Source organism: Caballeronia sp. NCF2 (assembly GCF_023631205.1).
GTDB classification, from domain to species: domain Bacteria; phylum Pseudomonadota; class Gammaproteobacteria; order Burkholderiales; family Burkholderiaceae; genus Caballeronia; species Caballeronia zhejiangensis.
In genome coordinates, this window is record NZ_JALQDN010000009.1 from 169,067 (window position 1) to 213,928 (window position 44,862).

Sequence of the window (44,862 nt, forward strand, 5' to 3'; positions counted from 1 at the left end):
TCGCGGCTCGTGCACGGCTCGCGCCTGACGCTCGCGATCGCGATGCTCGTCGTCGTGCTCGTGGTGCCGGTCGGGCTTTTGATGGGCACGGTGGCGGGTTATTGCGGCGGCATCGTCGATACGGTGCTGATGCGCTTGACCGACGTCGCGCTCGCATTTCCGAAGATCGTGCTCGCGCTCGCGTTCGCCGCCGCGCTCGGGCCGGGCGTGCTCAATGCGGTGATCGCGCTGTCGATCACCGCGTGGCCGCCGTATGCGCGTCTCGCGCGCGCGGAGTCGCTGCGGCTCGCGCAGGCCGATTACATCCATGTGGCGCGTCTGCAAGGCGCTTCGCATCTGCGCATTCTGCTGCGGTATATCGTGCCGCTGTGCTCGTCGTCGGTGATCGTGCGCGCGACGCTCGACATGGCCGGCATCATTCTCGCCGTCGCCGGTCTCGGCTTTCTCGGACTGGGCGCGCAGCCGCCGAGCCCGGAATGGGGTTACATGGTCGCGGCGGGCCGCAACGTGCTGCTCGACGCGTGGTGGGTCGCGACGATTCCCGGCCTCGCGATCCTCGCGGTGAGCCTCGCCTTCAACCTGCTCGGCGACGGTCTGCGCGACGTCTTCGATCCGCGTCACGGAGGCTGACATGCCCGATGCGCTGGCTGAAATCGACGGACTGGACGTGGCCTTCGCGAGCCATCACGGCGTGCTCATGCCCGCCGTGCGCGGCGTATCGCTGACGGTGCGGCGCGGCGAGCGGCTCGGCATCGTCGGCGAATCGGGATCGGGAAAATCGCTGACGGGGCGCGCGCTGCTCGGACTGCTGCCGCCCGAGGCGAAATGGTCGGCTAAGGCGCTGCGTTTCGAAGGACAGGACCTGCTCGCGATGCGCCCGAAAGCGCGCCGCCGCCTGTGCGGCACGCGCATGAGCATGATCCTGCAGGATCCGAAGTTCTCGCTGAACCCGGTGATGACCGTCGCGCAGCAGATGCGCGAAACCTTTGTGCGGCAGGGCGTGAAAGAAGGCCGGCGCGCGTTGCGCGAGCGCATCGTCGCGGCGCTGGAAGCGGTGCACATCCGCGATCCGCAGCGTGTCGCGGATGCGTATCCGCACGAACTGTCCGGCGGCATGGGCCAGCGCGTGATGATCGCGATGATGGTCTCGGCCGGCCCGCGCCTTCTGATCGCCGACGAACCCACGAGCGCGCTCGATGTCCTCGTATCGATGCAGGTGCTTGCCGTGCTCGACGAGATGATCGCGCGCCACGATACCGGCCTCGTGTTCATCAGTCACGATTTACCGCTCGTGATGTCGTTCTGCGACCGCGTCGCGGTGATGTACGGCGGTCGCGTCGTCGAGACGTGCGCGGCGCGCGATCTCGTTCACGCGACGCATCCGTACACGCGCGGGCTGCTCGAAGCGAATCCGCCGCTCGTGAATCCGCCCGACGAGTTGCCGACGCTGCGCCGCGACCCCGCGTGGCTCGATGAAGGCATCGCGCGATGATCGAAATCGAGCGCGCGCTCATCCGCTTCAAGACGAAGAGCGGTCACGTCGACGCCGTGCGCGACGTTTCGCTGCGCGTGGAAGAGGGCGAGGTTTTCGGACTCGTCGGCGAATCGGGCAGCGGCAAGTCGACGTTGTTGCGCGCGCTCGCCGGGCTGACGCCGCTGTCGGGCGGCAGGATAAGCATCGGATCGCGCCCTGGAAGCCGCGACGTGCAGATGGTGTTCCAGGACCCGTACGGCGCGCTGCATCCGCGCTTCACCGTCGACAAGACCTTGCGCGAGCCGCTCGCGATCAACGGCATCGGCGACGAAGACACGCGCATTCTCGCCGCGCTAGCCGAAGTCGGGCTCGGTCCGGCGTATCGATTCCGCTATCCGCATCAGTTGTCGGGCGGGCAGCGCCAGCGCGTGTCGATCGCGCGCGCGTTGATCGTCGAGCCGCGCGTGCTGCTGCTCGACGAGCCGACCTCCGCGCTCGATGTCTCCGTCCAGGCGGAAATCCTGAACCTGCTGCGCCGCCTGCATCGCGAACGCAAGCTGACGATGATCCTCGTGAGCCACAATCTCGCCGTGATCGGCTTTCTTTGCCAGCGCGTCGCGGTCATGCGCAACGGCGAAATCGTCGAGCAACTGGGCGTCGATGCCGTGCGTTCGCGCGACGTTACGCACGAGTACACGCGCCGGCTTCTGCTCGCGACTGAAGGCTACACACGACAGAACGCGTAGTCGTCGTACAAGCACAATCGTCATGACGCGGTCAATGGATGTTGCGCGAACGACGCATAAGCACGGCGATAAGCCCGGTATACGACGACGCGCGGCGGGCCGGCTTGTCTTCGACGAAACCGGTGCCGCCGCCGCTGATAGAATGTGCGCTGGATTGTCGAGACGTGCCGAACAACGCGCGAGCGTGGTTTTCCGGCTGCCTTCCGACTTCGAGCTAACCAACGGAAATCGTGACAGACCGCGCCCGTTCGCGGGTGAAAACCGGTCGTAATCCCCGATGAAATTGCTAGATGCTTTGGTCGAACAGCGGATCAACGAAGCCGCTGCGCGTGGCGAGTTCAACAACCTGCCGGGCGCGGGCGCACCGCTTCACTTCGACGACGACACCCTCGTGCCCGAGGAAGTGCGCGTCGCCAATCGAATCCTCAAGAATGCGGGCTTCGTCCCGCCGGCAGTCGAACAGCTTCGCGCGCTGCGCGGGCTTCAGGAAGAGTTCGACAAGGTGACGGACCCCGCGGCCCGTTGCCAGCTGCAAGCCAAGATGCTCGCGCTCGACATGGCGCTCGAGTCGCTGCGCGGCGGCGGCTGCGTGCCGCATGAATATCGCCGGCGCATCGCGGAGCGTTTGTCCGAGCGCGCGCAGTCGCGCGTGGCGGTGGACGTCAAGTGACCGGCCTGCCGGATGCGGCCGATCCCGCGCCCAGCGCTCAAATCGCCGATCCTGCCAGCGAACGCGATCGCCGCTTCATGGCGCTCGCGCAACGCGCCGCCGACGAAGCCCGTCGCGCCGGCGAAGTGCCCGTCGGCGCGGTCATCGTGCTCGGCGACGATGTCATCGCCACCGGCTTCAATCATCCGATTCGCGGACACGATCCGTCCGCGCATGCCGAGATGGCCGCGCTGCGCGCCGCCGCCCAATCGCTCCAGAACTACCGCTTGCCGGGCTGCGAGCTCTACGTGACGCTCGAGCCTTGCCTGATGTGCGCGGGCGCGATCATGCACGCGCGCATCTCGCGCGTCGTCTACGGCGCCACGGACCCGAAAACGGGCGCGTGCGGCAGTGTCGTCGACATGTTCGCGAATGCGCAGCTCAATCACCACACCACCGTGACGGGCGGCGTGCTCGCGGATGAATGCGGGCATGCGCTCAAGAATTTTTTCGCCGAGCGCCGCCGCCTCGCGCGCGACGAACGCGATGCGCGCCGCGCGCGCGAAGCCGGGCAACCCGCCGCCGATTCATCTGATCGAATAACAACATCGTGAAATCACGCACCATCGACCTCGTTGCGCCCTCTGGCTATCCACACGATCCGGCGGCCGTCGAGCGCGGCATCGGACGGTTGCGCAGGGAAGGGCATCGGCTCGAAAACGTCGACGCGACGCGCCGACGCTTCCAGCGCTTCGGCGGCACCGATGCGGAACGCGCCGCCGATCTCAATCGTCTTGCGGATGCATCGCGTCCGTTACCTGACATCGTACTTGCGGTGCGGGGCGGATACGGCGCGTCGCGCATCCTGCACGGCCTCGACTACACCGGGCTGCGCAGGCTCGCGGATCAGCCGGTGGCGATCGTCGGCCACAGCGATTTCACCGCGATTCAATGCGCGCTGTTCGCGCACGCCGGTGTGAAAAGCTTCGGCGGACCGATGTTCGCGGGCGATTTCGGCGCCGAGCAGGTCAGTTCGTTCACGATGCAGCACTTCTGGAACGCGATCTCGCGACCGAGTTTCACCATCACGAGCCATACGCCGCAGCAACAGACCGTCGACGCGACCGGCATGCTGTGGGGCGGCAATCTCGCGATTCTGGCGTCGCTCGTCGGCACGCCGTATCTGCCGCCGGTCGAGGGCGGAATCCTGTACATCGAGGATGTCAACGAGCATCCGTTTCGCATCGAGCGGATGATTTATCAGCTATATCAGGCGGGCGTGCTCGGTCGGCAGCAGGCGATCGTGATGGGGGAGTTCTCCGGCGGCCGTCTGTCGGACTACGACAACGGCTATTCGCTCGACGCGATGATCGAGCAGGTGAGGTCGGTGACGGGCATTCCGGTGGTGACAGGATTGCAGTTCGGACACGTCGAAAATCTGCTGACGCTGCCTTTCGGTGCGGCGGCGCACCTTATCGCGAGCGAGCGGGGCTTCACGCTGAAACTTTCCGATTACCCTCATCTGGCTTGAGTCCGCGTGGCAAGGCGCTCAAGCGAGCGCCTTATTTTTAGCTCGTCCCTGCAACTAACGGTCGGTTCATGCACCGTCCGCGACAACTGCGTGCACCACGTCGGCGCTAGAATTGTCGACAAAAAAGAGGCGACAATGCTGACAAAAACTTGTGGAATCTGCTGCGATGCCCGCCGATATTGGGCCTCAGTAAAACGCGGTACTCGAAAAACGCGCGGTAACCGATAATTTTAAAAATGAATTGTTGACAATCTTTATGTCGATTCTAAGATGCTTAACATGCAAGCGAGCACATCATGTCCGACACCAAGCGCAGTGCTGCACCGAACGCTGCAGATTCCGCTCCCAACGGGGCGAACGCCGAGTCGATCGCCGAGAACATCCGCGCCGCGATCCTCGAGCATCGGCTGGCGCCGGGCGCGAAGCTGACCGAAGCGCAGTTATGCGAGGTGTTCGCCGTGAAGCGCGGCACCGTCCGCCAGGCGCTCGCGCAACTGTCGAACGAACGGCTCGTCGATCTGGAGCCGAATCGCGGGGCGTTCGTCGCGAGTCCGTCGTTGCAGGAAGTGCATGAAGTGTTCGAAATGCGCCGCATCATCGAATTGGCCGTGGTGGACCGAATTGCGCAAGGGCACGGCGTGCGTCGGCTGAAGTCGATCAGCGCGACGATCGGAAAAGAGCGCCGCGCTTTCGAAAGCCACGATTTTTCGTCGTGGATCCGGCTTTCCGGCGAGTTTCACACCGAACTCGCGGCGCTTACCGGCAACACGGTGCTGTGCGAATGCCTGTCGGGACTCGTCGCGCGTTCGACGCTGATCTCGGCGCTGTATGAATCGCTCGGCAAGAGTTCGTGCTCGTTCGAAGATCACGAAGCGATTCTCGCCGCGCTCGATGCAGGCGATGCAGCGAAAGCCGGCGTGTTGATGGCGCAACATCTGCGCGACGTCGAACTGAAGATGCTGGAGCGGCCGGCACGCGGCGCGGTCGATCTGAAGGAAGTGTTCATGAAGCCCGCCGAGCGCGAACGAGCGCTCGATATGTAAGGCAGACAGACGGCAGATCGGACTATCTGCCATCGGCTGAATCAGGCAGGACTAAATAACTGGAGACCGTGCCTCGCGCTTCGCGCGAAGGCGCGTGGAGAGTCGCACGCTTTGAAAATCCGTAGCGTGTATCGCACCGAACAGGACGCTCGTGTGAGCGTGAAATGAAAGCCGCCGCAGGGCGGGCGTGCCGGGCCGATGCCTCGCGCTCTCGGCCTCATGCCCGAAGGCGAAAACGCAAATCCGAAGAATGCCGCGCGGGATGGAGACATCCGACACGTCAGCGAAGGCATCCGATCGAAGCTTGAACCCCGAGCATTTGCAGTTTTCTCATCACGCAAGCAGCCAATGAAGGAGACGTCATGGCCCAGTTCAGTGCATCCGGCAGCTCAACCCTGCCGCCGCTCGACAACGAGTATGAAGAGCAACATCTGCCCGCCGGTTACAGCGACCGGCTTTACAACGAGGACCTCGCCCCGCTCAAGAATCAGACCTGGGGCGCGTACAACATCTTCGCGTTCTGGATGTCGGACGTGCACAGCGTCGGCGGTTATGTGTTCGCCGGAAGTCTCTTCGCGCTCGGCCTGACGAGCTGGCAGGTGCTGGTGTCGCTGCTAATCGGCATTGGGCTCGTGAACGTGCTGTGCAATCTGATCGCCAAACCGAGCCAGGTGGCGGGCGTGCCGTATCCCGTCGCGTGCCGCGCCACGTTCGGCGTGCTCGGCGCGAACATTCCGGCCGTGATCCGCGGGCTCATTGCGGTGGCGTGGTACGGCATTCAGACATATCTGGCGTCGAGCGCGCTCGTCATCGTCGTGCTGAAGTTCGTGCCGTCGCTGATGCCTTATGCCGACGTCCACAAGTACGGCTTCGTCGGGCTTTCGGCGCTCGGCTGGGCGGGCTTCATGCTGCTTTGGGTGCTGCAGGCCGTCGTGTTCTGGCGCGGCATGGAGATGATCAAGAAGTTCATCGACTTCGCCGGTCCCGCCGTCTACGTCGTGATGTTCATTCTCGCCGGCTATATGGTGTGGCGCGCGGGCATCGACAATATCGGCCTGAACCTCGGCGGGGTGAAGTATCACGGCACGGAAGTGATTCCCGTGATGATCACCGCGATCGCGCTCGTCGTTTCGTACTTCTCCGGCCCGATGCTCAACTTCGGCGACTTCTCGCGCTACGGCAAGAGCTTTCGCAGCGTGAAGCGCGGCAACTTCTGGGGCCTGCCGGTCAACTTCCTGGCGTTCTCGGTCGTGACCGTCATCACGACTGCGGCGACGCTGCCGGTCTTCGGCCAGCTCATCACGGATCCGGTGGAAACCGTCGGCCGCATCGACCATCCGTCTGCTGTGATTCTCGGCGCGCTGACCTTCACGATCGCGACCATCGGCATCAACATCGTCGCGAACTTCGTGTCGCCGGCCTTCGACTTCTCGAACGTCGCGCCGAAGCTCATCAGCTGGCGCATGGGCGGCATGATGGCGGCGGTCGCGTCGATCTTCATCACGCCGTGGAACCTGTTCAACAACCCGGCCGTGATCCACTACACGCTGGATATTCTCGGCAGCTTCATCGGACCGCTGTATGGCGTGCTGATCCTCGACTTCTATCTCGTGAAACGCGGCAAGCTGGTGGTCGACGATCTCTACACGGTGTCGGAACAGGGCAAGTACTGGTACACGAAGGGCGTGAACCGCCGCGCGGTGATGGCGCTCGTGCCGGCCGCCGTGCTCGCGACGCTCTGCGTGATGGTGCCGGCGCTCGAAGCCGCTGCGAACTTCTCGTGGTTCATCGGTGCGGGACTCGGCGCGGTGTTCTATTACTTCCTCGCGGATCGCAAGCGCGGAGTCTAAAACGATAGCTGGAACCTGAGAGAATTTCCAAAGGCAGTGTGGAGACAGCAATGCGCATCAAACTGATCAACCCGAACACGACGCAGCGCATGACCGACTCGATGGGCCGCTGCGCCCGCGAGGTCGCCGCGCCCGGCACGGAGATCGTCGCCGTCAGCCCGACGATGGGCCCGCCGTCCATCGAAGGCTATTACGACGAGGCGGTCGCGTCGCTCGGTCTGCTCGCCGAAGTGGAAGCGGGCGAAAAGCAGGGCTTCGACGGCTATGTGATCGCGTGCTTCGGCGATCCGGCCCTTTACGCCGCGCGCGAACTGGCGCGCGGCCCGGTGATCGGCATCGCGGAGGCGGCGATGCATGCGGCGAGCGTCATCGCGCCGGGATTTTCCGTCGTCACGACGTTGCAGCGTACCGTCGGCATGGCTTGGCATCTGGCGGAGCGCTACGGCATGGAGCGCTTCTGCAAGAACGTCCGCGCGACAGACGTCCCCGTGCTCGAACTGGATGTGCCGGGGTCGCCGGCGCGTCGGACGATCATCGACGAATGCAGGCGCGCGCTCGACGAAGACGGCTCGGACGCCATCGTGCTCGGCTGCGCGGGCATGGCGGAGTTCTGCCGCGAAGTGGAGGACGCGATCGGCGCGCCGGTGGTTGAGGGCGTGACGGCCGCGGTGAAATGGGCGGAGGCGCTCATCGCCCTGAAGCTGCACACGGCGAAACGCGGCGACTACGCGCGCCCGCTCGCGAAACGGTACGACGGCGTGCTGTCGGATTTCAGCCCGCGCCGATAGCCTTTTCGCCGGACACATACCGATGACGTGACCCGGATTATGCGCCCTGATGTATGGGCGCATCCGGGTCTTTTAGCTACACTGAATCGTCGACAATCCCGTTTTTTCAACGCTTGAGCAGAACGCCAGCCATGTCACTCGATCCGAACTACCCACGCGATTTGATCGGCTACGGCCGCCACCCGGTGCAGACGAACTGGCCGGGACGGGCGCGCGTCGCCGTGCAATTCGTGCTCAATTACGAAGAAGGCGGCGAGAATTGCGTGCTGCACGGCGATCCGGGCTCCGAGCAGTTCCTGTCGGAGATCGTGGGCGCGGCGGCGTATCCGTCGCGTCACATGAGCATGGAGTCGATCTACGAATACGGTTCGCGCGCGGGCGTGTGGCGCATCCTGCGCGAGTTCGAGAAGCGCGGCATGCCGCTGACGATCTTCGGCGTCGGCATGGCGATCGAGCGGCATCCCGAAGTGGCGAAGGCGTTCGTCGAACTGGGGCATGAAATCGCGTGTCACGGCTATCGGTGGATTCACTATCAGGACATGTCGCCGGAGAAGGAAGCCGAACACATGCGCCTCGGCATGGAAGCGATCGAGCGCGTGACGGGCGTGCGGCCGCTCGGCTGGTACACCGGACGCGATAGCCCGAATACGCATCGGCTGGTCGCGGAATACGGCGGTTTCCTCTACGACTCGGACTATTACGGCGACGACCTGCCGTTCTGGACCGAAGTCGAAGTGACGGGCGGCGAGAAGAAGCCGCATCTGATCGTGCCGTACACGCTCGACACCAACGACATGCGCTTCGCGACGCCGCAAGGCTTCAACACGGGCGATCACTTCTTCACGTACCTGAAAGACGCGTTCGACGTGCTCTACGAAGAAGGCGACGAAGCGCCGAAGATGCTGTCCATCGGCATGCACTGCCGCTTGCTCGGCCGGCCGGGGCGCTTTCGTGGCCTGCAGAAATTCCTCGATCACATCGAGAAGCATGATCGCGTGTGGGTTACGCGGCGTGTCGACATCGCGCGTCACTGGCGCGAGCAACATCCTTTCGAAAAAGCTAACAACGGGACGGCGGCATGAAGGCGATGCACTACACACTCGACCAACTCAACACCATGCCCGCCGACACGTTCGTGACGGTGCTCGCGGGCATTTTCGAGCACTCGCCGTGGGTGCCGGAAAGAGCGGCGCAACAGCGCCCGTTCAAGGACATCGACGCGCTGCATCGCGCGATGTCGCAGATCGTCGAAGAGGCCGGCGAAGACAGGCAGCTCGCGCTCATCAACGCGCACCCGGAGCTCGCGGGCAAAGCGGCGGTGCGCGGCGAGCTGACCGCCGAATCGACGCGCGAACAAAGCGGCGCGGGCCTGAATCTGTGCACGCAGGAAGAGTTCGACAGGCTTCAGTCGCTGAACGCGCAGTATCGCGAGAAATTCGGGTTTCCGTTCATTTTCGCGGTGCGCGGCTATGACCGTCACGGCATCATCGCGAACTTCGAAGCGCGCGTGAATCACGACCGCGCCGAAGAATTGCGCACGAGTCTCGACCAGATTTACCGGATCGCGGGCTTCAGGTTGAACGACCTGATTCAAGCGGCGTAATCCGCAAACAACCGTAAACGAACGAAAAGAAGGACAGAAACAAATGGCAATCCCGACACTCGATCCCAATGCGCCCGACTTCACGCGCCGCTATGTGAACCTGGCGGACCCGCGTCTGGGCGCGCAGGCACTCGAGGCGAGCGACGATTTCTTCGCGCCGAAGGAACGCATGCTGAATCCCGAGCCGGCGGTGTTCATTCCCGGCAAGTACGACGATCACGGCAAGTGGATGGACGGCTGGGAAACGCGCCGCAAGCGCACGACGGGCTATGACTGGTGCATCGTCAAGCTCGCGCGTCCGGGCGTCATCAAGGGCATCGATGTCGACACGAGCCACTTCACCGGCAACTTCCCGCCGGCGGCGTCGATCGAAGGGGCGCATGTCGCCGACGGCGCACCGAATCAGTCGACGCAATGGACGGAAATCGTCCCGTCGACGACGCTGCAGGGCAACAGCCATCACTATCTCGAAGTCGAGGTCCAGCAGCCGTTCACGCATCTGCGCGTGAACATCTATCCGGATGGCGGCATCGCGCGTCTGCGGGTCTATGGCCAGCCGCAACTCGACTGGAGCAACGCGGACAAGCATGCGCTCGTCGATCTCGCCGCGATGGAAAACGGCGCGTACATGGTCGGCACGAACAATCAGCACTTCGGTCTCGCCTCGACCTTGCTGATGCCGGGCCGCGGCGTGAACATGGGCGACGGCTGGGAAACGCGCCGGCGTCGCGAGCCGGGCAACGACTGGTGTATCGTCGCGCTGGCGCAGCCGGGCATCATCAAGAAGGTCGAAGTGGATACCGCGCACTTCAAGGGCAATTTCCCCGACCGCTGCTCGCTTCAGGCGGCATACGTGAAGGGCGGCACGGACAGCTCGCTCGTCACGCAGGCGATGTTCTGGCCGGTGCTGCTTGGCGAACAGAAACTGCAGATGGACAAGCAGCATTTTTTCGAGTCCGAACTCGCCGCGCTCGGCCCGGTGACGCACGTGCGCTTCAATATTTTTCCTGACGGCGGCGTGTCGCGTCTTCGTCTCCTCGGAACCCTTGCATGATGAAGAAACTCGCTATCGAACCGTTGACGCGCGCAGCGTTCAAGCCTTATGGCGATGTCATCGAACTCGATGGCGCCAAGCAGATTCCAATCAACCTCGGCACCACGATCCGCTTCCACGATCTGTGCAACGTCGACGTGACGGACGGCGGCGGCCACGCGATCGTCAATCTGTTTCGCGGCCAGCCGCGCACGCTGCCGTTCGAATGCAAGATGATGGAGCGTCATCCGCTCGGCAGCCAGGCGTTCATTCCGCTCGATGACCGGCCGTATCTCGTCGTCGTCGCGCCCGCGGGCGATCTCGACGAATCGAAGATCCGCGCCTTCGTCACGCGCGGCTGGCAGGGTGTGAACTATGCGAAAGGCGTGTGGCATCACCCGCTGCTCGCGCTGGGGAAGGTGAGCGATTACATCGTCGTCGATCGCGGCGGCGGCGAAGGGCACAACCTCAACGAGCAGGATCTGAAGGAATCGCTCTGGCTGACCGAAGACGCGCTGCGATAGGCGCATCGAAAGCAGCACCCGCGCAGTGACGAAAGACCGGAACGCACCTCCGGTCTTTTTTTTCGTCACAGCGCCGCCCACACCACCCGATATCGCCGCCTTCCCACCCGAAATCTCCGTTGAACGGGACAGACCCGCCCCTTACCCTTGACGGACGGCTTGCATCCGGCCAGCGTCCGCCTCGGGACCGTCCGGTGCCGCACTAATAAATACGGAGACAGCATGAGCGATTCGGCCAGGAGGCGCGCGAGCGTAAGCGGTAACGATCAGTATGACTACATAGTGGTCGGGGCAGGATCGGCGGGATGCGCGGTCGCGAGCCGCCTTGCCGACCAGCAAGGGGTCACGGTCGCATTGCTGGAGACCGGCCCGGACGATCATCACTACACGGTGTGGGCGCCCGTCGGCGTGGCGAAGCTGGCGGTGAAGGAAAATGTGCGCAACTACGGTTATCACACGCTGCCGCAACCGTCGCTGAACAACCGGGTGTCGTTTCAGCCGCGCGGCCGCGGACTCGGCGGCAGCTCGTCGATCAACGGCATGCTGTATGTCCGCGGTCATCGCAACGATTACGATCGATGGGCGCAACTCGGATGCCGCGGCTGGAGCTACGAAGAAGTCCTTCCGTACTTCCGCAAGGCCGAGTCGAACGGCCGGATCCGCAATGGTCTCGACGACGCCTTCCACGGCGCGCAAGGCCCGCTGCACGTCTGCGATCAGCGCACGCTCAATCCGTTCAGCCAGCGCTTCATCGACGCCGCGTTGCAGGCGGGCATGCGGCTCAATCACGATTTCAACGGACAGCATCAGGAAGGCGTCGGGCTATATCAGGTCACGCAGTACAACGGCGAGCGCTGGAACACCGCGCGCGCGTATCTGCATCGCGGCGACGCAGCCGATGCATCGCTCTGCGGCGGCCGCGACTCGCTCTCGGTGATGACCGGCACGATCGCGCTGCGCATCGAGTTCGACGGCAAGCGGGCGACCGGCGTGCGCGTCGTGCGCGATGGCCTCGAGCGCAGCCTGCGTGCGCGTCGCGAGGTCATCGTGTGCGCGGGCGCGTTCAATTCGCCGCAACTGCTTCTGGCATCGGGAATCGGCCCGGCCGCGCATCTGCGCGAGATGGGTATCGATGTCGTGCACGATCTGCCGGGCGTCGGCGAGAACCTGCAGGATCACATCGACATCACGATCAAGAAGGCCGTGCCGACCGCCGATCTCTACGGCTACTCGTGGCGCAACATCGCGCGCATGATTCCGGAGCTGATGCGCTACAGGCGCGACCGCACGGGCATGTTCGCATCGAACATCATCGAGGCGGGCGGCTTCACGCGCAGCCGCGAAGGGCTCGCGGAACCCGATCTGCAGTTCGCGTTCATTCTCGCGCTCGTGGGCAGCCGTGGCGACGGCGCGGGCAGGAAAGCGCCGCCGGGATACAGCTGTCACGCGACCAACCTGCGCCCGAAAAGCCGTGGCGTGCTTCGCCTCAAGTCGCGCGACATGCGCGACGCGCCGCTCATCGATCCGCGCTATCTGAGCGTGGAATCCGACATGGACAACCTCGTGACCGGCGTGCGGCTCATTCGCCGGATTTTCTCGCAGCCCGCGCTTGCGCAAGCGGGCGGGCGCGAGCTCATGACCGACGATTTCGGCCCCGGCGAGGGCGATGAGCGCGCCATTCGCGCTTACATCCGCGAGCATGCGGACACGCTCTTTCATCCGGTCGGGACATGCAAGATGGGCGTCGATGAACTCGCGGTCGTCGACCCCGACCTGCGCGTGCGCGGCATCGATGGTCTGCGCGTGGCCGACGCCTCGGTCATGCCGACGATCATCGGCGGCAACACGAACGCGCCGACCATCATGATCGCGGAGAAGGCCGCGGATCTCATTCGTGCCGCCGTCTCCACCGAGACGCGCGTCGAGGCAATCTAATTCAGCGGGGAACATCGCATGCAAAACGGTGACACACAGGCGCTGCCGAAACCTTATCCGCCGTCGCTGCCGGCGACCGCGGCGACGCGCGCGGCGCACGAGCGCGCGCTGCACGAACTGCCTCCCGACGATCCCGAGGAGGAAGCGGACGCGCGGCGCGGATTCATCGGCACGGTGCCGGACGCCGAAGTGCGCGGCGCATATGGCCAGCTCGTCTGGAGCCTCGCGGACTACGCCTTTCTGAACGAGCCCGAGGCGCCCGACACCGCGCATCCGTCGCTGTGGCGTCACGCCCGCATCAATTCGCTGCACGGCCTTTTCAAGGTGACGGAGCGCATTTATCAGGTGCGGGGTTTCGACGTCTCGAACGTCACGTTCATCGAGGGCGACAGCGGGCTCATCGTCATCGATCCGCTGACATGCAAGGAAACCGCCGAGGCCGCGCTCGCGCTCTATTGCGCGCATCGGCCGAAGCGTCCGGTCGTGGCCGTCATCTACAGCCATAGCCACGCGGATCATTTCGGCGGCGTGCGCGGCGTCACGAATGACGCGGATGTGCAGGCCGGGCGCACGGCGATCATCGCGCCGGCCGGGTTCATGGAAGAGGCGGTGTCGGAAAACGTGATGGCCGGCCCGGCGATGGCGCGTCGCGCGCAGTTCCAGTTCGGCCACACGCTCGCGCGCACGCGTGCTGCCAGATCGATGCCGGCATGGGCAAGACCATGCCGCGCGGCACGATCACGCTGATTCCGCCGACGCAGCTCATTCGCGAGCCGCTGGAGACGCATGTCATCGACGGCGTCGAGATCGTTTTCCAGCTGACGCCGGAAAGCGAAGCGCCCGCCGAAATGCATTTTTACTTCCCGCAGGAGCGCGCGCTCAATCTCGCGGAGAACGGCACGCGCTCGCTGCACAATCTGTGTCCGCTGCGCGGCGCGAACGTGCGCAATGCGCAACGCTGGGCGCGCTATCTGGGCGAATCGCTGGAGCGCTTCGGACGCCACGCGGATGTCGTGTTCGCGCAGCACAACTGGCCGACTTGGGGCCGCGAGCGTATCGCCGGATATCTCGAAGCACAGCGCGATCTATACAAGTATCTGCACGATCAGACCGTACGCATGATGAATCGCGGCATGAACGCGGCCGAGATCGCGGAGGTCATGCGCCTTCCCGATTCGCTTCACGCGCTGTGGCACGCGCGCGGCTATTACGGCACGGTGTCGCACAACGTGAAGGCCATCTATCAGCAGTATCTGAGCTGGTACGACGGCAATCCGTCGAATCTGCACGCGCTGCCGCCGGAACTGGCGGCGCCGCGCTACGTCGAGTACATGGGCGGCGCGGATGCCGTGCTCGAACGCGCGCGCCGGGATTTCGGCAAGGGCGAATATCGCTGGGTCGCTCAGGTGATGAATCATCTCGTGTTCGCGCAGCCGCAGTTGCTCGAAGCGCGCGCACTGGGCGCGGCGGCGCTGGAGCAGATGGGCTATCAGGCCGAATCGGCGACGTGGCGCAATGCGTTCCTTCTGGGTGCGCGCGAGTTGCGGGAAGGGCATCGCGCGGCGACGCAGTTCGCGAGCCGCAGCCGCGACATGGTGTGCGCGATCACCGAAGACATGTTCTTCGACTATCTGGCGGTGCGTATCGACGGGCTGAAGGCACAGAATCTGACTGCGCGCTTCGACTGGCGTTTCAGCGATGTCGACAAGCGCTTCTCCGTGAATCTGCAGCACGGCGCGCTGACGTGGTCTGCGCTGCCGTCTGCGTTGCCGCCGCACGCGCAGATCGACATGACGCGCGAGACGCTGAATCTGATCCTCTGCGGCGAAACCGGCTTCGCGGGCGCACTGCGCGAAGGTCAGATCCGCGTCACGGGCGATCTCGACGCGTTCAAGTCGCTGCTCGGCGCGCTCGAACAGGTCGACAACGACTTCAACGTCGTGGAACCGTAAGCGGCGCGTCGTTATCGCGTATCGAAAGGCCGGTGCGGGCGCGCCGGCCTTTCGCGTTTCGGGGCGCGCTCTTTATCGAACGGCTAAGATAGTCGGCCCAGACGAGCCTGAAACAAGGAACCACGCATGATCGATCTTCGCAGCGACACCGTCACCCGTCCCAGTCAGCCGATGCTCGCCGCGATGACCGCGGCCAAAGTCGGCGACGATGTCTGGGGCGACGATCCGACCGTCATCGAATTGCAAGGCAGGCTCGCGGAGCGCACGGGCAAGGAAGCGGGCCTGTTCTTTCCGAGCGGCACGCAGAGCAACCTCGCGGCGTTGATGGCGCATTGCGCGCGCGGCGACGAATACATCGTCGGCCAGCAGGCGCACACGTACAAGTACGAAGGCGGCGGCGCGGCGGTGCTCGGCAGCATCCAGCCGCAGCCGATCGAAAACGCGCCCGACGGCGCCTTGCCGCTCGACAAGATCGCGGCGGCGATCAAGCCGATCGACAATCACTTCGCGCGCACGCGTCTGCTCGCGCTCGAAAACACCATCGGCGGGAAGGTGCTGCCGGCGTCTTATGTCGCGGAGGCGACGCAACTCGCGCGCAGTCGCGGTCTGTCGACGCATCTCGACGGCGCGCGCATATTCAATGCGGCGGTGGCATCGGACAAACCAGTCGGCGAACTGTGCGCGCCGTTCGACTCGGTTTCCGTCTGCTTCTCGAAGGGGCTGGGCGCGCCGGTCGGTTCGGTGCTGGTCGGATCGAAGGCATTGATCGATGTCGCGAGCCGCTGGCGCAAGGTGCTCGGCGGCGGCATGCGCCAGTCGGGCGTGCTGGCGGCGGCGTGTCTGTATGCGCTCGATCATCACGTCGATGGCCTCGTGCAAGACCACGACAACGCCGCGCATCTCGCCGCCGGCCTCGCACAGATCGATGGCATCAAGATTCAGTCGCACGCGACGAACATGGTCTTCGCGCAGATTCCCGAGGCGCATTGCGCGCGGCTCGAAGCCTTTCTGAAGGAGCGCGGCATCCTCACGCAGATGCTCTATGCGTCGCGCTTCGTCACGCATCGCGATGTGTCGCGCGCCGATATCGACACGGTCGTTCGCGCGGTGAAGGATTACTTCGCACGTTGAAGGTCGAATCAAAAATGCCCCGCTTCCGAACGAAGCGGGGCATTTCATTGCGCGCAGCGGCAAGCTTATTTGACAGCGCCGCCTGCAAACCACGCCGCCACCTTCTGACGCTCCGCATCCGTCATTTGCGTGACGTTGCCGAGCGGCATCGCCTTCAGCGTCACGGCCTGCTGATGCACGCGCTGCGCATTCTGCTTGATTTCCGCGGGCGTATCGAGCAGGACGCCGGCGGGTGCGCTGCCCATCATCGTCGGATGCGCGGAGTGGCACGTCGCGCAACGCTGCTGGATGATCGGCTGAATGTCGGAGACCTTGATCGTCGGCGCGCCTGCGGCCTGGGCGACGGGCACCGAAGGTGCGGGCATAGTCCATGCGAACGCGCCGAGCACCAGCACGAGACCCGCGACCGGCATGTACCACAGCACCTGGCCGCGATGGCGCATCACGAAGAACTGGCGAATCAGCGCGCCCGCCAGCATGATGAGCACGAGGATCAGCCAGTTGTACTTGTGCGTGTAGGTCATCGCGTAGTGGTTCGACAGCATCGCGAACACCACCGGCAACGTGAAGTACGTGTTGTGCACGGAGCGCTGCTTGCCGCGCTTGCCGTAGATCGCGTTCGGCGTTTCGCCCTTGAGCATCGCGGCGACCATCTTGCGCTGGCCCGGAATGATGACGAAGAACACGTTCGCCGACATGATCGTCGCGATCATCGCGCCGGTGATCAGATACGCCGCGCGGCCCGCGAACACATGGCACGCGATGAACGCAGCGATCAGCACATAGATGCCGACGCAGATGCCGAGCAGCTTGTCGTTGGTGCCGAGCACGCGGCACAGCGTGTCGTACACGATCCAGCCGGCCATCAGAAAGCCGAGCGCGGCCGATACGGCGACCACCGGACCCATGTCGAGCACGCTCTTGTCGATGAGATACGTGCTCGGCGCCATCAGATACAGCACGAAGAAGAGGCCGAAGCCCGACATCCACGTCGTGTACGACGGCCAGAACGACCAGTGCAGGTTTTCCGGCATGTCCTGCGGCGCGACGGAATACTTCTGCATGTGATAGAAACCGCCGCCGTGAACGTGCCAGAAATCGCCGAACACGCCGCGCCGGCGCGCGTTCGGGTCGGTTGGCGGTTTCAAACTGTTGTCCAGCGCGACGAAATAGAACGATTCGCCGATCCACGCGATCGCGACGATGACGTGCAGACAGCGCAATACGAGATTGAGCCAGTCGGTGACAAAGCCTTCCATGTACTCCTCCACTACCGATTCGTTATGTGCTTGTGGGGTTCAAGCGATGTTTTGGCTGCCGCTCAGCTTCCGCGATAGGTGCTGTACGCCCACGGCGACACGAGCAGCGGAACGTGATAGTGCGACGAAGCATCCGCGATGCCGAAGCGCAGCACGACGCGATCGACGAAGCGCGGCTCGGGCACTTTCACGCCGAGCGCGGCGAAGTAGTCGCCTGCGTGGAACACGAGTTCGTATTCGCCGGTTTCGAAGTCGGCGCCTTCGAGCAGCGGCGCATCGGCGCGGCCGTCGTCGTTCGTGTGGATGGTCTTGATCGCGCGGCGGGCGTCGCCGTTGAGCGCGAACAGCTCGACTTTGAGGTTCGCGCCCGGGCGGCCGTGCGCGGTGTCGAGGACGTGGGTAGTGAGCTTGCCCATTCGCAGTTTCCTTGAGTTGTGCGAGATCCGGCTTTGCGCATCGATCCGAAATTCGGCACCTGATTACTCGAGGTGCGTCTGCGGCGGATCGAGGCTCCACGTCAGTGGCTACATACCCGTCGGCGTTTCAGATGCGCGCCGTGTACAGCATTGTAGGAATTCGAGACGCGCTGTGCGGCCGCGATAGGAAAGATAATGCCTGACGCATGACAGCGTCGCGTAAGCAAGACGCACGCGCTCGGAATCGCTTTTCGCCGATGCTACCCGCGCCAATAATCGGGAATATATTGCCGCCGTGAAGATGACTATGACTGCCGCTTGATTGCGTCCGATTTTTTGGCTGCGGACAGTAGCGGTGCGCGCAATATCCATGGATATTTGCCGCGTCCCGAAGACGGCGGCAGACGCTGGGTAACCGGGGCTTTTCACTGGTTTCCCAACTGTCTCTGGAGAGAGTTAGCTTATGCCACGCAGTCTTCTGGTCAAGAACGCCCACATGCTCGTCACGATGGACGAAGCGCGCCGCGAAATCGCCGATGGCGGCATGTATATCGAGGGCAATCGCATCGTGCAGGTCGGGCCGACGAGCGAACTTCCGCAATCCGCCGACGACGTACTCGACATGCGCGGTCATCTCGTGATTCCGGGCCTCGTCAACACGCACCATCACATGTATCAGAGCCTCACGCGCGCGATTCCCGCCGCGCAGAACGCCGAGCTTTTCGGCTGGCTCACGAATCTCTACAGGATCTGGGCGCATCTGACGCCCGAAATGATCCATGTCTCGACCCAGACCGCGATGGCCGAACTGCTGCTGTCCGGTTGCACGACGTCGAGCGATCACTTGTATATCTATCCGAACGGCAGCCGGCTCGACGACAGCATCGCGGCGGCGCGCGAGATCGGCATGCGGTTTCACGCGGCGCGCGGGAGCATGAGCGTCGGACAAAAGGATGGCGGCTTGCCGCCCGATTCGGTCGTCGAAAAGGAGGATGCGATTCTGAAGGATTCGCAACGCCTGATCGAGACGTATCACGACGAAGGCCGTTACGCGATGCTGCGCGTGGTCGTCGCGCCTTGTTCGCCGTTTTCGGTGAGCCGCGAATTGATGCGCGATGCGGCGCTGCTCGCGCGCGAATACGGCGTGTCGCTGCACACGCATCTGGCCGAGAACGTGAACGATGTCGCGTATAGCCGCGAGAAATTCGGCATGACGCCGGCGGAATATGCGGAGGATCTCGGCTGGGTCGGGCATGACGTGTGGCACGCGCACTGCGTGCAGCTCGACAAGGCGGGCATCGAGCTTTTTGCGCGCACAGGGACGGGTGTCGCGCATTGCCCGTGCTCGAACATGCGGCTCGCGTCCGGGATCGCGCCGATTCGCGCGATGCGCGATGCGGGCGTGCCGGTGGGTATCGGCGTGGATGGGTCGGCGTCGAACGATGGCGCGCAGATGGTCGCGGAAGTGCGGCAGGCTTTGCTCTTGCAACGCGTTGGGTTCGGGCCGGATGCGATGACTGCGCGTGAGGCGCTGGAAATTGCGACGCTCGGGGGCGCGAGGGTGCTCAATCGCGATGATATCGGGGCGCTTGCGCCGGGCATGGCGGCGGATTTTGTGTCCTTCGACCTCTCGCAGGTCGCGTTTGCCGGGGGGCTTTCTGATCCTGTCGCTGCGTTGGTGTTCTGTGCTCCGTCGCAGGTGTCGACCAGTGTTATCGACGGGAAGATCGTGGTGAAGGATGGGGTGCTTGCGACGGTGGATCTAGGCGCGGTCGTGGAGCGCCACAATCGTCTGGCGCGGGACTTGGTTCAGGCTGCTTCTTCGGGCTCTTGATCTTTCTTGGGGGCGTTGCGTGAAACCTGTGTTCGCGTCGGTCTTTTCGCACCGGGGCAACGCTAATAGACCGACGCGAACACAGGTTTCACGAACGAGCAAGGAAAGCGTTAAGGCTGATCGATCAACGACCGCGTCGCCTCGGCGACGAGCCCCCGCAACCATCGCACTTCATCCGAATAATGACACCGCTCATGCCACAACTGGTAATACTGCATCGGCGGAAAATCGAGCGGCGCGGGCACGACTGCCAGCGGCAAGAACCGCGCGTAATGGTCCGCGAACAGCCGCGTCGTCGTAAACACGAGATCCGACTTGATCAACACGTAAGGCGCGAGATTGAAGTACGGCAACGTAACGACGACATGACGCTTCAACCGTTCCCGCGCGAGATGCACGTCGATCGCGCCGCGCTGCCCGACGGAATAGGGCGTCGGCGCGAGATGCGGCGCGTTCAGGTACTGATCGAGCGTAAGCCCGCCGCGCTTCGCGAAAGGATGCGTATTGCTGACGAGACACACGATCTTGTCGACGAACAGATTCGAAAGATGCAACTGCTCGGGCGGCTCCGGCCAGTTGCCGACGACGATATCGAGTTTGCCGTCCTCCAGCGCGAGTTCGTAATCGAACGCCGGACCGAGCGAATGAAATTCGAGCGTGGCGTTGGGCGCGGCCTGCCTGAAGCGCTCGACGACAGTCGGCACGAACAGCACGTTCAGATAATCCGGACAGCCGATCCGATAGCACCGCACCGAAGTGGACGGGTCGAAATTATGCTGCTGAACCTTGATGCGCTCGATTTCACGCAGCGCGTTCTGCGTCGGTTCGAGCAGGCGCAGGCCATATTCGGTCGGCACCATGCCGGACTTGCCGCGCACGAGAAGCGGGTCGCCGGTGATGTCGCGCAAGCGCCGCAAGGCAGCGCTGATGGCGGGTTGCGACTGATTGAGCTTGACGGCCGCACGCGTCACGCTGCGTTCCATCAGGAGGGTATGCAAGACGCGCAATAAGTAAGTATCGATCGCCTCGCGTTGCTGACTCATGTTATCTCCACTATATGTTCTGGCTGATCGACGCAGGGGTGCGACATATCGTTTTTAATATGTTGCAAAAAATTCGTCAAGATGTGAGTTACCCGCGATGCCTGGGTTTGCGGGGCGCAACACATAATTTTGAGTTATCGACTTAGCGTCTCGAATTCTGTAAATTCTGCCCGCGATATGAGTTCGTGCGACATCACGCTGTCTTGCGCTCTCGAGCGGTAACTTTTTCCAGCCCGGCCTGCTCGGTGGCCGGGCGCATCTCTGGATCTCAATGGGCGACGCCATCTCCACGTCGACGACGCCACCGCGGCTGGCGTTGTCCGGTATCAGCAAGCAGTATCCGTCGGTCAAGGCGAACGACGGCGTGAATCTCGTCGTCATGCCGGGCGAAATCCACGCCGTGCTCGGCGAGAACGGCGCGGGCAAATCCACGCTGATGAAAATCATCTACGGCGCGGTGCGCCCGGATGAAGGCGAGATCCGCTGGCAGGGCGAGGCGGTCGAGATCGGCAGCCCGGCCGCCGCGCGCAAGCTCGGCATCGGCATGGTCTTTCAGCACTTTTCGCTGTTCGAGACGCTGACCGTCGCCGAAAACATCGCGCTCGCGCTCGACGAAAAGTTCGACATGAAGGCGCTCGGCAAGCGCATCCGCGATGTGTCGAAGGACTATGGCCTCGATGTCGATCCGCAGCGCCACGTCCACAGCCTGACCGTCGGCGAACGGCAGCGCGTCGAGATCGTGCGATGCCTCCTGCAGAATCCGCGGCTGCTCATCATGGACGAGCCGACGTCCGTCCTTACGCCGCAAGCCGTGCAGAAGCTTTTCAAGGTGCTGCGCCGCCTCGCGTCCGAGGGCTGCAGCATTCTCTATATCAGTCACAAGCTCGACGAAATACAGTCGCTGTGCGAAAACGCCACCGTGATGCGCGGCGGTCGCGTGACCGGCAACGTCGATCCGCGCAAGGAGACGCATGCGTCGCTCGCGCAACTGATGGTGGGCCATTCGCTGCCCGACTACACGCGCCGCGAACACAATCCCGGCGACGTGCGCCTTGCGGTGAAAAATCTGTCGGTCGCGAGTCCGGACCCGTTCGGCACGTCGCTCGACAACGTCTCGTTCGGGGTGCACGCGGGCGAGATTTTCGGGATCGCGGGCGTGTCGGGGAACGGACAGGCGGAGTTGCTCGCGGCGCTGTCGGGCGAAATCCGCGATAAACACGTCGCCGCCGATGCCGTGTCGATCTGCGGCAAGCCCGCCGCGCGTCTCACCGCGGGCGGCCGCCGGCGGCTCGGCTTCGCGTTCGTGCCGGAGGAGCGGCTCGGCCGCGGCGCGGTCCCGGCGATGTCGCTCGCCGATAACGGCCTGCTCACCGCGCATCGCGAAAACATGGTGCGCGGCGGCTGGATCAAGGCGGGCACGGTCAAGGCATTCGCGGAACGCTGCATCAAGTCGTTCGACGTGCGTTGCGGCGGCAGCGATGCGCTCGCGCAAAGTCTCTCCGGCGGCAACTTGCAGAAATTCATCGTCGGACGCGAGATTCTTCAGGAGCCGAAAGTGCTCGTGGTCGCGCAGCCGACTTGGGGCGTCGATGTCGGCGCGGCGGGTTTCATCCGCCAGCAACTGCTCGATCTGTCCGCGCGCGGCGTCGCGATTCTCGTGATTTCGGAAGAACTGGAAGAACTCTTCGATATCTGCGACCGGCTCGCCGTCATCGCGCGCGGCAAGCTCTCGCCGGTGCGCAAGACGAGCGAAACCAATGCGGAGGAGATCGGCCTCTTCATGGCCGGCCTCTTCGAAGGCAAGCCCGCGCCCGCCGTCGAATCCGACTCTCTTCAGAAGCACTAAAAGAACGATGATCTTCCCTTATCGACTCGAAGCGCGTCCGGCGCCCTCGCGCGTCATGCAGCTCGCGGTGCCGGTGGTCGCCGCCGTCGCGACGCTCGTCATCGGCTTTCTGATTTTCAGCCTCGTCGGACAGGATCCGCTGCGCGCGATGCATGCGTTCTTCATCGAGCCGCTCTCCAGCATCAACGGCTGGTCGGAGCTCGTGCTCAAGGCGTCGCCGCTGTGCCTGATCGGGCTCGGGCTCGCGGTCGGCTATCGCGCGAACGTGTGGAACATCGGCGCGGAAGGGCAGATGCTGCTCGGCGGCATCGTCGCGGGCGGCATCGCGGTCCATGTCGGCGATGCTTCCGGCTGGTGGACGCTGCCGCTGATGATGGTGGGCGGCATCGTCGGCGGAATGGTGTGGGCGGGCATTCCCGCGCTGCTCAAGAGCCGCTTCAACACGAACGAAATCCTGACGAGCCTGATGCTCACCTACGTCGCGACGCAGTTGCTCATCTATCTCGTGAGCGGTCCGTGGCGCGATCCGGAAGGCATGAACTTCCCGATCTCGGCGATGTTCGGCGACGACGCGCTCTTCCCGCGTCTCTACGGCGACTGGCACTGGACATGGCTGAAGGGCACGCGCATCAACGCGTCGGTGTTTCTGACGGCGATCGCGATTCCCTGCGTGTGGCTCTTCATGCGCAAGAGCTTCGCGGGCTTCCGGATGAACGTAGGCGGTCTCGCGCCGCTCGCCGCGCGCTACGCCGGGTTCTCCGACAAGAAGACGATCTGGACCTCGCTCCTGCTTTCCGGCGGCCTCGCGGGTCTCGCGGGCATGGGCGAAGTGGCCGGTCCGATCGGCCAGCTTCAGGCGGGCTGGTCGCCGGGCTACGGCTTCACGGCGATCATCGTCGTGTTCGTGGGGCGTCTGCATCCGGTCGGCATCGTGCTCGCCAGTCTGCTGATGGCGCTGCTTTATCTCGGCGGCGAAGCGGTGCAGACGTCGCTGCAATTGCCGCAAGCGCTCGCGGGCGTGTTTCAGGGCTTGCTGCTGTTCTGCCTGCTCGGTTGCGATCTGTTCGTGAATTTCCGCATCAAGCGCAGGACGCCTGTACATCACGCCGCTTAACGAGGTCGAGAAAAACATGGACATCAATCAAGCCAGCAATCTCGCTTCGAGCGCCGTGATCGCCGCCATCCCGCTGATGTACGCGGGCGCGGGCGAACTCGTCGCGGAAAAATCCGGCGTACTGAATCTCGGCGTCGAAGGCATGATGCTGATGGGCGCCGTCACCGGCTACGCCGTCACCGCGATCACGGGCAGCCCGTGGCTCGGCATCGTCGCGTCGGTGTTCGCCGGGCTCGCGATGGCGCTGCTCTTCGGCTTTCTCACCATCACGATGCTCGCGAATCAGGTCGCGACGGGCCTCTCGCTGACCATCTTCGGCATCGGCTTTTCGGCGTATGTCGGCAAGCCCTATACGTCGGCGGCGGTGCGCTCGACCATCGACGTGATGCCGATTCCCGGGCTGTCGAGCATTCCGGTGCTCGGCCCGGCGATCTTCTCGCTCACGCCGCTCGGCTATCTCGCGTTCATCATGTTCGCGGTGATCGGCTGGTTCCTCTACAAGACGCGGGCGGGGCTCGTGCTGCGCTCGGTCGGCGAATCGCCGGCGGTCGCGCATTCGGTCGGCTTTCCGGTCGTCGGCGTGCGCTACGGCGCGACGCTCTTCGGCGGCGCGATGGCCGGCATCGCGGGCGGCTATTACTCGATCGTCTATCTGCACGTCTGGCAGGAGCAACTGACGTCGGGGCGCGGCTGGATCGCGCTCGCGCTCGTCGTGTTCGCGACGTGGCGCCCGGGCCGGCTGCTCATCGGCGCGTTGCTGTTCGGCGCGGTGATGGCGCTGCAGTTCTACGCGCAGGCGATCGGCGTCCCGGTACCGACGCAATTTCTCGCGATGCTGCCGTATATCGCGACGATCGTCGTGCTCGTGCTCATCTCGCGTAACCCGAACACGATCAGGCTCAACGCGCCCGCATCGCTCGGCAAGCCGTTCTTCGCGGCGAGTTGATGCCGCTGTTGTTCGCGCGCAGCATCGCGGTTCCGTTCTCATTTTTGACCGACCACACTGATGCGGGCCAAAGCAATTCGTTTGACACACAACATCGACCAGGAGAATCACAATGAATAAACCATGGCTGAAGGCGATCACCGCTACGGTCGCACTGTCCGCCACCGTCGCGGCCTTGAGCGCGCAGGCGGCGGATGCGCCGGGCGTCGCGTTCGTCTATCTCGGCAATCCGGGCGATGCAGGCTGGACCTTCGCGCACGACGCCGGCAGCAAGGAGGCCGAAGCGAAGTACGGCAGCAAGATCAAGATCACGCGCGTCGAGAACGTGCCGGAATCGGCGGACTCGGAACGCGTGTTCCGCGATCTCGCGAACAAGGGCAACAAGGTCATCTTCGCGACGAGCTTCGGCTATCAGGATTTCGCGCTGAAGGTCGCGAAGGATTTTCCGGACACCATCTTCCTGACGGCCACCGGCTTCAAGAAGGCGAAGAACTTCGGCACGTATGACGTGCGCATGTATCAGGGCGCGTATCTCGCGGGCGTCGCCGCGGGCTACGTGACGAAGACGAACACGCTCGGCTTCGTCGCGTCGGTGCCGATCCCGGAAGTGGTGCGCAACATCAACGCGTACACAATGGGCGCGCGCTCCGTGAACCCGAAGGTCCACACGAAGGTCATCTGGATCAATAGCTGGTTCGATCCGGGCAAGGAAAAGCAGGCAGCCGAAACGCTGATCGGCCAGGGTGCCGACGTCCTGCTGCAGAACACCGATTCGAACGCGACGCTCAACACCGCCGCCGAGAAGAAGGTCTTCGCGTTCGGCTGGGATTCGAACATGAAGAAGTTCGGCCCGAGCGCGCATTTGGGCTCGGTCGTCGCGCATTGGGGCGTGTATTACAACGACGTGATCCAGAAGGTGATCGACGGCAAGTGGAAGAACGATCCGGTATGGCTCGGCATTCCGCAGAAGGCCGTGGATCTCGAAGACCTGAATACCGGCGCGATTCCCGCGAAGGCAGTGCAGGCGATCTCCGCGAAGCGTGACGAGTTGCACGCAGGCAAGTGGGATGTGTTCAGCGGTCCGATCAAGGATCAGTCGGGCGCGGAGAAGGTGCCGGCCGGCAAGACGCTGACCGACCCGGAACTGCAGCGCATCAACTGGTACGTCGAAGGCGTGGACGGCTCGCTGCCGAAGTAAGCGCGCATCGTTCGCTCGCCGCAATGTAAAACCGCGCTTCGTTGCAAAACGAAGCGCGGTTTTTTCATGCGATGAGCCACGCGCATCAATCGATACGCAGTCCCACCTTGATCGTCACCTGCCAGTGCAGGATCTTGCCGTCCTCGATGTGCCCGCGCGTTTCCACCACTTCGAACCAGTGCATGTTGCGCAGCGTTTTCGACGCCTTCTCGAGCGCGACGCGCACGGCGTCATCGCTCGATTGCGGCGACGAGCCGGTCAGTTCGATCTGCTTGTAGACGTGTTCCGACATGGTGTTCTCCTTGTAGTGTGGTGGATCGGTCAGAGCGATGCGACGCGTGGCGTCGCAAGATGCTTCGAATACCGATGCAGCAAGGCACGCGCCATCACGCTTTCGCGCGTGGCTTCCATTAAAGGACAGGAACGCGTGCGGGAGTAGTCGGGGTTTGCGCGAAGCGCGCTCGGCGCACGAGCCTCGTCAGCGAGGCCCGCGTGCATCGGCAGAAACCAGGGAGGTCCGCGCAGGATCAGCGCAGCGGTCGCGAAGCGGCGTCGCCTGCGTCCTGACGGCGCGTGCCGCGACGCCTGCGCGCCGAAACCGTCGCGCCGAATTCGCTCAGGATCTGGGCGCGGGCGCGGCTCGCGAATACAAGGAAACCGAAACCGTTTCCCTCGTACCAGTAACCGCCGTTCTCGAGTCCGTCGAGCGGCTGTTCGAGCGCGTTGGTGATGGATTCGACACAACGCCTGTGCAGCTCGTCGATCGCCGGGTAGGGCGGCTGGGCGCCTCGCACGCTGCACAGAAGGACATCGAGTCCCGGCAACACATGTGCGTACAGCACCGGTTCATCCTGGGCGCGAGCCCTGGCGATCTTGGTGTCTAGCTGACCAAATGGCTTGAAATGCCGAAGCACGGCGAGAAAAGACTCGTCGCCATCAGCCTTCACGCGCTTACGCTTTTTCGGGAAGGACATAAAAACTCGCCTGAAAAAGAATTGCAAGAAACGCAGCGTCCTCATGCGGCCACTCCCGTCTTGCGCGCCGCACGTCGATCTTTTATAGCGCATCGATGTGATTAGGTCACGGTGAATCGGGCCATTCGTTTTTAGCAACGGCAAGAGCCGCTGCTCCTTCCTGGCGCACGATTCGTGCCGACGACCGTTTGGCGGCCCGCTTGGCTTCCCTCAGAGCATCTATCTCAATAATAGTCCTGCTGCACCCCACGCGAACAGCTTTCATGAAGAAAAAAGCGGGTGGGCGCACCAAGGGGTAGGGTGGCCAATCAGGCAGACCCGCCCGCGCCGTGCGGGTTCCGCTGCGATGCGAGCGGGTTTGCCCGGCTAGACGCGCGGTGCGTTCTTGAGTTCGTCGCGAATCTCGCGCAGCAGCAGCACGTCTTCGGGCGTCGCGGGCGGCGGCGCGGCTTCGGCCGGCTTGCGCAGATTGTTGATGAACTTGACCATCAGAAAGATGATGAACGCGAGAATGATGAAGTTGATCAGCGTGGTGATGAACGAGCCATAGCCGAATACGGCGACGCCCGCGGTCTGCAAGTCCTTGTACGAATCGGGATTGCCTTTGAACGTTGGCGGTATCGGCCCGAGCCGGACGAACAGGTTCGAAAAGTCCAGGCCGCCGGTGGCGAGGCCGACCACCGGCATGATCAGATCTTTGACGACGGAATTGACGATCGTCGAGAATGCGCCGCCGATGATGACGCCGACCGCGAGGTCCATGACGTTGCCCTTCAGGGCGAAGTTCTTGAATTCTTCGATCATGCTCATGCGCGGCTTCCTCCAGTGTGCGTTAGACGGTTGTGCGGGCCAAGGCGGCAGCAAGGGCTATGCCGTTGGAACCCGCGCGAAACGCCGGGCGCGGCGCGTTTCGTTGCGGGCACCGACAATGATAGTCAATTCGATTGCGGCTCGCGCGGGGCGCCGGAATTCGCTCAGGCCGACGGCACGCGCCCCACGCTGATCGCCGCGCAAAAAGCCGCGTGATCCGCGACCGTCTGCGCGCCATAGCGCTCGGCCCACATCGCGTAGGCGGCGTCGAGCCGGTCGGAGTTGCCGCAATACCCGGCGATGAGCGCGGCATCGCCGGTGCGCGCGTGGGCGCGGGCGAGCAGGAGGCCGAGGCACCACGCGTAAAAGTCGAAGGTCGCGCCGTGCAGCCAGTCGACGGGAATCGAGCCGCGGATCTGCTTCATCTGGCGCACGTAGAAGTCGCGGCCGGAAATGGTCGTCCAGCCGAGCAGCGCATCCGATGAACTCTGCATCAGACGCTGACCGTGCACGACCCGCCGTCCCTGATGGCGATACGGCTCCGGGAGCGGCGGCACGAACGGCGCGGCGGCCGGCACGATGCCTTCCTTCACCTGAATGAAGAGCGGATCGCCGAGCGCGCGGCCGAGCATCAGCACGAGATACGCGCGCGTGCCGACGCTGCCCACGCCGACGACGCGATGCGCGACATCCACGACGTCGTAGCGTTCGAGCATCATGCGCCATTCGCCGGCGAGCGTTTCCAGATAAGCCTTCAGGCCATCGATCACATGATTTTTCTCGGCGGCGTCGAGCGCGGTCAGGATCGGCGGATCGGCCTTGAAGCGATAGCTTTTGCCGACGGGCTCCGCGACTTTCGCGAGCATAGTCGCGTGCGAGCGCTTCATCGCGCGTTCAACGGTTTTCTCTATGGTCGCCTTCTCGTCGGAATCGAGCTTCGTGGGCGCGTCCATGTGCAGCGCGCTCGCGTAGGAGCGCATCTGCCAGAGATCGTAGGGGCTTACTTGCCAGAGTCCGGCCATCGTCGTGCGATACGCGGCGCACGCCGAACGCACGGCGCTTTCGCGCCCGGCGGCATCGACGCCATTTTCGCGCGCCGCGACGTTGATGCTCGCGGTCAGACGCTTCAAGTCCCATTCCCACGGACCGACGAGCGTTTCGTCGAAATCGTTCAGATCGAACACGACGTCCTGGCGCGGCGTGCGAAAAAGGCCGAAATTATTGACGTGCGCGTCGCCGTCGATGATGACGTTGTGGCCGATCGAAGGCGACTTCGCCAGATCCCACGCCATCACCGTCGCGGAGCCGCGCAGGAACGCGAACGGCGACTCGGCCATGCGTTGCATCCGCAGCGGAATGAGCCGCTCCTGCCGGCCCGCGTTGCCCGCGAGCACGCGTTCGACGGGATCGGGCCGGTCCGGCTCGGGCGACCAGGCGCCGTGCGCGTCGAACGGAACCGCGTCGCGCAGTGAACGGCCCATGGCGCGGCTTTGCTCGGCCGCGCCGTTGATGGGTGTATTCGTCGAAGCGGAACCAGGGCGGGTGGACAAGGCGCGTTCTCCTTCGGCGATAAAAGGGCGTGTCGAGCGTTCGTCGAACGCAGAGCATTCGGCGCTCCCGGCGGGAAGGTTTTACACGCGCAGCGCATGACGCGGGTGCGTCTCGATGGCGCGAACCGCATGAAGCAAGCTGCACGCCGGGCCGGGGCACGGGCACGGGATATGCTCTTTACGATCGGCTTGAAGCCGCGCAATGCCAACGCACGATCCCGACGCACTTCGCGTCAATCTTTCGAACACATCATCTCATGCCCAACGAAATCCGCATTGCCGAAGGCTCCCCGTTTCCGCTCGGCGCAACCTGGGACGGACAGGGCGTGAATTTCGCGCTGTTTTCCGCGAACGCGACCAAAGTCGAGCTGTGTCTCTTCGATGAGAAGGGCGAAAAGGAAACGCAGCGCATCGAACTGCCCGAATACACCGATGAAGTCTGGCACGTCTACGTTCACGGCCTGCAACCCGGCGCGGTCTATGGCTATCGCGTGCATGGACCGTACGAGCCCGAAGCCGGACATCGCTTCAATCCCAACAAGCTGCTGCTCGATCCGTACGCGAAGGCGCACGTCGGCGAACTGAAGTGGGACCCGGCCGTGTTCGGCTATACGCTCAACGCCGAAGGCGACGATCTCACCTTCGACGAACGCGACAGCGCGCCCTTCATGCAGAAGTGCCAGGTCGTCGATCAGGACTTCTCGTGGACGCATGCGACGCGCGTGCGCGTGCCGTGGGAGCACACGATCTTCTACGAGACGCACGTGCGCGGCTACACGAAGCTGCATCCGGCGATTCCGGAGCACATGCGCGGCACTTTCGAGGGGCTCGGACAGAAGGAAGTGGTCGATTACATCAAGAGCCTGGGCGTGACGTCGGTCGAGCTTTTGCCGATCCACGCGTTCGTCAACGACAGTTATCTGCTCGACAAGGGCCTCACGAATTACTGGGGTTACAACACGATCGGCTTTTTCGCCGCCGATCCGCGCTACTTCGCGCGCGGGCCGGGCGTCGTCGCCGAGTTCAAGGAAATGGTCGACCGGCTGCACGAGGCCGGCCTCGAAGTCATCCTCGACGTCGTGTACAACCACACCGCCGAAGGCAACGAACGCGGGCCGACGCTGTCGTTTCGCGGCATCGACAATGCGTCGTACTACCGGCTGATGCCCGAGGAATCACGCTATTACATCAACGATACCGGCACCGGCAATACGCTCAACCTGTCGCATCCGCGCGTCCTGCAGATGGTCACCGACAGCCTGCGCTACTGGGTGACGGAGATGAACGTCGATGGCTTTCGCTTCGATCTCGCGACGATTCTCGGCCGCGAGCCCTACGGCTTCGACGAGGGCGGCGGCTTCCTCGACAGTTGCCGGCAAGACCCGATTCTCTCGAGCGTGAAGCTCATCGCGGAACCGTGGGATTGCGGTCCGGGCGGCTATCAGGTGGGCGGCTTTCCGCCGGGCTGGGCGGAATGGAACGATCGTTACCGGGACACTGTGCGCGAATTCTGGAAGGGCGACGAAGGCGTGTCGCCTGAGCTCGGCAAGCGCATCACCGCATCGGGCGACAAGTTCAACAAGCGCGGGCGCCGTCCGTGGGCGAGCGTGAACTTCATCACCGCGCACGACGGCTTCACGCTGAACGATCTCGTCTCGTACAACGAGAAGCACAACGAGGCGAACGGCGAGGACAACAAGGACGGCCATTCGGACAACAAATCGTGGAACTGCGGCGTCGAAGGTCCGACCGACGACCCCGAGATTCGCGCGCTGCGCGAGCGCCAGAAGCGCAACATGCTCGCGACGCTGCTGTTTTCGCAAGGCACGCCGATGCTGCTCGCCGGCGACGAATTCGGCCGCACGCAGAAGGGCAACAACAACGCGTATTGCCAGGACAACGACATCAGCTGGGTGAACTGGGACATCGACGACGATGGCCGCGCGCTCACCGAATTCGTGCGCAAGCTGACGACGCTGCGTCACACGCTGCCGGTGCTCAGGCGCCAGCGCTTCCTGACCGGCGAATACAACGAGGACCTGCAGGTCGCCGACGTCCGGTGGCTCGGCACGACCGGCGACGAACTCACGCAGGAGCAATGGGACGATCCGAACATGCGCTGCTTCGGCGTGGTGATGGACGGGCGCGCGCAGGCGACGGGCATCCGCAAGCCGGCATCGGATGCGACGCTGCTGCTCATCGTCAACGCGTATCACGACGTGGTCGATTTCACGCTGCCCGACATTCCGGGCCCCGACGAGTGGATCTGTCTCATCGACACCAACGCGCCGATTCGCGAGGAATTGCCGGAGTTCGGCGCGGACGATGTGTATCAGGTGACGGGCCGCTCGCTGCTCCTGTTTGCGCTTCAGCCGCGCGGCGCGACCAAGCGCATTTTCAAGCGGCTGGAAGAAGCGCTGACGGACGAAGTCCCGCCTGAAGGCGAGGCGAGTTGAGGCTCGCGTCGGCGGGGTCCGGCGCGCGAGCGGTTATCATCTGGTTTTTGCGATAGCGACAGTAGGCGGCGGGAGCCGCCTTCTTTTTTCCACGATGGCCGTATCTTTCACGCATGAACGCGCGCCTCTTCAAGGCCGCGTGGCGCCGACGGCATGATCCTGCATGCCATCCTGCGCGTCGCGAGCTGGGATCAGCTCGAGCGCATCTGGGAATTCATCGTCGGCTTCTTCAAGTTTCTCTGGGGCCTGCTGCGCTTTCTCGGCGGCGGTTGATGCGCTGATCTTCACGACGAAACCAAAAGGGCTCCGCGAAACGGAGCCCTTGTTTTTCGTACGCGAGCAGATCAGGAATCGCGCCAACTGTCGTCGTTGCTGCCGAGGTCGAGGTTTCCGCCCCCGCCGCCATCGTTCCAGTCGTTGGAGCCGTTGCCGAAATCGAGGCCGCCGCCGTTGTCGTTGCCGAAGTCGAGACCGCCGTTATCGTTCTGCGGCGGACGATCGACGGGGACTTCGCGCTCGATCACGCGATCGCGCCCATGCGAGAGCGCCTCGTCCAGCAGCACGCCGGTAAGCAATCCGCCCATGCCGCCGCCGAACCCGCCGCCGCCTTGCTGGATGATGACGGGCGGCTGCTGCCCTTGCTGCGGCGGATACGGCCCTTGCTGCGGATACTGCGGCTGGCCGCGTCCGAAACGCTCGGCTTCCTGCGCATATGGCGAGCCGTTCGGTGCGCCGGCTTGCGCATAGTTGTTCGCGTTCGGATCGGGCCGGCCTTCGGCGCGCGCCTTCAGGCTTGCAACCTGATTCTCCAGATTTTCGATCGCATACGGTGGTACCGGATTCTTCGAGTTCGACAGCGATTCGACCATCTCGCGCAACTGCGTTTCCGCGCCTTCGACGTCCTTCAGCAGCGCTTCATGGCCCGGCGCGGTGGAGAGCCGCACGTCTAGTTTGAGCGTGCGCACTTCGTTGAGCAGTTCGGTTGCGCGCTTGATCTGCGAACGGCGATCGTTCTCGGCCTGACCGTCGTCGCGTGAGCGCGCACGGCGCAAGCCCCAGCGCAGCACGAGCGCGATCGCCGCGATCAGGATCGCCAAACCGATCCACGCGCCCATGCCGATGCCGTGCGTCTGCGGCGCGGGCGCGGCTTGTTGCTGATTGAAGGGATTCTGTGCGCTCGACGTAGTCGCGCCGTTGTCCGATCGCGGCGAGATGCTCGCGCGCGTCGCGTCGGCCTGAATGCGGGCCTGCGTGGCCGCGAAGCGCGACGGATCGGTGAAGCTCAATGCGGGATCGAGCGATTTCGCTTGTTGCAGATGCGAAAGGGCGTCGCTGTAACGGCCTTCGCGGTCGAGAACCTGCGCGTAGAGATAATGCGCGTGCGCGTTCTTCGGATGCGCCTCAAGCACTTCGCTCAGTTGCGAGTCGGCCTTTTGCCAGTTGCCCTGCGTCATCGACTGCTCGACCTGCTGCGCGGTCGGCAACGCGAACGCGAGCGGGGATGCGAGCGACAGCGACAACGCCAGAGCCGTCAAGAACTTTTTCATGATGCGGGCCGGACGCGATGAACGTCCGTCTCCTGTCGATGCAATCGTGTACTGCTCAAGGTAACGCATATTCGTGCGACGCGTGGCTTGCCCGGCGGCTCGCCACGCATGCACACGCCAGCACTTATTGCGCCGGCGGATTCAACTGCTTCTTCAGCGCTTCGAGACGGTCTTCGACGGAAGGCCCGCGATTGAGCGCGGCGAGCTTGTCATCGAGCGCCTTGCCGGACTTCTGGTCCGCCGAATTCAGGCGCGCATCCGAGCGGGCGTTGGCGAGCTGAACCTTGTCTTCGAGCTTCTGAAAGTCCTCCGAAAGATTCTTTCCGCCGATGCCGCCCAGCGCCGTCGCCGCGGTGTCCTTCGCCTGCGCGATCTGCTGCTTCGCCTGAAGGATGTTCGAGCGCGCGTTCAGATCGTTGCGGCGCTGACGCATGTCCGTGATCTGCTGCTTCAGATGATCGACCGAAGGCACCAGCGTCTGCAGTTCCGCGGCGAGCGCGTCGCGTTCGGTTTCGGCGTTCGCCTGCGCCGCGAGGGCTTCGCGCGCGAGGCTTTCATCGCCGGACTGCAGCGCGCGCTTCGCGCCGTCTTCGTACTTCTTCGCCTTGTCGGCGGCAGCGTCGCGCTTGCTTTGCTGCGTCGCGACCTGCGCTTCGATCTCGATGAGCGAGTTTTCCGCCTTCGCGATGCTGTCGTCGAGTTCGCGCACGATCTGGCGAGCGTCGCGCGAAGGGTCCTGCATGGTGTCGGCGGCGTCGTTCAAGAGGCCTTTGACCGTGCGCGTGATGGAATCGAAAAGCGACATGTATTTCTCCTGGAGGAAGACGGCGGCGTTCACTCGATCCACGCGCCGCGCGGCTCGAATGTGAGGCGCAATGCGCGGGATTGCAAGCGCACGCGAGCTTCGCGTGCACGCCGGGTTTACCCGCTCATTAGATCATGCCGCGGCTTAACCGGGACTTAACGGAAGGTTAAGGAGTGTAACGGCGCGCCTTGCCGGAAAAGGCAGGCAGGGCGCCGGTGGCTAGCGCTCGGTGTGCGTGTCGTCGGTCAGCGAGGCGTCGTCGCCCTCATCGGCGTCATGCTCGAGTGCGTCTTCGGATGCGGGGGGCTCGGGATGCGCCTGCGCAAGCGTGCGCGCCTGCGCTGCGCGTTTGGTCGCGCTTGCGGCGGCATCGCGGGCTTCGCGTGCGGCGGCTTTCGCAGCGACGCTCTTCAGCGCGGCGTTGAGCGCATCGGGCGCTTTGGGCGCGCGCAGCCGATCGACGATGCCCGCGACCTTGATCTGCTCGCTCGTCGCGTTGAAGTTCAGCACGGCGCGCCGCATAAGCTCGCTCACGCTGATGCCGAGGGAGTCCGCTGTATTGCTGATGGCCAGCTTCTGCGCGGGAGTCACGAAAACAACGATGCGTTCGCTGGGTTTGGTCGTCATGGGCGGCTCACAAACAGTAAGGCGATCGTAACCGGACTAAGGGGACGACCGCGGCTTCGGTTCATCAAACTGCACGACATCGTTATTGCAGGCTCGCGAGAGCCGTTTCGGGAACCCGCGATCCATTCATCCATCATATCGGTTTGCGCGCGGCCGTGCGTGTGAATGGCCTCGCATCACACGCGATGAGCGTTGCGCAAAAACGGCGCGCGATCAACGACTTGTGCATTTTCTCATACGGTTGTCCACAAGGCTCTCAACACTTTCTGTGGGTAACACAACATTGGCGCGCATCTGGCGGGCTCGCGGCAATTTACTTACAAAAAAATCCTGCGCATTTTGTGGTGGCCCGCGCGAATTCTTTAAAATGCGCTGTTACCTCCGGCCGGATCCGGCCTGCACATTCGCTCGTCCCGTCTTGGCAGTCGCGTCGTTTTTCGGCGCATCGCAGCGCGGCAGCGGGCGCGCTTCATGGCGCGCCGAACGAACCCAGTCATGCCTATCATCAAACGACCCGACTCATCGAATTCCTCGCGCTACGATCGCGAACCCCGCTGGAACGACTCACGCAACGACTCACGCAATGACTCGGGCGGCCGCGACGGCGGCGGGCGCAACGGCGGTGGCGGCCGCAATGACCGCAACGATCGCAATGACCGCGGCGGCCGGGGCCGCTCTCCGCTCGCACGCATCGCGCTCTGGTTCGCGGGACTCGCGGCCATCGGCGTGGTGATCGGCGCGCTCATCGTCGGTTATGCGCTCGTCGTCATGGGGCCGAATCTGCCGTCGCTCAATGCGCTCATCGACTATCGTCCGAAGGTGCCGCTGCGCGTCTATACGGCCGATCACGTGCTGATCGGCGAGTTCGGCGAGGAGCGCCGCAGCCTCGTGCGCTTTCAGGACATTCCCGATCAGATGAAGAAGGCGGTGCTCGCAATCGAGGATTACCGCTTCTACGATCACGGCGGCGTCGACTTCGTCGGCATCCTGCGCGCGGGCGTGACCGATCTGATGCACGGCGGCGCATCGCAAGGCGCGAGCACGATCACGATGCAGGTCGCGCGCAACTTCTTCCTGTCGAGCGAGAAAACCTATACGCGCAAGATCTACGAGATGCTGCTCGCGTACAAGATCGAGAGCGCGCTCACGAAGGATCAGATTCTCGAGCTGTACATGAACCAGATCTATCTGGGCGAGCGCGCGTACGGTTTTTCGGCTGCTGCGCGCGTGTACTTCGGCAAGGACCTGAAGGACATCACGCTTGCCGAAGCGGCGATGCTCGCGGGCCTGCCGAAAGCGCCGTCGGCGTATAACCCGGTCGTCAATCCGAAGCGCGCGAAGGTGCGTCAGCAGTACATCCTGAAGCGCATGCTCGATCTGAACTTCATCACGCGCGAACAGTTCGCTCAGGCGAGCGCCGAGGAAATTCACACGAAGTCATCGGGCACCGAATACGGCGTGCATGCGGAATACGTCGCGGAAATGGTCCGGCAGATGATGTACGCCCAATACAAGGAAGAGACCTACACGCGCGGCCTCACGGTGACGACGACCATCGATTCCGCCGATCAGGACGCCGCGTATAAAGCCGTGCGCAAGGGCGTGATGGACTATGAGCGCCGGCATGGCTATCGCGGGCCGGAGGGCAATGTCAATCTGCCGTCGAACGCGGATGACCGCGCCGAGGCCATCGAAGACGCGCTCGTCGATCATCCGGACAACGGCGAGCTCGTCGCGGCGGTGGTCACGGCCGCGAGCCCGAAGCAGGTGAGCGCACAGTTCGTCGGCGGCGATACTGCGACGATCGCGGGCGACGGCCTGCGCTTCGTGGCGGCGGCGCTGCGCAACAACGCATCGAAGGCGCTCGCGATCAAGCCGGGCTCGATCGTGCGTCTCACGAAGGACGGCAAGGGCAACTGGCAGATCACGCAGTTGCCGCAGGTCGAAGGCGCACTGGTTTCGATGACGCCGCAGGACGGCGCGATCCGCGCGCTCGTCGGCGGCTTCGACTTCAACAAGAACAAGTTCAATCACGTTACGCAGGCATGGCGTCAGCCGGGTTCAAGCTTCAAGCCGTTCATCTATTCGGCGGCGCTCGACAAGGGTCTCGGACCGGCGACCATCATCAACGACGCGCCGCTGTATTTTCCCGCGGCGGGCGGCGGCGATGCGTGGGAGCCGAAGGACGATGACCAGCCCGACGGCCCGATGTCGATGCGCGTCGGCCTGCAGAAGTCGAAGAACCTCGTGTCGATCCGCATCCTCTCGTATATCGGCACGGGCTACGCGCAGGACTTCGTCACGCAGAAGTTCGGCTTCGACAAGGACAAGACGCCGCCTTATCTGCCGCTCGCGCTCGGCGCGGGTCTCGTCACGCCGTTGCAGTTGAGCGGTGCGTACTCGGTGTTCGCGAACGGCGGCTATCGCATTAATCCGTATCTGATCGCCGAGGTCGCCGATGCGCGCGGCACCGTGATCTCGCGCGCCAATCCGCTGATCGCGGGGAGCAACGCGCCGCAGACGCTCGAGCCGCGCAACGCGTACATCATGAACAGCCTGCTGCATACCGTCGCGACGCAGGGCACGGGCTCGGGCACCAACGTGTTGAAGCGCAACGATCTGCAAGGCAAGACCGGCACGACCAACGACGCAAAGGATGGCTGGTTCGCGGGCTATCAGAAGCAGCTCGTCGCGGTCGCGTGGATGGGCTACGACCAGCCGAAGACGCTCGGCAGCCGCGAGTTCGGCGCGCAGCTCGCGTTGCCGATCTGGGTCGAGTACATGGGACGCGCGCTGCGTGGCATTCCGCAGGAGCAGATGGAGCGGCCGGACGGCATCACCACGGTCGATGGCGAACTCTTCTACGCCGACCGGACGCCGGGCGCGGGATTCGTCGCGAGCATCGGGCTGGATAACGCCAATCCGATGGCGGGCGATGCCACCACGATGGGCGGCGTGGGTCCGGCGGGCATGCAGGCGCCGCCCGCGCCGCAGGTTACGACCGACGAGCGCAAGCAGATCATGGATCTGTTCAGCAAGCACTAGCGATAAAAAAGCGCGCCGGACTTCACAATCCGGCGCGCTTTTTTTTGGGGGGCGCGAAACTCAGTGGCCGACCGTCGCTGCCGACTTCACGTCACAGTTCACCTTGAGCGTCGACTTGTCCGCGAACGATAGCGTGAGCGGAATCGTCGAGCCGACCTTGAGCGGCTTGCCGGGCTCTTCGAGCATCAGGTGATAGCCCTTCGGCGCGAAGTTCAAGGTGCCGTGCGCGGGGACATCGACGGAATCGACCGCCGACATCGTCGCCGTGCCGTTCTTGCTTTCCGACTTGTGCATCATCGTCATGCCGAACGCGGGCGTTTCCGCGGCCGTGAGGGTCGCGGGTTTGTCGCCGTTGTTGGCGACGGTGAAGTAGCCCGATGACGGCAGGTTCGGCGGCATCGCACGAACCCAGCAATCGCGGGCCTCGAGCGTCGCGGCCTGAGCGAACGATGCGCAGACGAGCGCGCTCGCGAGTACAGCGATTTTTTTCATTGTGTCCTCACTTGACGGTGAAGTTGTAGTGGCCTTGCGTGCGATGCCCGTCGGCCGCGAACGCGCTCCATTGGACCTTGTAGACGCCCGGCGCGAGATCGGGGAGCGCGACGCTCATGTGCTTTTTGTCGCGTGCATCGACTGTGGATTTCTCGGTGTTGACTTGCGTGCCCTGCGCATTGGTGACGATGAGCTTGCTGAAGGTCGGTTCGAGTGCTTCGCCGAAGTCGATCGCAACTTCGTGCGGGGCGCTGACGGTCGCGCCGGGGCCGGGTTGTTGCAGCTTCGGCAATGCATGCGCGAATGCGAGTTGCGCGGAGCCGATGAACGCGAGCGCGAGTGCGCTGCGCATCAACGATGATGAAAGCATGATGTGTCCTTGCGTGCCCGAAACCGATGGGGGTTCAGGCGATGAACGAAGTCTGTGTTTGCCGATGCGAATCAGGCGAAGGCGGGCGGGGCGCGCGGTTGTGCGGCGGTGAGCGATGCTCGGCGAGGCGCGTCGGTGCGATGATTTGCGACGAAGGTTTCGCGCGGCGGGAGAAGGGCGGCCGCGCGATGCGGCGATACGGTCGGCGTGGGCGCGTGCGCGATGAGATCGCAATAAGCGCAGGCCTGCAGATGATCGACGGTGTCATGCTTTTGCGGATGCGTGTCGCGCGATGACTGGGCATCGGTTGCGCACACGGACGCGAGCAACGATTCGATGCGCGCATGTTCGAGCGTTTGCGATGCGACGGGCGCGAGCGAGAGCAGCAGGATCGCGCATATCGCAGCGAACCCGCCGATCTTCCCGATGATGCCCCGACGCAAGTGATGCATGCCGATACATGGACGATGATGAACGAGCGATTATGCCATGCGCGTTTGTAGGCGCTTCGCGAGGGATGGGACGCATCGATTGATTGTTTTAGAAAATAGGGTGTTGCGGCAAAGTAAGCGATGACATATAATCTTTTCTTCGACGGACGCGGGGTGGAGCAGTCTGGCAGCTCGTCGGGCTCATAACCCGAAGGTCGTAGGTTCAAATCCTACCCCCGCAACCAATATCGGCAAGCCGTCACACCATCAAACCCGCCTTTGAGCGGGTTTTTTGTTGTCTGTCTTTTCAATGCAAATATGCCTTGTCAATCGCGCGGCCAGAACCGCGCTCGTGCGCGCCCGAGTCGCATCAAGGATCAGCGAAAGGCCTGCGGCTTCTACCACCCGTTCGCCAACTAAAGGCCTGATGCGTGCAGCGCTCGGACGCGCGATCAGAAATGAATCGCTCCTTGCGGAAGCCACGACATCGATTCGAGGGGAACCTCAGTCGAACGCTCACTCATCGAGGGCCTGCTGAAGCATCCTCAACCGCGTCCTGCCATCCGGCATGAAGTCCGTGCCGAAGCGCACAAGCCCCTCGCGTCGTAGGTGACACGCCATCGTGAAGCTCAATAGCATGCCCGGCTCGGGCTTGTTGATCTCGATGTCGATCGCCCTCAGGCGTGGCTCGTACTCGAGCAACGTCGACTCGATCTCGGTTTTCAACTTATGCGCGGAAGCCGGCAAGTGCCGGTATATCTCGGACAGATCGTCGAGCCCATACCCGGGCAAATGCGCGAGCGCCTTGCGACGGCTGTTGAGAATCCGCTGGATGTTGTCCCGCACCGAATAGAAAGTCTGCTCTTCGGGCGAGTGATCGATGATCGCCGTTCCGTCCGCGAAGTGTCCGGTGATCCGCTCGAAGAGGCCGGGTCCCGCGCGCATCATCGTTTGACCTCGTGTTTCATGCCTGCGCTCCTTTCATTGCGTCATGCGGGCAACGGACGCATCCAGCCACGCATTGATTCCAAACCAGATCAGCCCGACCACTACGCAAGCGACTGCGATGCCGGCGAGCGGAGAGATTCGCTGCGTCCACGCACGCATAATTGGCGCTTTGACGATGACGGAGCCATCATCCTTCTGCTGCCTCTGCTCGACACGAAGCTGAGCATCGATGGCCCGTCGGAGGCGAATTTTCGCGTCGTCGCCTTCGAGGGCGAGTCTCCCCGTGAAACCGAGATCCAGCACCGCGCCGAAGATCGCGAGCAGCGCAAGCACCGGCCTGGGGTCTCGCAGCCGCTCTCGGATTCGCCGCACGAGTTCTTCGCCGGCATCGTTGGTCTCGAACTTCTCCAACTGCAACGGTCGGCGTTCCCAGTCCTCGCGTTCATCGCCTCTTAGACTGTTCAAGGCCGCTTCGTCGAGCAGCGCGCACTGGGCGTATCGGGCGTCCTCGATCACGTCTTGCGGATACCCTCGTGCTTTGAGTTCGGCAGTCAGGGCATCGATTTGAGCTTTGCACGTCGTTTTCAAATCGTCCGCAGACTTCTCTATGCTTTCGTCGGCAAAATCCGCGACCGTGAGCGCCGTGTCGCGCAGCGCCACCGGCAGCAGATCGATGTCGACATTCAATGTCATGCTGTTCACGTCGGTAGCACCGCATAAAGTTCGAGCGAAACATCGGGAATTGAGGCAGGCACGTAGAACCGACACGCGCGCGCATCGATCATGCGTTTGAAAGCCGGGTGCGATGCATCGAGCGCGAAGTACTGGTTCTCGATGCGTACCGGAATCGCCGCGGGCAGACGCGCCATCGGTTTGATCGGAATGCCGGAGAGCGCCGAATTGACGATCTGTTCGACTTCATCGGGCGCGCCCGCCTTGCAGAGTCTCGGGAACTGCTCGATGAGTGCATGAGCGGGCAGCGCGGCCTGCACCGAGAGGTAGTAATCCGCATCCTCGACGAGCCGCTCGTCTTCGATCTGGCCGGTCCAGACCGTGCCGCGCACGCGCTCTAGTGCGATCGGCACCACGCGCGATGGGATGACCGTATCGAGCAAATTGCGAATGAGCGACTCCAGCTCCGCGAACACGGGCTCCGGTGCGCGATGGTCGTAGGCGGGGAGCGCCTGCAACGTCTCCGTCGTGGAGAAAGTCAGAAGCGAACCCGCCAGCCGCGAAAGCAGCGCATAGAGCCGCTCCGGATGCTGATTCGGTGCCTGCACCAGCCGCGCGAGTTCCGGCCAGGACGAGTTCACGCTGTGCAGCAGCCAGAAGAGCGAGACGTCGGCGACCGCGTAGTCGGCGATCTGGTCCGAACGTTCGCGCCGGCGCACCGCCAGGCTCGCGCTCTTCGCGCTGAGGATTTCCGACAGGCGCTTCATGCGTGTCGTCAACATCGTATGGGCCGACAAGAACAGGCACGGCGGCACGAAGGCCGCATCGAGTTCGAAGCGTCCCTGCGCATTGCGGATAAAGCGCGCAACCGGGCACGTCACGTAATCGCCGCCCGCCTCGAAATCGAACAGCAAAGAGACGGCGTGGCGTTCGACGCTGATTTCTTCCTTACCTTCGCCGTACAAATCAGCGACGTGCAGATACTCCCGCACGAACCGGCGTGGCCGGGCGGGTTTCGCCCCAGGCTCGATGCAGTTGCCGCCTTGCGCATCGACGAGCGCCACACCCGCGAGCACCGTTATCGCATCGTATTGCGAGCCGACTTCATCGAGACTGCGCGCGGCCGGGAGCCAGTCGGACGTGTCGCTGTCGATGAGCGTCCCATCGGGCAAGCGCAGTACCAGCTTGGTGAACTGCACACGATCGATGCCCAGCGCCTGTTTGTCGACTGCCACGTCGATCACGCCCCAAGGATCGGGGCTCGCCATCTCGGCGATGCGCGCGTTCGCGAACTGCTCCCACAACGCTTGTTGCTGGAAGTGCTGCGGCGTCATAAAGACGCCTTGTGCCCATAGGGGTCTCGTTATTTTCATAAGGTTGAAGGTCTTGATGTCGCCGGGAGCGCGTTTCGACACGCTTCCGCCGGATTGAACGGGTTCAATTCTTCGCCCTGGGCATCTGCGAAGTGAGCGAGAGACCGATGTCCATGCCCTCGATCTGGAAATGCGGCACGATAAAGAGCTTCATGCGAAAGAACCCCGGGTTGTCCTCGATGTCTTCCACCTCCACGCGCGCCTCGCGCAGCGGGTGCGAGGCCTGCAAGTCGTCGCCAGGCGCGGTCATTTCGGTGACGAGCGTCTTGACCCAGGTGTTGAGCTCGAGCTCCAGCAGCCGCCGGTCCTTGGTCGTACCGATGTTCTCGCGCTGGATCATCTTCAGATGATGCGCGATTCGCGAGAGCAGAAAGATGTAAGGCAAGCGGGCATTGACGCGGCTGTTGGCGCTCGCTTCCTTGGTGTCGAAGTCCTCGGGCTTCTGAACGGAGTGCGCGGAGTAGAAGCACGCGTCATCGTGATTTTGGAAATGCGACAGCGCGATCAGACCGATATGAGCGAACTCGAACTCACGCGTCTCGGGCACGAGTGCATCGGTGCGAATCTTGGCGAGATTGCCGGCGCCGAGCGCGTACAGTTGCGTGGGCAGGTTCTCGACGATCCCGCCCGCGCGCGGCCCGCGGATCTGGATGCACCAGCCGTTGCGCACGAAGCTTCGCACGAGATTGGTGGCGAAAGCGAACGACGCGTTCGCCCAGAGATATCCGGCGCCATTCGAATGGTTCACCGCCTCGGTGTAGTTGAATGAGCGCACCGGTGTCGTATCAGCACCGTACGGAAGACGCGCCAGAAAGCGCGGCAGCGTCAGACCCAGATAACGCGCATCGTCCGTCTTGCGCAGACTGTTCCATCGAAAATATTCGGCGCGTTCGAAATGGCCGCGCAGGTCGCGAATTGCGACGACATCTTCCATTGATGCCTTGCCGAAGAATTCAGGCGACACCGCGCCGATGAACGGCATGTGTGCGGCGGCGGACACTTTCGAAATGTCGCGCAACAGCGCCATATCCTGCGGGCTGCGATCGAATGCGTAGTTTGAGATCAGAGCAGCGATCGGCTGGCCCCCCGGTGTGTCGTATTCCTCGGTGTAGGTGTGTCGGAACAGGCCGCTCTGAACGACGTCGGGTGCGTCTTCGAAATCCCGCCGCAGCGTTTCCTTGTCGACGTCGAGCACTTCGATGTGCACATTCTTGCGAAAGTCTGTTTGGTCGACCAGAAACTTCAAGCCCCGCCAGGCCGCTTCGAGCCGCTGGAAGTCGGGGTGATGCAGGATCGCATCGAGTTGATCGCCGAGCCGTTGATCGACACTCGCGATCTCCATGTCGATGTGCAATTCGGATGATCGCTGCGGCGCGGAGGCAGATCGATCGGACGCGTCAATGACCGCGTGCGAAGTGAGGTGTCGAGAATCGGACGGAATATGCACCAACATGCTTGAATATGCTTTAAGCGCGGTAACGAGAGCAATCGCCCTAGAGGCGAGACCGCGTGCCGTTAATTCGATGAGGCGGCAACGTATATCACGTCCGAACGTGAGATGCTATCGCGCTTTGAGAAAGATCAGGAATACGGATAACTAAGACATTTCCCTCTTACAGATCGATTGCCAATGAGCTATGGTCCGATGCCAATGGCGCATCCATGCGAAGACTGATCACCGCTTGCTTTCTGGCAAGCATCGATAGCATTGCAGAGAAAGGAGTGTATGACCATGTCCAGCTTATTGGACGCAGCAGAGCGGATCACGAGCCTGGTGACGGGGCGTCAGTCGCAGCACCTTGAAGTGCCGAGCGCAGACAGTGCGGCGCTCCTGTCAGTGACGGCGCATCATATCTCGGAGAAGATGGGCGAGCCAGTGGTCTTGACGGTCCTCGTCTCCCACCCCCGTGCCATTTCCCGTCGCGACTATCTGAACCAGGAGGCGAGCTTTTCGCTGACCGCCGATGACGGTACCACGCGTAAGTGGTCTGGGTTCATCTCGTCATTCTCAAGAATCAAGACGACAAACGACTTCGTGAGCTATGAGATTGTTGTCAAATCTCATCTCGCGCGCCTGCAGGGCATTCGCGACACCAAAATCTATCAGCACAAGACGATCCCTCAAATCCTCGAGGCGATCTTGGTTCGTCACAAGTTCAAACCGCACCAGTACCTTTTTCGGTTGCGGGGCGTGTATCCGTTCGCGAGTACCGTCAACGACGCCTCGCTGCCGGAACTCGCGCGTTTTCTGCGTCCGCAAGGCGGGCTCATCGACACGTTCCTCGCCACGCAACTCGCGGGCGTGATCCAGTTACAGGGCGACCAATGGGTGCCGGTGGACTGATGCGCGGGGTCGAAGTGAGCGTGACACTCGACAGCACGCGCTTCGCGGGCGACGGAGATCTGGACATGTTCGGCGGCATGCTGAATCGCTTCCTTGCGCTCTACGCGACGCTGAATCTCTATACGAAGCTGGTCGTCATCTCCCAGCCGTCGGGCGCGCGCATCGAGTGGCCGGAGACGAAGCCGAAGCAAACCAGTCTGGGATTGACGACGCAACTGTTCGACCGCTCGGCCCCGACGGACGAGCCTGCGCGCACTACGCGCGTGCATCTGGGGCGCTGGGATGGCGCAGCCGAATAAATCAAGCAGGGCAGGACCGACCATGCATCACTACAACTCGAATGCTTCCATCACGGGCCGCCTGATGCGAAGCGCAACGACCGCACTCGCCACGGCCAGTCTGCTCTCGATCGCCGGCTGCGGCGCGTGGCAGGCCACGAAGGACAGCACGGTAAGCGCAGCCGAGTGGCTCTTCACCACGCAAGTCAAGTCGATGAACGTCGA

General features: G+C 63.3%; 42 protein-coding genes, 1 tRNA gene and 2 pseudogenes (1 of these 45 running past the window's edge). 28 read left to right on the forward strand and 17 right to left on the reverse strand.

The features are described from left to right. From nikC to ltaE, 17 genes are all read left to right on the forward strand, one after another. Positions 1-630, forward strand: partial view of a nickel transporter permease gene (gene nikC, locus NCS02_RS06525; RefSeq protein ID WP_244808029.1) — the 3' portion only. The gene continues 282 nt to the left of window position 1, outside the view; 630 of the gene's 912 nt are visible here — the last part of the coding sequence; its start codon lies off the left edge, out of view; it ends in the stop codon at positions 628-630. 1 nt (position 631) lies between these two features. Further along, positions 632-1,492 (forward strand): ABC transporter ATP-binding protein, encoded by an 861-nt coding sequence (locus NCS02_RS06530; RefSeq protein ID WP_250522951.1) that lies wholly within the window; start codon positions 632-634, stop codon positions 1,490-1,492. Then, complete coding sequence (locus NCS02_RS06535) at positions 1,489-2,220, forward strand: ABC transporter ATP-binding protein (protein ID WP_008350032.1); 732 nt, start codon at positions 1,489-1,491, stop codon at positions 2,218-2,220. Before NCS02_RS06530 ends, NCS02_RS06535 begins: the two co-directional genes overlap by 4 nt. Positions 2,221-2,497: 277 nt before the next feature. Next, positions 2,498-2,890 (forward strand): DnaJ family domain-containing protein, encoded by a 393-nt coding sequence (locus tag NCS02_RS06540; RefSeq protein ID WP_033537251.1) that lies wholly within the window; start codon positions 2,498-2,500, stop codon positions 2,888-2,890. Continuing rightward, positions 2,887-3,483, forward strand: coding sequence for a tRNA adenosine(34) deaminase TadA (tadA, locus tag NCS02_RS06545; protein WP_051996672.1), 597 nt, complete (start codon positions 2,887-2,889; stop codon positions 3,481-3,483). Before NCS02_RS06540 ends, tadA begins: the two co-directional genes overlap by 4 nt. Next, positions 3,477-4,400 (forward strand): muramoyltetrapeptide carboxypeptidase, encoded by a 924-nt coding sequence (gene ldcA / locus NCS02_RS06550; RefSeq protein WP_174447754.1) that lies wholly within the window; start codon positions 3,477-3,479, stop codon positions 4,398-4,400. Before tadA ends, ldcA begins: the two co-directional genes overlap by 7 nt. 296 nt (positions 4,401-4,696) lie before the next feature. Beyond that, entirely contained in the window at positions 4,697-5,443 is a 747-nt protein-coding gene (locus NCS02_RS06555) for a GntR family transcriptional regulator (RefSeq protein WP_008350025.1), read from the forward strand. 362 nt (positions 5,444-5,805) lie between these two features. Continuing rightward, on the forward strand, positions 5,806-7,293 hold the full coding sequence (locus tag NCS02_RS06560) for an NCS1 family nucleobase:cation symporter-1 (RefSeq protein WP_175979998.1): 1,488 nt from the start codon (positions 5,806-5,808) through the stop codon (positions 7,291-7,293). Positions 7,294-7,343: 50 nt separating this feature from the next. Further along, complete coding sequence (locus tag NCS02_RS06565; RefSeq protein ID WP_008350020.1) at positions 7,344-8,081, forward strand: aspartate/glutamate racemase family protein; 738 nt, start codon at positions 7,344-7,346, stop codon at positions 8,079-8,081. Between the two features lie 131 nt (positions 8,082-8,212). Further along, positions 8,213-9,163, forward strand: a complete 951-nt coding sequence (gene puuE / locus NCS02_RS06570; protein WP_250519427.1) for an allantoinase PuuE — start codon at positions 8,213-8,215, stop codon at positions 9,161-9,163. Beyond that, on the forward strand, positions 9,160-9,684 hold the full coding sequence (gene uraD / locus NCS02_RS06575; protein WP_250519428.1) for a 2-oxo-4-hydroxy-4-carboxy-5-ureidoimidazoline decarboxylase: 525 nt from the start codon (positions 9,160-9,162) through the stop codon (positions 9,682-9,684). The genes puuE and uraD overlap by 4 nt, the downstream gene beginning before the upstream one ends. 43 nt (positions 9,685-9,727) lie before the next feature. Beyond that, a complete protein-coding gene (gene alc, locus NCS02_RS06580) occupies positions 9,728-10,738 on the forward strand; it encodes an allantoicase (protein ID WP_250519429.1) in 1,011 nt (336 codons plus the stop codon). Further along, positions 10,738-11,241, forward strand: coding sequence for an ureidoglycolate lyase (locus tag NCS02_RS06585; protein WP_033537260.1), 504 nt, complete (start codon positions 10,738-10,740; stop codon positions 11,239-11,241). The genes alc and NCS02_RS06585 overlap by 1 nt, the downstream gene beginning before the upstream one ends. Before the next feature lie 222 nt (positions 11,242-11,463). Beyond that, positions 11,464-13,176, forward strand: coding sequence for a GMC family oxidoreductase (locus NCS02_RS06590; protein ID WP_250522952.1), 1,713 nt, complete (start codon positions 11,464-11,466; stop codon positions 13,174-13,176). Between the two features lie 18 nt (positions 13,177-13,194). Further along, positions 13,195-13,923, forward strand: coding sequence for an MBL fold metallo-hydrolase (locus NCS02_RS06595; RefSeq protein ID WP_250522953.1), 729 nt, complete (start codon positions 13,195-13,197; stop codon positions 13,921-13,923). Continuing rightward, on the forward strand, positions 13,887-15,128 hold the full coding sequence (locus NCS02_RS06600) for an alkyl/aryl-sulfatase (RefSeq protein ID WP_250522954.1): 1,242 nt from the start codon (positions 13,887-13,889) through the stop codon (positions 15,126-15,128). Before NCS02_RS06595 ends, NCS02_RS06600 begins: the two co-directional genes overlap by 37 nt. 126 nt (positions 15,129-15,254) lie before the next feature. Further along, positions 15,255-16,259 carry a low-specificity L-threonine aldolase gene (ltaE, locus tag NCS02_RS06605; RefSeq protein WP_244808035.1) on the forward strand — a complete coding sequence of 335 codons (1,005 nt, stop codon included), beginning with the start codon at positions 15,255-15,257 and terminating at the stop codon, positions 16,257-16,259. A gap of 65 nt (positions 16,260-16,324) precedes the next feature. On the opposite strand, the gene NCS02_RS06610 is transcribed toward ltaE, so the two are convergent. After that, positions 16,325-17,518 carry a urate hydroxylase PuuD gene (locus tag NCS02_RS06610; RefSeq protein ID WP_250519431.1) on the reverse strand — a complete coding sequence of 398 codons (1,194 nt, stop codon included), beginning with the start codon at positions 17,516-17,518 and terminating at the stop codon, positions 16,325-16,327. A gap of 62 nt (positions 17,519-17,580) precedes the next feature. After that, positions 17,581-17,934 carry a hydroxyisourate hydrolase gene (gene uraH / locus NCS02_RS06615; RefSeq protein WP_008350002.1) on the reverse strand — a complete coding sequence of 118 codons (354 nt, stop codon included), beginning with the start codon at positions 17,932-17,934 and terminating at the stop codon, positions 17,581-17,583. Between the two features lie 463 nt (positions 17,935-18,397). Between uraH and NCS02_RS06620 the strand changes: the two genes are divergently transcribed. After that, a complete protein-coding gene (locus tag NCS02_RS06620) occupies positions 18,398-19,768 on the forward strand; it encodes an 8-oxoguanine deaminase (protein WP_033537253.1) in 1,371 nt (456 codons plus the stop codon). 110 nt (positions 19,769-19,878) lie between these two features. On the opposite strand, the gene NCS02_RS06625 is transcribed toward NCS02_RS06620, so the two are convergent. Beyond that, on the reverse strand, positions 19,879-20,811 hold the full coding sequence (locus NCS02_RS06625; RefSeq protein ID WP_008349998.1) for a LysR substrate-binding domain-containing protein: 933 nt from the start codon (positions 20,809-20,811) through the stop codon (positions 19,879-19,881). A 271-nt stretch (positions 20,812-21,082) separates the two neighbouring features. Here NCS02_RS06625 and NCS02_RS06630 point away from each other — a divergent pair, with 271 nt between their 5' ends. The 4 genes from NCS02_RS06630 to NCS02_RS06645 all read left to right on the forward strand — a co-directional run bounded on the left by NCS02_RS06630 (position 21,083) and on the right by NCS02_RS06645 (position 25,915). Then, the gene (locus NCS02_RS06630) at positions 21,083-22,657 is read left to right on the forward strand and encodes an ABC transporter ATP-binding protein (RefSeq protein ID WP_008349995.1); all 1,575 of its coding nucleotides are present in this window, start codon (positions 21,083-21,085) and stop codon (positions 22,655-22,657) included. A 7-nt stretch (positions 22,658-22,664) separates the two neighbouring features. Next, positions 22,665-23,771 (forward strand): ABC transporter permease, encoded by a 1,107-nt coding sequence (locus NCS02_RS06635; RefSeq protein WP_250519432.1) that lies wholly within the window; start codon positions 22,665-22,667, stop codon positions 23,769-23,771. Positions 23,772-23,787: 16 nt separating this feature from the next. Further along, positions 23,788-24,717 carry an ABC transporter permease gene (locus NCS02_RS06640; RefSeq protein WP_008349992.1) on the forward strand — a complete coding sequence of 310 codons (930 nt, stop codon included), beginning with the start codon at positions 23,788-23,790 and terminating at the stop codon, positions 24,715-24,717. 112 nt (positions 24,718-24,829) lie between these two features. Beyond that, positions 24,830-25,915: a BMP family ABC transporter substrate-binding protein gene (locus tag NCS02_RS06645; protein ID WP_008349990.1), complete on the forward strand. Its 1,086-nt coding sequence runs from the start codon at positions 24,830-24,832 to the stop codon at positions 25,913-25,915. Positions 25,916-26,000: 85 nt separating this feature from the next. Here NCS02_RS06645 and NCS02_RS06650 read toward each other — a convergent pair whose 3' ends face one another. From NCS02_RS06650 to NCS02_RS06665, 4 genes are all read right to left on the reverse strand, one after another. Further along, positions 26,001-26,207 carry a dodecin gene (locus NCS02_RS06650; RefSeq protein ID WP_008349988.1) on the reverse strand — a complete coding sequence of 69 codons (207 nt, stop codon included), beginning with the start codon at positions 26,205-26,207 and terminating at the stop codon, positions 26,001-26,003. A gap of 235 nt (positions 26,208-26,442) precedes the next feature. Further along, on the reverse strand, positions 26,443-26,934 hold the full coding sequence (locus tag NCS02_RS06655; RefSeq protein ID WP_008349986.1) for a hypothetical protein: 492 nt from the start codon (positions 26,932-26,934) through the stop codon (positions 26,443-26,445). A 321-nt stretch (positions 26,935-27,255) separates the two neighbouring features. Continuing rightward, positions 27,256-27,699, reverse strand: a complete 444-nt coding sequence (gene mscL, locus NCS02_RS06660) for a large conductance mechanosensitive channel protein MscL (protein WP_008349984.1) — start codon at positions 27,697-27,699, stop codon at positions 27,256-27,258. Positions 27,700-27,863: 164 nt separating this feature from the next. Further along, positions 27,864-29,249 carry a DUF2252 domain-containing protein gene (locus NCS02_RS06665; protein ID WP_175980003.1) on the reverse strand — a complete coding sequence of 462 codons (1,386 nt, stop codon included), beginning with the start codon at positions 29,247-29,249 and terminating at the stop codon, positions 27,864-27,866. 257 nt (positions 29,250-29,506) lie between these two features. On the opposite strand from NCS02_RS06665, the gene glgX reads away from it, so the two are divergent. Beyond that, positions 29,507-31,705 (forward strand): glycogen debranching protein GlgX, encoded by a 2,199-nt coding sequence (gene glgX, locus NCS02_RS06670; protein ID WP_008349981.1) that lies wholly within the window; start codon positions 29,507-29,509, stop codon positions 31,703-31,705. A gap of 344 nt (positions 31,706-32,049) precedes the next feature. Here the strand turns inward: glgX and NCS02_RS06675 are convergent, their stop codons facing one another. The 3 genes from NCS02_RS06675 to NCS02_RS06685 form a co-directional block, all read right to left on the reverse strand. Beyond that, entirely contained in the window at positions 32,050-33,252 is a 1,203-nt protein-coding gene (locus NCS02_RS06675; RefSeq protein ID WP_250522955.1) for a tetratricopeptide repeat protein, read from the reverse strand. Between the two features lie 124 nt (positions 33,253-33,376). Next, on the reverse strand, positions 33,377-34,057 hold the full coding sequence (locus tag NCS02_RS06680) for a PspA/IM30 family protein (RefSeq protein WP_034473631.1): 681 nt from the start codon (positions 34,055-34,057) through the stop codon (positions 33,377-33,379). Between the two features lie 219 nt (positions 34,058-34,276). Beyond that, positions 34,277-34,684: a plasmid mobilization protein gene (locus tag NCS02_RS06685; protein ID WP_008349975.1), complete on the reverse strand. Its 408-nt coding sequence runs from the start codon at positions 34,682-34,684 to the stop codon at positions 34,277-34,279. Between the two features lie 495 nt (positions 34,685-35,179). Here NCS02_RS06685 and NCS02_RS06690 point away from each other — a divergent pair, with 495 nt between their 5' ends. Continuing rightward, positions 35,180-37,729: a penicillin-binding protein 1A gene (locus tag NCS02_RS06690; protein WP_244808038.1), complete on the forward strand. Its 2,550-nt coding sequence runs from the start codon at positions 35,180-35,182 to the stop codon at positions 37,727-37,729. Between the two features lie 60 nt (positions 37,730-37,789). Here NCS02_RS06690 and NCS02_RS06695 read toward each other — a convergent pair whose 3' ends face one another. The 3 genes from NCS02_RS06695 to NCS02_RS06705 all read right to left on the reverse strand — a co-directional run bounded on the left by NCS02_RS06695 (position 37,790) and on the right by NCS02_RS06705 (position 39,043). After that, positions 37,790-38,221 (reverse strand): copper chaperone PCu(A)C, encoded by a 432-nt coding sequence (locus NCS02_RS06695; RefSeq protein WP_008349971.1) that lies wholly within the window; start codon positions 38,219-38,221, stop codon positions 37,790-37,792. Positions 38,222-38,228: 7 nt separating this feature from the next. Next, the gene (locus tag NCS02_RS06700; RefSeq protein ID WP_008349969.1) at positions 38,229-38,591 is read right to left on the reverse strand and encodes a copper resistance CopC family protein; all 363 of its coding nucleotides are present in this window, start codon (positions 38,589-38,591) and stop codon (positions 38,229-38,231) included. A 71-nt stretch (positions 38,592-38,662) separates the two neighbouring features. Next, positions 38,663-39,043 carry a DUF2946 domain-containing protein gene (locus NCS02_RS06705; protein WP_034473600.1) on the reverse strand — a complete coding sequence of 127 codons (381 nt, stop codon included), beginning with the start codon at positions 39,041-39,043 and terminating at the stop codon, positions 38,663-38,665. A gap of 147 nt (positions 39,044-39,190) precedes the next feature. On the opposite strand from NCS02_RS06705, the gene NCS02_RS06710 reads away from it, so the two are divergent. Then, a tRNA-Met gene (locus NCS02_RS06710) sits at positions 39,191-39,267 on the forward strand. Positions 39,268-39,538: 271 nt separating this feature from the next. Here NCS02_RS06710 and tssE read toward each other — a convergent pair. The 4 genes from tssE to tssC form a co-directional block, all read right to left on the reverse strand. Continuing rightward, positions 39,539-39,967 carry a type VI secretion system baseplate subunit TssE gene (gene tssE / locus NCS02_RS06715; RefSeq protein ID WP_244808114.1) on the reverse strand — a complete coding sequence of 143 codons (429 nt, stop codon included), beginning with the start codon at positions 39,965-39,967 and terminating at the stop codon, positions 39,539-39,541. A gap of 36 nt (positions 39,968-40,003) precedes the next feature. Further along, positions 40,004-40,663 (reverse strand): DotU/TssL family secretion system protein, encoded by a 660-nt coding sequence (locus tag NCS02_RS06720; protein ID WP_244808039.1) that lies wholly within the window; start codon positions 40,661-40,663, stop codon positions 40,004-40,006. Positions 40,664-40,668: 5 nt separating this feature from the next. Further along, the gene (gene tssK, locus NCS02_RS06725) at positions 40,669-42,015 is read right to left on the reverse strand and encodes a type VI secretion system baseplate subunit TssK (protein WP_175980007.1); all 1,347 of its coding nucleotides are present in this window, start codon (positions 42,013-42,015) and stop codon (positions 40,669-40,671) included. 64 nt (positions 42,016-42,079) lie between these two features. Further along, the gene (gene tssC / locus NCS02_RS06730) at positions 42,080-43,468 is read right to left on the reverse strand and encodes a type VI secretion system contractile sheath large subunit (RefSeq protein WP_175980008.1); all 1,389 of its coding nucleotides are present in this window, start codon (positions 43,466-43,468) and stop codon (positions 42,080-42,082) included. Positions 43,469-43,879: 411 nt separating this feature from the next. Here tssC and NCS02_RS06735 point away from each other — a divergent pair, with 411 nt between their 5' ends. The 3 genes and pseudogenes from NCS02_RS06735 to NCS02_RS06745 form a co-directional block, all read left to right on the forward strand. Beyond that, positions 43,880-44,359 (forward strand): contractile injection system protein, VgrG/Pvc8 family, encoded by a 480-nt coding sequence (locus NCS02_RS06735; RefSeq protein ID WP_244808115.1) that lies wholly within the window; start codon positions 43,880-43,882, stop codon positions 44,357-44,359. Next, a pseudogene (locus NCS02_RS06740) lies at positions 44,350-44,541 on the forward strand (type VI secretion system baseplate subunit TssF); the annotation flags it as partial. The gene NCS02_RS06735 and the pseudogene NCS02_RS06740, both read left to right, overlap by 10 nt. A 181-nt stretch (positions 44,542-44,722) precedes the next feature. Next, positions 44,723-44,862, forward strand: a pseudogene (locus NCS02_RS06745) (type VI secretion system lipoprotein TssJ); the annotation flags it as partial.

Excerpts from the sequence above, each read along its gene's own strand:
- NCS02_RS06530 (WP_250522951.1), top strand. The coding sequence starts at position 632 with ATGCCCGATGCGCTGGCTGAAATCGACGGACTGGACGTGGCCTTCGCG.
- NCS02_RS06535 (WP_008350032.1), top strand. The coding sequence starts at position 1,489 with ATGATCGAAATCGAGCGCGCGCTCATCCGCTTCAAGACGAAGAGCGGT.
- NCS02_RS06540 (WP_033537251.1), top strand. The coding sequence starts at position 2,498 with ATGAAATTGCTAGATGCTTTGGTCGAACAGCGGATCAACGAAGCCGCT.
- NCS02_RS06555 (WP_008350025.1), top strand. The coding sequence starts at position 4,697 with ATGTCCGACACCAAGCGCAGTGCTGCACCGAACGCTGCAGATTCCGCT.
- NCS02_RS06560 (WP_175979998.1), top strand. The coding sequence starts at position 5,806 with ATGGCCCAGTTCAGTGCATCCGGCAGCTCAACCCTGCCGCCGCTCGAC.
- NCS02_RS06565 (WP_008350020.1), top strand. The coding sequence starts at position 7,344 with ATGCGCATCAAACTGATCAACCCGAACACGACGCAGCGCATGACCGAC.
- puuE (WP_250519427.1), top strand. The coding sequence starts at position 8,213 with ATGTCACTCGATCCGAACTACCCACGCGATTTGATCGGCTACGGCCGC.
- uraD (WP_250519428.1), top strand. The coding sequence starts at position 9,160 with ATGAAGGCGATGCACTACACACTCGACCAACTCAACACCATGCCCGCC.
- alc (WP_250519429.1), top strand. The coding sequence starts at position 9,728 with ATGGCAATCCCGACACTCGATCCCAATGCGCCCGACTTCACGCGCCGC.
- NCS02_RS06585 (WP_033537260.1), top strand. The coding sequence starts at position 10,738 with ATGAAGAAACTCGCTATCGAACCGTTGACGCGCGCAGCGTTCAAGCCT.
- NCS02_RS06590 (WP_250522952.1), top strand. The coding sequence starts at position 11,464 with ATGAGCGATTCGGCCAGGAGGCGCGCGAGCGTAAGCGGTAACGATCAG.
- NCS02_RS06595 (WP_250522953.1), top strand. The coding sequence starts at position 13,195 with ATGCAAAACGGTGACACACAGGCGCTGCCGAAACCTTATCCGCCGTCG.
- NCS02_RS06600 (WP_250522954.1), top strand. The coding sequence starts at position 13,887 with ATGGGCAAGACCATGCCGCGCGGCACGATCACGCTGATTCCGCCGACG.
- ltaE (WP_244808035.1), top strand. The coding sequence starts at position 15,255 with ATGATCGATCTTCGCAGCGACACCGTCACCCGTCCCAGTCAGCCGATG.
- NCS02_RS06610 (WP_250519431.1), bottom strand. The coding sequence starts at position 17,518 with ATGGAAGGCTTTGTCACCGACTGGCTCAATCTCGTATTGCGCTGTCTG.
- uraH (WP_008350002.1), bottom strand. The coding sequence starts at position 17,934 with ATGGGCAAGCTCACTACCCACGTCCTCGACACCGCGCACGGCCGCCCG.
- NCS02_RS06620 (WP_033537253.1), top strand. The coding sequence starts at position 18,398 with ATGCCACGCAGTCTTCTGGTCAAGAACGCCCACATGCTCGTCACGATG.
- NCS02_RS06625 (WP_008349998.1), bottom strand. The coding sequence starts at position 20,811 with ATGAGTCAGCAACGCGAGGCGATCGATACTTACTTATTGCGCGTCTTG.
- NCS02_RS06630 (WP_008349995.1), top strand. The coding sequence starts at position 21,083 with ATGGGCGACGCCATCTCCACGTCGACGACGCCACCGCGGCTGGCGTTG.
- NCS02_RS06635 (WP_250519432.1), top strand. The coding sequence starts at position 22,665 with ATGATCTTCCCTTATCGACTCGAAGCGCGTCCGGCGCCCTCGCGCGTC.
- NCS02_RS06640 (WP_008349992.1), top strand. The coding sequence starts at position 23,788 with ATGGACATCAATCAAGCCAGCAATCTCGCTTCGAGCGCCGTGATCGCC.
- NCS02_RS06645 (WP_008349990.1), top strand. The coding sequence starts at position 24,830 with ATGAATAAACCATGGCTGAAGGCGATCACCGCTACGGTCGCACTGTCC.
- NCS02_RS06650 (WP_008349988.1), bottom strand. The coding sequence starts at position 26,207 with ATGTCGGAACACGTCTACAAGCAGATCGAACTGACCGGCTCGTCGCCG.
- NCS02_RS06655 (WP_008349986.1), bottom strand. The coding sequence starts at position 26,934 with ATGAGGACGCTGCGTTTCTTGCAATTCTTTTTCAGGCGAGTTTTTATG.
- mscL (WP_008349984.1), bottom strand. The coding sequence starts at position 27,699 with ATGAGCATGATCGAAGAATTCAAGAACTTCGCCCTGAAGGGCAACGTC.
- glgX (WP_008349981.1), top strand. The coding sequence starts at position 29,507 with ATGCCCAACGAAATCCGCATTGCCGAAGGCTCCCCGTTTCCGCTCGGC.
- NCS02_RS06675 (WP_250522955.1), bottom strand. The coding sequence starts at position 33,252 with ATGAAAAAGTTCTTGACGGCTCTGGCGTTGTCGCTGTCGCTCGCATCC.
- NCS02_RS06680 (WP_034473631.1), bottom strand. The coding sequence starts at position 34,057 with ATGTCGCTTTTCGATTCCATCACGCGCACGGTCAAAGGCCTCTTGAAC.
- NCS02_RS06685 (WP_008349975.1), bottom strand. The coding sequence starts at position 34,684 with ATGACGACCAAACCCAGCGAACGCATCGTTGTTTTCGTGACTCCCGCG.
- NCS02_RS06690 (WP_244808038.1), top strand. The coding sequence starts at position 35,180 with ATGCCTATCATCAAACGACCCGACTCATCGAATTCCTCGCGCTACGAT.
- NCS02_RS06695 (WP_008349971.1), bottom strand. The coding sequence starts at position 38,221 with ATGAAAAAAATCGCTGTACTCGCGAGCGCGCTCGTCTGCGCATCGTTC.
- NCS02_RS06700 (WP_008349969.1), bottom strand. The coding sequence starts at position 38,591 with ATGCTTTCATCATCGTTGATGCGCAGCGCACTCGCGCTCGCGTTCATC.
- NCS02_RS06705 (WP_034473600.1), bottom strand. The coding sequence starts at position 39,043 with ATGCATCACTTGCGTCGGGGCATCATCGGGAAGATCGGCGGGTTCGCT.
- tssE (WP_244808114.1), bottom strand. The coding sequence starts at position 39,967 with ATGCGCGCGGGACCCGGCCTCTTCGAGCGGATCACCGGACACTTCGCG.
- NCS02_RS06720 (WP_244808039.1), bottom strand. The coding sequence starts at position 40,663 with ATGACATTGAATGTCGACATCGATCTGCTGCCGGTGGCGCTGCGCGAC.
- tssK (WP_175980007.1), bottom strand. The coding sequence starts at position 42,015 with ATGAAAATAACGAGACCCCTATGGGCACAAGGCGTCTTTATGACGCCG.
- tssC (WP_175980008.1), bottom strand. The coding sequence starts at position 43,468 with ATGTTGGTGCATATTCCGTCCGATTCTCGACACCTCACTTCGCACGCG.
- NCS02_RS06735 (WP_244808115.1), top strand. The coding sequence starts at position 43,880 with ATGGGCGAGCCAGTGGTCTTGACGGTCCTCGTCTCCCACCCCCGTGCC.